The 57,671-nt window shown below is 35.5% G+C and carries 54 protein-coding genes and 1 other annotated feature (2 of these 55 cut by a window edge); of the genes, 8 read left to right on the top strand and 46 right to left on the bottom strand.

Annotated elements, in window-relative coordinates; genetic code table 11:
* From CS063_RS02460 to CS063_RS02325, 28 genes are all read right to left on the bottom strand, one after another.
* On the bottom strand, positions 1-884 hold the 5' portion of the coding sequence (locus tag CS063_RS02460) for a stage III sporulation protein AE (RefSeq protein ID WP_099448128.1). The gene continues 379 nt to the left of window position 1, outside the view; the window shows 884 of its 1,263 coding nt (coding positions 1-884); it begins with the start codon at positions 882-884; the stop codon falls past the left edge of the window.
* 18 nt (positions 885-902) lie between these two features.
* A complete protein-coding gene (gene spoIIIAD, locus CS063_RS02455; protein ID WP_308415407.1) occupies positions 903-1,301 on the bottom strand; it encodes a stage III sporulation protein AD in 399 nt (132 codons plus the stop codon).
* 6 nt (positions 1,302-1,307) lie between these two features.
* Entirely contained in the window at positions 1,308-1,520 is a 213-nt protein-coding gene (locus CS063_RS02450; protein WP_099448126.1) for a SpoIIIAC/SpoIIIAD family protein, read from the bottom strand.
* Between the two features lie 12 nt (positions 1,521-1,532).
* The gene (locus tag CS063_RS02445; protein ID WP_099448125.1) at positions 1,533-2,048 is read right to left on the bottom strand and encodes a stage III sporulation protein AB; all 516 of its coding nucleotides are present in this window, start codon (positions 2,046-2,048) and stop codon (positions 1,533-1,535) included.
* Positions 2,049-2,062: 14 nt separating this feature from the next.
* Positions 2,063-3,010, bottom strand: a complete 948-nt coding sequence (spoIIIAA, locus tag CS063_RS02440; protein WP_099448124.1) for a stage III sporulation protein AA — start codon at positions 3,008-3,010, stop codon at positions 2,063-2,065.
* A 127-nt stretch (positions 3,011-3,137) separates the two neighbouring features.
* A complete protein-coding gene (locus CS063_RS02435) occupies positions 3,138-4,862 on the bottom strand; it encodes an LTA synthase family protein (protein WP_099448123.1) in 1,725 nt (574 codons plus the stop codon).
* Positions 4,863-4,934: 72 nt separating this feature from the next.
* On the bottom strand, positions 4,935-5,492 hold the full coding sequence (gene efp / locus CS063_RS02430; RefSeq protein WP_099448122.1) for an elongation factor P: 558 nt from the start codon (positions 5,490-5,492) through the stop codon (positions 4,935-4,937).
* Between the two features lie 73 nt (positions 5,493-5,565).
* On the bottom strand, positions 5,566-6,648 hold the full coding sequence (locus CS063_RS02425) for a M24 family metallopeptidase (RefSeq protein WP_099448121.1): 1,083 nt from the start codon (positions 6,646-6,648) through the stop codon (positions 5,566-5,568).
* On the bottom strand, positions 6,638-7,105 hold the full coding sequence (aroQ, locus tag CS063_RS02420; RefSeq protein WP_099448120.1) for a type II 3-dehydroquinate dehydratase: 468 nt from the start codon (positions 7,103-7,105) through the stop codon (positions 6,638-6,640). The genes CS063_RS02425 and aroQ overlap by 11 nt, the downstream gene beginning before the upstream one ends.
* The gene (locus CS063_RS02415; RefSeq protein WP_099448119.1) at positions 7,086-7,601 is read right to left on the bottom strand and encodes a shikimate kinase; all 516 of its coding nucleotides are present in this window, start codon (positions 7,599-7,601) and stop codon (positions 7,086-7,088) included. Before CS063_RS02415 ends, aroQ begins: the two co-directional genes overlap by 20 nt.
* Positions 7,602-7,613: 12 nt before the next feature.
* Complete coding sequence (locus tag CS063_RS02410; protein ID WP_099448118.1) at positions 7,614-8,072, bottom strand: pilus assembly FimT family protein; 459 nt, start codon at positions 8,070-8,072, stop codon at positions 7,614-7,616.
* Positions 8,024-8,893: a shikimate dehydrogenase gene (gene aroE, locus CS063_RS02405; RefSeq protein ID WP_099448117.1), complete on the bottom strand. Its 870-nt coding sequence runs from the start codon at positions 8,891-8,893 to the stop codon at positions 8,024-8,026. Before aroE ends, CS063_RS02410 begins: the two co-directional genes overlap by 49 nt.
* Entirely contained in the window at positions 8,862-9,371 is a 510-nt protein-coding gene (locus tag CS063_RS02400; RefSeq protein ID WP_099448116.1) for a YqeG family HAD IIIA-type phosphatase, read from the bottom strand. The genes aroE and CS063_RS02400 overlap by 32 nt, the downstream gene beginning before the upstream one ends.
* 84 nt (positions 9,372-9,455) lie before the next feature.
* Entirely contained in the window at positions 9,456-10,754 is a 1,299-nt protein-coding gene (locus tag CS063_RS02395) for a hypothetical protein (RefSeq protein ID WP_099448115.1), read from the bottom strand.
* A 14-nt stretch (positions 10,755-10,768) separates the two neighbouring features.
* On the bottom strand, positions 10,769-13,693 hold the full coding sequence (locus tag CS063_RS02390) for a hypothetical protein (RefSeq protein WP_099448114.1): 2,925 nt from the start codon (positions 13,691-13,693) through the stop codon (positions 10,769-10,771).
* A gap of 10 nt (positions 13,694-13,703) precedes the next feature.
* Positions 13,704-14,840 carry a type IV pilus modification PilV family protein gene (locus CS063_RS02385; RefSeq protein ID WP_099448113.1) on the bottom strand — a complete coding sequence of 379 codons (1,137 nt, stop codon included), beginning with the start codon at positions 14,838-14,840 and terminating at the stop codon, positions 13,704-13,706.
* Between the two features lie 21 nt (positions 14,841-14,861).
* Entirely contained in the window at positions 14,862-16,019 is a 1,158-nt protein-coding gene (locus tag CS063_RS02380; protein WP_099448112.1) for a hypothetical protein, read from the bottom strand.
* A complete protein-coding gene (locus CS063_RS02375) occupies positions 16,019-16,666 on the bottom strand; it encodes a hypothetical protein (protein WP_099448111.1) in 648 nt (215 codons plus the stop codon). The genes CS063_RS02380 and CS063_RS02375 overlap by 1 nt, the downstream gene beginning before the upstream one ends.
* Before the next feature lie 14 nt (positions 16,667-16,680).
* Positions 16,681-17,703 carry a type IV pilus assembly protein PilM gene (pilM, locus tag CS063_RS02370; RefSeq protein ID WP_099448110.1) on the bottom strand — a complete coding sequence of 341 codons (1,023 nt, stop codon included), beginning with the start codon at positions 17,701-17,703 and terminating at the stop codon, positions 16,681-16,683.
* A gap of 35 nt (positions 17,704-17,738) precedes the next feature.
* Positions 17,739-18,284, bottom strand: coding sequence for a prepilin-type N-terminal cleavage/methylation domain-containing protein (locus CS063_RS02365; RefSeq protein WP_099448109.1), 546 nt, complete (start codon positions 18,282-18,284; stop codon positions 17,739-17,741).
* 16 nt (positions 18,285-18,300) lie between these two features.
* Positions 18,301-18,801 carry a pilus assembly FimT family protein gene (locus CS063_RS02360; RefSeq protein WP_099448108.1) on the bottom strand — a complete coding sequence of 167 codons (501 nt, stop codon included), beginning with the start codon at positions 18,799-18,801 and terminating at the stop codon, positions 18,301-18,303.
* A gap of 17 nt (positions 18,802-18,818) precedes the next feature.
* Positions 18,819-19,115: a prepilin peptidase gene (locus CS063_RS02355; RefSeq protein ID WP_099448107.1), complete on the bottom strand. Its 297-nt coding sequence runs from the start codon at positions 19,113-19,115 to the stop codon at positions 18,819-18,821.
* Positions 19,069-19,596 (bottom strand): prepilin peptidase, encoded by a 528-nt coding sequence (locus tag CS063_RS02350; RefSeq protein ID WP_099448106.1) that lies wholly within the window; start codon positions 19,594-19,596, stop codon positions 19,069-19,071. The genes CS063_RS02355 and CS063_RS02350 overlap by 47 nt, the downstream gene beginning before the upstream one ends.
* A gap of 65 nt (positions 19,597-19,661) precedes the next feature.
* On the bottom strand, positions 19,662-20,138 hold the full coding sequence (locus tag CS063_RS02345) for a type II secretion system protein (protein WP_308415406.1): 477 nt from the start codon (positions 20,136-20,138) through the stop codon (positions 19,662-19,664).
* A gap of 53 nt (positions 20,139-20,191) precedes the next feature.
* Entirely contained in the window at positions 20,192-21,406 is a 1,215-nt protein-coding gene (locus CS063_RS02340) for a type II secretion system F family protein (RefSeq protein ID WP_099448104.1), read from the bottom strand.
* 25 nt (positions 21,407-21,431) lie between these two features.
* Complete coding sequence (locus tag CS063_RS02335; RefSeq protein WP_099448103.1) at positions 21,432-22,499, bottom strand: type IV pilus twitching motility protein PilT; 1,068 nt, start codon at positions 22,497-22,499, stop codon at positions 21,432-21,434.
* Between the two features lie 15 nt (positions 22,500-22,514).
* Entirely contained in the window at positions 22,515-24,188 is a 1,674-nt protein-coding gene (locus tag CS063_RS02330) for a GspE/PulE family protein (protein WP_099448102.1), read from the bottom strand.
* A gap of 336 nt (positions 24,189-24,524) precedes the next feature.
* Positions 24,525-25,475 (bottom strand): glycosyltransferase family 2 protein, encoded by a 951-nt coding sequence (locus tag CS063_RS02325; RefSeq protein ID WP_099448101.1) that lies wholly within the window; start codon positions 25,473-25,475, stop codon positions 24,525-24,527.
* Positions 25,476-25,630: 155 nt separating this feature from the next.
* Here CS063_RS02325 and CS063_RS02320 point away from each other — a divergent pair, with 155 nt between their 5' ends.
* A complete protein-coding gene (locus CS063_RS02320; RefSeq protein WP_099448100.1) occupies positions 25,631-26,116 on the top strand; it encodes a hypothetical protein in 486 nt (161 codons plus the stop codon).
* A 178-nt stretch (positions 26,117-26,294) separates the two neighbouring features.
* On the opposite strand, the gene CS063_RS02315 is transcribed toward CS063_RS02320, so the two are convergent.
* Positions 26,295-26,870 carry a hypothetical protein gene (locus CS063_RS02315; protein ID WP_099448099.1) on the bottom strand — a complete coding sequence of 192 codons (576 nt, stop codon included), beginning with the start codon at positions 26,868-26,870 and terminating at the stop codon, positions 26,295-26,297.
* Positions 26,871-27,037: 167 nt separating this feature from the next.
* Here CS063_RS02315 and CS063_RS02310 point away from each other — a divergent pair, with 167 nt between their 5' ends.
* The 4 genes from CS063_RS02310 to CS063_RS02295 all read left to right on the top strand — a co-directional run bounded on the left by CS063_RS02310 (position 27,038) and on the right by CS063_RS02295 (position 29,526).
* Complete coding sequence (locus CS063_RS02310) at positions 27,038-27,337, top strand: hypothetical protein (RefSeq protein WP_099448098.1); 300 nt, start codon at positions 27,038-27,040, stop codon at positions 27,335-27,337.
* Between the two features lie 318 nt (positions 27,338-27,655).
* On the top strand, positions 27,656-27,856 hold the full coding sequence (locus tag CS063_RS02305) for a ferritin family protein (protein WP_099448097.1): 201 nt from the start codon (positions 27,656-27,658) through the stop codon (positions 27,854-27,856).
* 345 nt (positions 27,857-28,201) lie between these two features.
* Complete coding sequence (locus CS063_RS02300) at positions 28,202-28,660, top strand: ferritin-like domain-containing protein (RefSeq protein ID WP_099448096.1); 459 nt, start codon at positions 28,202-28,204, stop codon at positions 28,658-28,660.
* Between the two features lie 236 nt (positions 28,661-28,896).
* Entirely contained in the window at positions 28,897-29,526 is a 630-nt protein-coding gene (locus CS063_RS02295) for a DUF3267 domain-containing protein (protein WP_099448095.1), read from the top strand.
* Between the two features lie 323 nt (positions 29,527-29,849).
* Here the strand turns inward: CS063_RS02295 and CS063_RS02290 are convergent, their stop codons facing one another.
* The 3 genes from CS063_RS02290 to CS063_RS02280 all read right to left on the bottom strand — a co-directional run bounded on the left by CS063_RS02290 (position 29,850) and on the right by CS063_RS02280 (position 34,500).
* Entirely contained in the window at positions 29,850-30,851 is a 1,002-nt protein-coding gene (locus CS063_RS02290; protein WP_099448094.1) for a GGGtGRT protein, read from the bottom strand.
* Between the two features lie 14 nt (positions 30,852-30,865).
* The gene (locus tag CS063_RS02285) at positions 30,866-31,558 is read right to left on the bottom strand and encodes an iron-sulfur cluster assembly scaffold protein (protein ID WP_099448093.1); all 693 of its coding nucleotides are present in this window, start codon (positions 31,556-31,558) and stop codon (positions 30,866-30,868) included.
* Between the two features lie 119 nt (positions 31,559-31,677).
* The gene (locus CS063_RS02280) at positions 31,678-34,500 is read right to left on the bottom strand and encodes an insulinase family protein (RefSeq protein ID WP_099448092.1); all 2,823 of its coding nucleotides are present in this window, start codon (positions 34,498-34,500) and stop codon (positions 31,678-31,680) included.
* 111 nt (positions 34,501-34,611) lie between these two features.
* On the opposite strand from CS063_RS02280, the gene CS063_RS02275 reads away from it, so the two are divergent.
* Positions 34,612-35,898 carry a peptidoglycan-binding protein gene (locus tag CS063_RS02275; RefSeq protein WP_099448091.1) on the top strand — a complete coding sequence of 429 codons (1,287 nt, stop codon included), beginning with the start codon at positions 34,612-34,614 and terminating at the stop codon, positions 35,896-35,898.
* Between the two features lie 64 nt (positions 35,899-35,962).
* Here CS063_RS02275 and CS063_RS02270 read toward each other — a convergent pair whose 3' ends face one another.
* From CS063_RS02270 to CS063_RS02235, 8 genes are all read right to left on the bottom strand, one after another.
* Positions 35,963-37,330, bottom strand: coding sequence for an ABC transporter permease (locus CS063_RS02270; RefSeq protein ID WP_099448090.1), 1,368 nt, complete (start codon positions 37,328-37,330; stop codon positions 35,963-35,965).
* Positions 37,317-39,680 carry a COG1361 S-layer family protein gene (locus tag CS063_RS02265; protein WP_099448089.1) on the bottom strand — a complete coding sequence of 788 codons (2,364 nt, stop codon included), beginning with the start codon at positions 39,678-39,680 and terminating at the stop codon, positions 37,317-37,319. Before CS063_RS02265 ends, CS063_RS02270 begins: the two co-directional genes overlap by 14 nt.
* The gene (locus CS063_RS02260) at positions 39,652-40,344 is read right to left on the bottom strand and encodes an ABC transporter ATP-binding protein (protein WP_099448202.1); all 693 of its coding nucleotides are present in this window, start codon (positions 40,342-40,344) and stop codon (positions 39,652-39,654) included. The genes CS063_RS02265 and CS063_RS02260 overlap by 29 nt, the downstream gene beginning before the upstream one ends.
* A 187-nt stretch (positions 40,345-40,531) precedes the next feature.
* Positions 40,532-42,298, bottom strand: a complete 1,767-nt coding sequence (locus CS063_RS02255) for a S8 family peptidase (protein WP_099448088.1) — start codon at positions 42,296-42,298, stop codon at positions 40,532-40,534.
* Positions 42,299-42,310: 12 nt separating this feature from the next.
* Positions 42,311-44,083: a S8 family serine peptidase gene (locus CS063_RS02250; RefSeq protein WP_099448087.1), complete on the bottom strand. Its 1,773-nt coding sequence runs from the start codon at positions 44,081-44,083 to the stop codon at positions 42,311-42,313.
* Between the two features lie 34 nt (positions 44,084-44,117).
* Positions 44,118-46,460, bottom strand: a complete 2,343-nt coding sequence (locus CS063_RS02245) for a S8/S53 family peptidase (RefSeq protein WP_099448086.1) — start codon at positions 46,458-46,460, stop codon at positions 44,118-44,120.
* Between the two features lie 8 nt (positions 46,461-46,468).
* Positions 46,469-48,154, bottom strand: coding sequence for a S8 family peptidase (locus CS063_RS02240; RefSeq protein ID WP_099448085.1), 1,686 nt, complete (start codon positions 48,152-48,154; stop codon positions 46,469-46,471).
* Between the two features lie 107 nt (positions 48,155-48,261).
* On the bottom strand, positions 48,262-48,969 hold the full coding sequence (locus CS063_RS02235; RefSeq protein WP_099448084.1) for a 3'-5' exonuclease: 708 nt from the start codon (positions 48,967-48,969) through the stop codon (positions 48,262-48,264).
* Positions 48,970-49,231: 262 nt separating this feature from the next.
* Between CS063_RS02235 and nrdD the strand changes: the two genes are divergently transcribed.
* A complete protein-coding gene (nrdD, locus tag CS063_RS02230) occupies positions 49,232-51,349 on the top strand; it encodes an anaerobic ribonucleoside-triphosphate reductase (protein ID WP_099448083.1) in 2,118 nt (705 codons plus the stop codon).
* On the top strand, positions 51,346-51,834 hold the full coding sequence (gene nrdG, locus CS063_RS02225) for an anaerobic ribonucleoside-triphosphate reductase activating protein (protein WP_099448082.1): 489 nt from the start codon (positions 51,346-51,348) through the stop codon (positions 51,832-51,834). The genes nrdD and nrdG overlap by 4 nt, the downstream gene beginning before the upstream one ends.
* A gap of 104 nt (positions 51,835-51,938) precedes the next feature.
* Here nrdG and CS063_RS02220 read toward each other — a convergent pair whose 3' ends face one another.
* The 6 genes from CS063_RS02220 to ung form a co-directional block, all read right to left on the bottom strand.
* Positions 51,939-53,048 (bottom strand): stalk domain-containing protein, encoded by a 1,110-nt coding sequence (locus CS063_RS02220; protein WP_180270647.1) that lies wholly within the window; start codon positions 53,046-53,048, stop codon positions 51,939-51,941.
* A 172-nt stretch (positions 53,049-53,220) separates the two neighbouring features.
* Positions 53,221-54,492 carry an aminotransferase class I/II-fold pyridoxal phosphate-dependent enzyme gene (locus CS063_RS02215; RefSeq protein WP_099448080.1) on the bottom strand — a complete coding sequence of 424 codons (1,272 nt, stop codon included), beginning with the start codon at positions 54,490-54,492 and terminating at the stop codon, positions 53,221-53,223.
* A 186-nt stretch (positions 54,493-54,678) separates the two neighbouring features.
* The gene (locus CS063_RS02210) at positions 54,679-55,629 is read right to left on the bottom strand and encodes an L-lactate dehydrogenase (protein WP_099448201.1); all 951 of its coding nucleotides are present in this window, start codon (positions 55,627-55,629) and stop codon (positions 54,679-54,681) included.
* A gap of 17 nt (positions 55,630-55,646) precedes the next feature.
* The gene (locus CS063_RS02205) at positions 55,647-56,081 is read right to left on the bottom strand and encodes a DMT family transporter (protein ID WP_099448079.1); all 435 of its coding nucleotides are present in this window, start codon (positions 56,079-56,081) and stop codon (positions 55,647-55,649) included.
* An 84-nt stretch (positions 56,082-56,165) separates the two neighbouring features.
* Entirely contained in the window at positions 56,166-57,173 is a 1,008-nt protein-coding gene (asnA, locus tag CS063_RS02200) for an aspartate--ammonia ligase (protein WP_099448078.1), read from the bottom strand.
* Positions 57,174-57,225: 52 nt separating this feature from the next.
* Positions 57,226-57,477, bottom strand: a binding site (T-box leader).
* 103 nt (positions 57,478-57,580) lie between these two features.
* Positions 57,581-57,671: the end of a uracil-DNA glycosylase gene (ung, locus tag CS063_RS02195; RefSeq protein WP_099448077.1), read on the bottom strand. The gene runs 584 nt beyond the window's last position; only the last 91 of its 675 coding nucleotides appear in the window; its start codon lies off the right edge, out of view — the gene reads right to left on this strand; its stop codon occupies positions 57,581-57,583.

Here is a 57,671-nt window from a genome sequence, read left to right as displayed (position 1 = left end):
ACTGCATCTCCTACAATAGGAATAAAGGTTTTAGAGACACTAATAGCTGCCTTTTTAACTGTCATATCCACATAAGGAAGTGTAGCCTTGTAAACACTAAGTACACCAATTGCTACAATAAGTACACCTCTTAGTACCCATTTCATTAGACGATAAAATAAGTCTATCAATTTATCTATTTTAAAAGAGTCACTCATGGTACTGATAAGTTGTAATAAAATAACAGAAATGATACTCGGCAAAACAAGCTTTTGTAAAAAATAAGTACTTAACGTCAGAGCAGAGCTAATAACAGGTGCCATGGCATAGCCCGAAGAACCATAACCTGATGTGGTCATAAAAGCTATAAGTGTTGGAATACATGCAGTCATCACCTGGTTCATTCCGCTGATTGTACGACTCGCCAAATCCACCATCACCAAGAGAGATTGCATCACGCTATAAATAATAACGAGATAGCATACAAAAAAGCTAATTTGTGTTGTCCCCTTAGACTCAAAGGAACTACTTAAGGTTTGCAATAAGTTGCACAATAGCACAATAAGAATAAACCTAGCACCTAACCGAATAAACACTCCTAATTCTTGGAAGAGACTACTCCCTATCTTTTTTATCAGATAATCTAGCGAGAAGCTTTTCTCCCCTTTTATTAAGCTTTGCACCTCTTGTTTTAAATCAAAGCTTTCTAAAGTAGGCATGGTTTCCTTAAGGCTCTTCTCCATCTCTTCGATACCTTGCCAGTTAAAAAAATTGAGTTGATATTCTAAAATTTGTTCTTCTTGCTCCTTTGTTTGTATGTCTTCGACTTCCGCTCCATATAAGGGACTTATCCCAAATAAGCAAAAGAGCAATAACCCTAATCCTAGGATTTTCTTTCGTTTCATCCTCAACCTCCTATCCACCTACAATAAGCCCGCTACCATCTCAACAACTGCAAAAATAACAGGGGCTGAGATGACAAAAATCATAACTTTACCAGCTAGCTGTATTTTTGAACCAATGGCTTCTTCACCTGCATCCTTACAAAGTTGATAGCCAAACTCTGCAATATAGGCAATACCTATAATCTTTAAAATAATATTTAAATAGCCACTCTCCATATTGACCTTACTTGCCAGCTCTTGAATGACGCGGAAAACATCACCTAGTTGTTGCACAATAAAGAGCATAAAAAGGACTACAGTAGCCAGCCGAATAATTAAGCTAAATGCCTTTGTACTATTATTGTATTTGCCAACCAACATAATAAGCATCACAGAGGTCATGGCAAAACCGATTAATTGCAGGATTTCCACTTTCATCCCCCCTTAAAAGGTAAACATGGTCTGTACTGCTTCAAAAAATTGGAGCACATATTGAAGGACAATAAGAAGCCCAAAAATAATCCCCATGGTTGTTGTATAAAATACCCATTCCCCTGCATCTGTTTTCTTTAAGAGTTGATTAATAAGTGTCGTCCCTAGCCCAATACCTGCTAGCTTAAAGATAACCATCAAATCTAGTCCACTCATATTAAACATATCCTTTACCCCCTATATTAAAAATAAACTTAGACAAGCTCCTACTAAAATGCCTAAGGAACGATTTAACTTACCTTGCTTCTCATACTGTACCTTAGCCTTTTCCAGTTCTTCTTTTAACCTTACAATAAGCATATCAATATTACGACTTTGCATGTTTTTATCTAAGTAGCCACAAGCTTTACCAAAGCTCTCTAGTATTTCGTAATCCTTATCTTTTAAATGAAAGTATATTTTACTTCCCATAAGTGCCTCTTCCCACATTTGAGTCACATTAACTGACTGCTTTCCTTTTAAGAGATTAGCGAAATCTTCCCATACTTTACCAATTGCAAAAGAAGCAAATTGAGTCATTACATAGCAAGCTTCTTCTAATGGTGTCAGTCGATACTCAATCTCAGCACGTAAAAGTTCAAAAATATACACAAACTGCTCGAGTTCTGTAAGTCTCTTTCTTTCATAGCTATCTAAAACAAACCCTGCTAGGGTGCAGCTTATAAAGACTATGCCAATCCCCACTAATCGCATCTTTCTTCCTCCTTTTAGCCTCCTGATAAATGAGTATAAGTCCTTCCTTCTAGAATGCCTTCTATTGTACAAGGTCCTTGCCTATTGGATAAAAGGATAATTCTCTCAAATAAACCTTCTCCTAATAATTCCTTTAATAATGGTCTATGCTTACAATCCTCTATATTCTTACCATGAACGGTGCTTATAATAGAAACCCCTGCACTTAGTACTTCTTGCAAGGCCAATAAATCACCTTCTTTTCCAATTTCATCTACCGCAATCACCTCGGGTGACATTGCCCTTAAAAGCATTTTCATGCCTTCTATTTTAGGGCAACCATCTAATACATCTGTTCGCATCCCTACATCATTTTGAGGAATACCTTGGTAACACCCTGCAATCTCAGATCGTTCATCTACAACACCTACACGATAAGGACCATAGCCACTATAGCCTTCGCTTAAGTATCTTACTATATCTCGCAGTAAAGTTGTTTTCCCACATTTAGGTGGTGATACAATTAATGTGTGATAAACCTTCTCACGGCTGACTAAATAGGGCATTACTCTTTTACTACAGCCAATAATTTGATGTGCTATACGAATATTTATACTATTTATATACTTCATTGTTTTGATTTGCATATTTTCTACTACCATTTTGCCACTCAGTCCGATGCGGTGCCCACCTCGAATCGTCACATAGCCTTGCCTGATTTCATCTTCCAATGCATAAAGTGAAAAGCCACTTAAATATTTTAGTAAACCTTCAATATCCTGTCCTATGACTTGGTAGCTGTATTTGACTTCACATTTCCCTTGAAGATTAATTCCCAGTTCTTGATTATTGACTCTAAGTAAAACGGGTTGTCCGACTCGCAACCTTATTTCTTGTAACCATTTATAATCCTCTTCCTCTAGCCTTAAAAACATCTCGCGTAGAGGAGAGGGCATAATACTTATGATTTCTTCCTTTAACATATATTTCCTCCTCTGTAAACATGAACTGCTTGTATCATTAATTCAATATATGCCAAAAAAGAAAAGGCTAGAACAGAAAAAATGGACAAAAAAAAAGACCACTAGTTCTCCTAGTAGTCTCTCTTCCTTATGGTGCTCCTCTTTGTAAATCTTGTATCTCATAGGTCACTTTTCCTTTGTTTATCCTACATTCTCCAATCAGCATATCATATGCAATCAAATCCAATTCTTTAAAATAATCTCCATCTTTTGCTAAGCTATTATGAGCTGCTTGCAAGGTTCCTCCTTGTATCCCCAGTAGGTTTAGTACTTCTGTATATAAACGATAAGAGGTCGTATCTTTTGGCATGTTACCTTGAAGCACATAATTACTCATAACAAAGTAAGGTACTTTGTTTTTTACATAAGTAGAATCCATGGTGAGTGCCTCCAAAGCAGGAATATGATCTCCATACACAACTAAAACGGTTGGCTCCACCGATGCCCTTAGATCATGCATCAATTTACCTAGCATCGCATCAGTCTCATGTAAACGGTCAATGTAGTCTTGTACTTGGCAAATAGCTTCAGTTGAAGCTGTTCCTCCTACTTTGATTACAGAAGAAGGGCTGTTGTACTGAGTATCATAACTTGAATGCGTTCCTACTGTTACTGTATAAATAAAGTCCCTTTCCCTTGTTCCTTTAAGTGTTTTTTGAATATAAGTTCTTAAGACTTCATCCTTGGGCCAATTTTTACTATAAGTAACACCTGTCATATCTTCTAAAGCAATAAAACGTTTAAAACCAAGTAAACCATATATTTTATCTCGGCTATAAAAGCTTCCTTCATTATTATGTATAGCTGTTGTGCTATACTCTTTTCTCTTTAAAAGATGAGCAATAGACTCAATTACTCTTCCATCTAACACATCACTGGTATAAGGTACCTGATATTCAAAGAAATCTTTTATACGAATGCCTGTTAATATTTCAAACTCAGTACGTGCTGTATTCACATCTGGTACTTCCATTAGACCACTCCACTGTGTTTCTAAATAAGGGCGCATATAAGGGATAGGGTCTTCACTATAAGTTATTCCTTTTAAACTATACGGGTCAATGAAGGACTCTACCTGAACAAATAAAATATTAGGATTCTTATTTCCCAAATCCTTTATGGGTTGATTACTTAATTTCTCTCGAATAGCATCTATAACTTGAGGGGTATAAGTCTCTGCAATTTCATCCTTATTTCCTTTATAAGAGGTTATAAATGCATAAAGTGTTCCTTCTTCACTACTTGTTACCTCTTGTTTTTCATCTACTATCTCACTTACTTTATTTTGCCTATGTGCCTCTGAAATAATAAGGATGTTGATACTTGTCATAATAAATAAAAACAACATTCCTCTTTTAGTATAATACTCAACCAATCGTATTTTATAGGAATAATAAAGTAGCAAAACCCCCAATATAAGTAAACCTATCATCATACCAATAAGTGAGGGAGATACATATTTGTCTGCAATGGATAACCCTTCTTTTGCAATAAAAAAATCTCCCCAAGTTAAAGGAAGTCCCCTTACTATTAATAAGATACGACTGGCATGGGCCACACCCATAAGGAAAACAGCTATTAAATTAAATACAAAGGGCATCTTATTAAAAAAGAGAGCGGGAGAGGTTAAGATAAGCAAAACAATGTAATTCATCAGGAATACATCACTATGCACAATAAGATAAATAAGACGTTCTATCCCATTTAATGTCCCAATCATCTCAACAGTTAAACATAAGAGCAAGTTAAAAATAAGCCATAACCCCACATTTTTTAAAAGGGGCAACTGTAATTCTCTTTCTTTTTGTTTCATATTCTTCTCCCCTCAGCTCAAAATGGAATGAAAAAGACTGCTACTTAATGTAACAGCCTTTCCTATTTATCCTTATGCTCTACCTGTATATTCTCCAGTACGTGTATCAATACGGATGACTTCACCTTGTTCAATGAATAAAGGTACCATTACTTTAGCCCCTGTCTCTACAATCGCTGGTTTTGTAGCACCTTGAGCGGTATCACCTTTAAAACCTGGTTCTGTTTCAACGATTTGAAGCTCTACACTAAGTGGTGCTTCAATATCAAATACAGTTCCTTCATGAGAGATAACTTTTACCATTTCATTCTCTTTAACAAATTTCAAATTATCTCCTACTGCATCTGCATTAACTGCAATTTGATCATAGGTATTAACATCCATAAAGTGGAAAAGTTCACCATCTGAATAAAGATATTGCATATCTTTACGGTCTATATGTGCTTTTGGCACTTTTTCAGTAGGACGGAAGGTTCTTTCTACCACGCCACCTGTTTTTATATTTTTAATTTTACAACGCACGAACGCTGCACCTTTACCTGGCTTTACATGTTGGAATTCAATAATTTGGTATAAGCTACCTTCAAATTCGATAGTAACACCATTTCTAAAATCGCCTGCTGAAATCATTCTATTTCCTCCTAATTATCTTTTCTTCATATAGTGTAAACTACATTTTTCAATTTTTCAACGATTTTTTTTGTTACTTAATGACAATTAGCTCTTTAGGTGAGTGGGTAAGATTTAAAATACCTGTCTCAGTCACTACTACAACATCTTCAATGCGCACACCTCCAAAGTCAGGAATATAGATTCCCGGTTCTACAGTCATACACATTCCCACTTCAATAGTTGCCTCCTCAAGTGGTGAAAATCGAGGATTTTCATGGATATCAAGACCTAAAGAATGACCTAAACCATGTCCAAAATAAGTATCATATCCCGCTTTTGCAATAATATCACGTGCAATTTGATCCACTTCTTTACCTTTCATACCTGGCTGAATAACTTCTAGAGCCTTATGTTGTGCCTCTAATACCGTGTTATAAATTGCTACTTGCTTTTGATTTGCTTCTCCTATCACAACGGTACGTGTCATATCAGAACAATAGCCTTCATAAATACAGCCAAAATCCATTACAACAAAATCCCCCTTTTTAAATGTACAGTTACTTGGCTGAGCATGTGGAAGAGAAGATTTTACACCTGTTGCTACAATGGAATCAAAAGAGGTACCCGTAGCACCATTTTTACGCATAACACGTTCGATTTCAAGAGCTACATCATTTTCTGTAATGCCTTGATGGTATCCCTCTTTAAGAAATTCTATAATATGAGAAAAAGCTAAATCACCAATGCTTTCTGCTTTAGCAATTTTTTTGATTTCCTCATTATCTTTAATTTTTCTAAAATCTTCAATGACTTTTTGAGTAGGAATAAAAGTAAATGACTTCTGCTCAGCAAAAGTTAAATAGGTCGCATAACTGACATGTTCACTTTCAAAGCCTAATACCTTTATGCCTTCTTCACTTGCATATTTTAAAGCTGTTTTAAGTAAACCGAGATTACCTTGACTAATAATTTCATAGTCTGGGCACTCTTTAGCAGCTTGTTCTAAATAGCGAAAATCAGTAATGAGTATTTGTCTCTTAGAGGTAATATAGAGCATGGCACTGGAACCTGAAAACCCACTCATATACCGTCTATTGGTACGACTATCAATAAGCATAGCCTCTATCTTTAGTTCTTCCATCTTGCAAAGTAATTTTTGAATTCTAGTTTTCATTTTCTGTCTCCTCACTTTTTTGCTTCTCTAAATAATACAGCATGGCATCTAAGGCAATGCGATAGCTTTCCATTCCAAAGCCTTCAATAACTCCGATACAAGAAGACGCCGTTACCGAATGCTTTCTAAACTCCTCTCGATTATGTATATGAGAAATATGCACCTCTATTGTTGGAATAGAAATACTTTTAATAGCATCACTAAGGGCATAACTATAATGGGTATAGGCACCTGGATTGATAATAATGCCCTCTACCTTCTCATAATAGCAACTCTGCAGATAATCAATGAGTGCTCCTTCTGAATTAGATTGAAAAAACTGCACATCTATTTGTCTTTCACAACTATAGTTTTTTATTTTTTTCTCTAAATCATTCAGAGAACTGTTTCCATATATGTGAGGTTCCCTGATACCTAAAAAATTCAAATTGGGTCCATTAATGACAACTATTTTCATTTGTTTCCTCCATTGCTTTTATAATTTCTTCAACAACCCTTTGGGGTGTTTTACCTTCACACCATACTTTATGAGCTGCAATATCCTCATAAAGAGGAAGTCGCAGCTCATAAAGAGTCTCTAGCTTCTCCCTATTGCTTGCCAAAGGTCTTGACGGATCTGCTAATACACGTTCATATAAAGTTTTTCCTTCCCACGCGAGATAAAATGTCTCCTCTTCTTTTAGTAAAAACCTATTTTCCTCCTGCATGACTATACCGCCACCTGTTGAAATAACTACCTTATTCCATTTTTTACTTTCTCTTAAAAGTAAAGTTTCTAATTTTCTAAAATAAGCTTCTCCATAGGTATCGAAGATCTGAGCAATTTCGCATCCTTGCCTTTTCACTAAAAGTGTATCCAAATCTACCCATGCATATCCTAATTTTGTAGCCAAATGCTGTCCAATAACAGACTTTCCGCACCCCATAAAGCCAACTAAATAAATACGTCTCATCCTATCTCCCCTTTAATATTTGTACGGCTCTTTGTAAAGCGTCAACTTTCCAGAAGCTACACGAATTGTAAAGGTTGCCTTTTCTTTAAGTCCACGGTGAACTAGTACAATACTCCCTGCACAAGAACGGCTACTCCCATTAAACGTACCTCTTTGTAACGTTGTTTCATCTGGTAGCATTTCCACCTTCCTACTCATAGGGAAGCGATAGAAACTCACTCCACCCTTAAGTATAAAGATGTCTCTACTTCCACAGTATAACGTATAACTTGTCCCTGTCAAAGTCGCCATTTGCTGTGCACTTAAAATGCCTGTTTGCACCTCTTTTAAATACGCCTCAAATCGTGCACGTTCAAGTTGCTTAACCCCTCCTAATAGAGCTCCTATTAAAAAACTACTTAAAAAGAGTACAAGTACTGTTTCTATAAGTGTAAATCCTGTATCATTTGTTTTTTGATTTGCTGGTTCCATTCTTCTTTGCAGGTTATGCCATGCATCCATTCAAAAGCCTTGACTGCCTGATAAAAAAGCATTCCAAATCCATTTTCACAAAGACAACCTTTGGCTTTAGCTACTTTTAAAAAGGCTGTTTCTTTAGGCGCATAAATAAGGTCTACCGCCACACCTGCATGTTTTAAGACTTGTTCCGTACAAGTGGGCATTTGCCCTTCATAAATTCCCATCCCAATACCGGTTGTTTGAATCACCATGTCAAAATGTGTTTCACAAGGTGTATCCATTTCATAAAGAAAGGTAGGCACTTCGTAATAAGCTTCCATATGGCTTTTTAACTTTTCAAGATTCGCTCGTGTCCGATTAAATAAATGGATAGAACTGGCCTCTTCGGCAACGGCCACGTAAGTGGCATAAGCTGCTCCTCCACTACCTATAATCGCCACATTTTTACCTTTCCATTCAATCCCCCGTTCTTTTAAGGCCATAAAAAGACCTACTGCATCGGTATTATAACCTATATACCCTCCTTCTTCATAAACAAGGGTATTAATAGCCCCTACCCGCTCAGCAGAAACATCTACTTTATGTACATATTTAAAAAGCTCTTGCTTATGGGGCATGGTGGCATTTAAACCCTTTATCCCTAAAGCATGAGCCCCTTTAATGGCCTCACCTAGTTTTTCTTTTTTCACAGGATAAGGTACATAAATACTTGGTAAATGATAAGCAAAAGCTAGAGCATTATGTATCCTTGGTGACAAAGTGTGGGTAATAGGATCACCTATTACCCCACATACTGCATATTTACCTGTTATGCTTTGCACGTTGTTTTTCATAATGTTTAATCACCCTTTTTTCTAATCCACGTTTGATTTTGGTTATCCACTCATCTTTATCACTGACTGGCACAACCAAAATAGTCTCTATACCAGCACTATTGCCACCATAGACATCTGTAAATATTTGATCTCCTACAATGAGAGCCTCTTCTTTACTGCAGTCCATAAGCTCTAATGCCTTTTTAAAGCTTTTAGTAAAAGGTTTTTGAGATTTATGGAGTGCAAATACTTTTAGGTTTTGGTTAAAACGTGTTACTCTGTCTTCTGTATTATTAGAAACCAGTGTAATCTTAATACCTGCTTGTCTTATCTTTTCAAAAAAAGCAATAATAGACTGTGGAGGTTCTGCTACGTCATACGGAACAAGGGTATTATCAATATCAAAGATAATACCCTTTTTCCCTCTCTTTTTTAATTCATCAATGTCTATCTCATAAATAGATGGTAAATATTCTGTTGGAAAAAATTTATTCATCACCAAACGCCTCGTTATTTAGTTTATTTAAAGTATATGTTGTAGTATACACTATTTTTTATACATTGGCTATATGAGGCTTTTCTATTCAAGGGTTATTTCTTCACCTTGTATGACTTTTCCGTAATCTTCTTCTGAAAGTTCACTTCTTTTCACATAATAAATGTATTCGATTTTTCCTTGTTCCATCCCTACATAGTACTCAAAAAGGTAGTACAATTGGTTATCATCTATGTCTACTCCTTTAGCAGGGATAAACACACGAAAGCGCGGTTGCTTTTTCGTTCCATAAATACTTGGCTTCACTACAAGTTGCTCCCTATCAACCGCTATGCTTTTTAAATTATCCTTATAAGGGTTAATCACTCCATTGAAAGCATCTTTACTTTGTTTTTTTGGAATTAATACCTCTTTACTTAAATCCAATTGATTCCACCATACATCCTTTAAAGCTACATCATGGGTTGAAAGAAGTTCACTATAGTACGTATAAAATTCTTTAGGCTGACTAAAGAGTTTCGTAAATACCTTTTTAATCATTTCTAACTCCTTACTAGAAGCTTGCTCATTATAGGCAATCCGTTTTACATGTTTAGTATTGGTAGCTAGTTGCCTTTTTTTCTCATTTACATTAATGGGTGACCCTTCTTTAATACTTTCTACCTTTAAACTCTCACCTTGTTCAACCTTCACCCAATAATATTCTATAAGTTTAATTGCATCCTCTGTATCTTCTGGCGTTTCTTGCAAATAATAAAATGATTCTTCTAAACCACCTCTATCCTCTTTATCTGAATGAAAGGTATTTTCACCCTGAGTAGGCTCCTTGTTTTGTACATAATAACCCTTGCTTTCATCCCAGCGATAGTTACTATTTGCTGCAGCTAAGTTTTCAACACTATGCTCCGTTGTTACAGCTACTTTATAAAGAATAGAGTCTTCTACGAAGCGTGTTGCTAAAATTTCTACCTGCTCTACCTTTGCAGGCCCATAAGTAACATATCCATTAATTGATAATTTTTTAGGTAAGTGAAAATCATAAGTACGATACGCCTCTTTCAACTTCTCCTTAGCAGATGAAGCGAGTTGTTCCCCTAATAAATTTTTAAGCTTCTCACGATACAGCCTAAAGTATTCTTCATAGTCCTCATCCCCTAATTGTGGCTGCACATTCATGAGTAACATTCCCTCCTCTGATAAGGATAAATAGTTACTAAAAAAAGTTTGAAGCTGTTTTTCGTTTATCAATTCATCTTTTTCTTTCTTTTCAACTTCTATAGGTGCTAAATTGCTAAATGTTGGAAAGGGTGTACGCTGTACTGAGGTGCAGCCTACTAAAGATCCTAGACTCAGCATCATCACTATCCCTAATCTTCTTTTCATTTTTTCAACCTCCCTTACCCATTAATCTTTTTCATATTTTTAATTCGTACCCTAATTTTTTGCGTTTCTATTTCTAGGATTGAATGAGCTGAAAGCTTCACCCGTCCTGTCGTATAAATAATGGGATCCAATATAGGTATTTGACTCCTATCATAGGGTCCTAATATTTCACTCATTATAGCTTTAGAGGTGCTACTTTGAAAGTCTTTAAACTGTGTAATCTTTAGGGCGTCTAAGACTTGATGATACCTCTTTTTATCCTTCGCCTTTACCTGTAATAAAATATCTGGATTATGCCTGATGTGTACTTTTGTATCCTGTCCGATTACAGAAAGTCCTACCGCTTTTCCTTCCATACGCTCTTGTGCATGATGCTGCTCTCCACCATCAACAATCAAACTGCCTTCAATATTTATATTGGGAGCAGCAGAGGTTCCCCTTATCTCAACACTGCCCTTACTAATAATAATGCCTCTAAAAGTTGATTTCATTTGGTCACTGGTGTATAAAGTTAAAGGATTACTGCTAGTTGTACTTGTATTGATAAGAATAGTAGGGCAAGGGGTTGCTATGCCACTTACCTCTCCTTCCTTTATCTCCTCTATGTAATACTTGCTAATATCAACAGCTCCTCCTTCTATATATTCAATAGGTGTATCATAACTCCAACTTCTTAACGTATTAAACCATGTGTTTCCAAATGCAAAGCCCCTTATTACATCATCAAAGTTTAATACAGGTATTTCTTCTTTAACTCCTAGTGTATTTGCTCCATAAAAAATACTTTTTTTGGAATTCATATATCCCCTTAATCCTAGATTGTTCGCTGTGGTTATATCTTTAAAATATTTGAAGTACATGTCCTGTTGATTGGAACTATAAAGTGAAGGGTCTCCTGTATAATACAGTATATCTTGATTAAAATAGGCTGCATTACTATAACCCTCCTTTTTAGTTGTTAAATTACTTAGTGTAAGTGCTCCTAGAGCACCTGCCGGACCATAGTCTCCTAAATAAAATACCCCTCTCGCCTGATCTTTGTTTGCTATTCTAACGTTGGGGGGCGTAATTGTTTCGGGTGTTCCATCACTCCATGTTGCTCCTCCAAACAAACCAGATATCTTGCCTGTATTGGGGGCATAAATCCTATTTTTATCTCCTATCCATATTTTATTTTGCTTAATTTCTGCTCCTAATAGCGAATCATTTAAATATATATTTTTTCCTTCAATCTTAAGTCCTGCAAGATCATAGAAAAAACGAACATCCTTAAAAGGCTCTCCAATACTCTCCCACAAGTGATAGTAGTTACCATCACCAAAGTCAATAAAGGGTTGTCCATTTACGTACATACCTGTTGCTTGTATCATTGTTGAACCGGTAGTATTGTCCCCACCTTCATTAAACACACCACTGGAGGCATTAGGATCCTTCATTTCAAGAGGTATTAACGTTTCAGTTGGTGGTGTACCTGATACAGCCATTACAGCATAAGTTGTTGTATCTCCATCTGAAATACCAAAGATAGCTCCATCTACCTTAATATTACTTTGGCTAGTTATATACCTCGTAATACGTACATCATTTTCTACAAAGATATTTCCTCCTACTTTGATTTCATGCCCTTTCCCTTTTCTCTCTTCCTGGTGAGGCATAGAATTATAACCACCTTGTGCATCATCACAAATAGCTACAGTATTGGCAATTATATCACCTACTACATCAAGTTTCCCTCTATAGGCTGTATTGTATCGACTCACATCTGCATCATTTGCTGCCCACCCTTGCGTCACAATCACATTGCCTTCGCAATAGATACTCCCCGAATTAGAAGTGTAATGGGAGCTAGTCGTGGGCTGGCTTATAGCACTGCTACTAGCTAAAAGCCTCTGGCTATTGGACATAACCACCCTGTTCTTATTTGACAAGTAAGATGTTTCTGGACGCGAAAAGATAGCTGCCCCATCTTTTTTAACCGTTAAACTCCCACCATTACTTACAACCAATCCTCCTGTAGAAGTAATAGGAGGTACAACCAAATCAATTGCATAGTCTGACCCTACTAATATCCCCTGACGCGTTGTCGTTTTACCTCCTTGAGTTCCTTTGACTCGTATATCACCCTCCACAACAAGTTCGGCACCACTGGTAACCACCATATCTCCAAAGCAAGTTATGGCACTATCTAGTATTTCTGGTGGATTATACAGCCAGTTATACGCTTCACTAAGAATATTATTCAGCTTGGAAGGAATATCTAATTCCATTCTTCCCTCCACCTTTTTGATATCTTTGACTTTGCTACCCTCCATCACCTTTGCAGTAGCTGTAATAAGAAAACGTGGCTTATCTGTATATTCCTTTTCAGTAGGATTATCTATCTTAGTAATATCGTAGGTTGCATCTGGATTAAAAGCTATTTCAATTTTTGTGTCTAAATTGTGTTGCCCATCTCCTTTAAGCTCATAGTTCATGGTTTTGCCACTATAATGTGTGGCTATAAAATGATAAAGCTCTTTCTTAATGAAGCGACTTAAAGCTTCTTGCTCAATATAAAAACCATCGCTTCCATAACGTAGCCCATTGGTATAATAGAGATTACTCTCTGCATCTACTAAATCTGCAGCTTTGCTACGTACCTGACTTAAACTTGTTACCTCTGTTAAATAGGTGTCTCTTACCCTTTCTGCTATCTCTGGTAGCTTAGCTTGTAAAGCCTTGTTAATAATGTCTGCTCCTTTTTCTACTCCTGACTGAGCTAAATAATACGTATTACTGGTATTACGTTGTAAATAAGCTAGATTCCACTGCATACCTGAAATATTAGCAAGACCTGCCATGATTACAACAAGTACAAGGAGTAAAATAGTGGTAATCAGCATAGCTTCACCCTTTTGATTGATTTTTAAGTTATTTAGGCTATTATGTGACTGCTGCATACTTTCCTCCTTACTCCCTTTCATTAGGTTCATAGGTTAATAAATCCATCATTGTTTTAACAATTTTTCCACTTTCCCCCATAACCGGCTTTTTATCTCTCACTACAATACCAATCAAGTAACTCCTATTTGTATGAGTGACTATTACTTTTTCTAAAGTAGTCTTTCCTATTAACTCTTTATCCTCTATAAGAATATGTAACATCTCATCTAATTTATCCCATTCATCCTTTCGCCCTATTAACTTAATCCATAAAGGTGCTTTACTAGCATTTTCTATTTCGAGGCAAGTTGCTTTAATCTGCATATCTTCATAGCTACTAATAAGACGTGTATCAATCAGCATCAGATTGGGTTCTACTCTACCAGGTATGCTCGTATTTAGTTTAATTTTATAACCGATTTGACCACTACTGGTTTTTAAGTTCATAGGTGTAATGATTAGATTCTGATACGTTAGGCCCATCTTTAAAATTTTAGGACTAGCACTTGTCTCCTTTTCTAAGCGAAGTGTCACCATTCCATTAATCTTTGATAATGGGTTTCCATCAAAGTCTGTAGCACTTAAGTAAAGCTTTTCTCCGAAAAGTTGTTGCCCACTTAAAAGAGGATCCAACTTAGGTAGCTTTTTTTTATCTTCCGTACTGTAATGAAAAGCTAGAGCCGCATCTGTTGTAGAAGTATGTAGTTTAAAGGCGGGTTCACTCCCTACCGATGCCATCTCAATAACTGCTCCTCCCGGATAATTCTCTAAAGGCCAGATAGCAACCTCATATTCATAACGATTGATGTCATAGGTTGTCTCTACATAGGTGGAAGGTTTACTTCTAAAAAAGTCACTTAACCAGTGAATCTCATACTTATTTCCTATGCCTGGATCAAGATAATAGGCATAGGTTGCACCAGTATTCCCTGTTGTTTCTAACAGGTAAGCATCCTTTAAATCCACTCTTAACTGTTCCTTAACCTCTTCCATAAGCCGTTCGGTAGTAAAGGTGATTTGTGTTAAATCAACTCCCTCTTCTCTCATCCGAGTTGAAGAAACAAAGGAAGCAGATAAAGGTAAAACCATCATGGACACAATGACAAGGCAAACAATTATTTCTAAATAAGACATTCCCTCTATCTTTTTTGTGTACTTTAGCATGCTTCACTCCCCTACTTCCTCTTAAATCCGTTTTACCTTTCCTTTTACTTCACCAGGCTTTACCATTTCATCATACTCATTATAAATGGTTATTAAATCCAAGTTAGAACCTTTACACTGTACTTCTATCATTTGATTGGTATAATTACGAATAAATATTTGAACCGTTGGCATTACTTCCTTAATACGTGCAATATTGGAATCCACAATTAATTTTAAGTCCTCTAGGCTATATTGCACACTATTTTGTTGAACTTTCCCCTCCTCATCTTCCAAGCTCACATCATACCCATCTTCTCTTAAGGTTAAAGTAACATAAACATTTGCTCCTGAACGTAAGCCTGTAAAACTGCGTTGCAAGGGGGCTGGTCCTGAAAAGGTAAAATTTTCACCCGCTACCAAGGTATCCCATAGATTCAAATAAAAATCATTCATTTGAGGCTGTGGTTTTGTTAAGTGAGGCTGTGCTACCGTATCGCTGTTAACCTCTATCTCCTCTTGTTGACTCATTCCTTTACTATTTTCTATACCTTTACTCACATGACTCGTTCCTATTATATAAGGTATATACGTTTCTTCTTGACCTTCGCCTTTTAAACAAAAAGTAGAAAGAACAATTTTAGCTTGAATAACTTCACCTATTTGACTGCCATACTCCTCCCCATTCTCTGCCTCTTCTTGTGGTGCAGTGGTCATCTCAAAAGATGAAATATTAATAAGCTGATTAGAGTGGCGTAAGTTAAGCAGGAACTCCTTTGTTGCAGTATAAGTTGAAATATAGGTGAGTTGGTATTGATTTTCAATGATATGTGCTTTTTCATCTTCATGAAGTATTTGACCTAATTGTTCTACTTGCAAATCTTTAAAGCCATTGGCTGCCATTAATCCGCGAAATTCAATAAGCTCTTGAATATCTGAAGAGACGGTTGGCAACATACTGGTTATCCCATTTGTTTGAGAATGAACTTGTCTAAGTTCCTCTTCAAATTCGCTTATTTCACTTAAGTTCTTCTCCTGTACCATGATTTCTGTTTGTTTTAAAAGACTTTCTTGCTGAATATTAAGTATTTGATTAATCGTTTGACTGCGTACATTCATCATATAATACATTTGAAGGGATAACACTAAAATAACCAACGCTAAAAACCCTATATTTTGAGGTGATTTTAAAGTTTGCATTACTCCTCACCTCCTGCTTCTGTTTGCATCGCTTCATTCATGGTTAGCATTCCCTCTTCATTTGTTTCAGTTGCTTCTGCTGCATTTGCTTCATCTGATAATGGCACTGGAAACTGTAATTCAATATGATACCTATACCGCTCCTCTTCTTCTGACAAAGAATACACTATACTCGCTTCTCCATAGGTGCTTTCAAGTAAAACAAGATAACTACTAAACGGTTCTTCACTTTCACTTTCCCCTTCTATTTTGACACTCTGTGTATCTAGAAGACTAAGGCTACTTATCTTCATACCTAAAGGAAGCCTTGCGCTTATCCCATCTAAAAGCTCTGTACTTACAAAACTCTTTTCTTTCAGCTGATTATATTTTTGAGACCAAAATTCCAAATCCTGCTTAGCTTCATTTAACTCTGCTATTTTTTTATTAACTACTACATATTTGGGGTCTGTTTTCATATATTCTAATTCATTTAATACAGCTTGCTCATATTTTTTATCTAGATAAGGGGAAACAACAGCTGTGCCCATAAAAACTATTGTCTCTATAATTAATAGCCCTAAAACAAGTCGTTTAAGCCGTTTAATTTGCTGTGCTTGTATGTATTCTTTAGGTATGAGATTAATCTCTTTCCTTTTTGCCCCCATGTCTTCTCCCCTTTCTATAAACTATTAAGTGCTCCTAATAAATTCACAAAAAATACTCTTGAACTTGCAAAATCAATATCTGGACTTTCAATAACTGTACTGAATTCCTTAACCACTTGAGTAGGAATATTAAGAGTTTCTTTAATATAACGCCTTAATCCTTTAATACGTGTTCCTCCACCAATTAAGTAAACCTTTTTAATCGGTCTATTTTCAAAACGTGAATAGTAAAACTGTAAAATACGTTCAAGTTCAGCAATAATACTGTATTCAATTTGAGGCTTAATAAGTTCTTCGATATATAAGTCATATTCTTTTTTACTTTCTTGATCCATAGTGGATGCATCTAAGCGAATAAATGAACTATTGATCGTTTCATTGATAACCTCCATTCCAAATTCAATCATACGTGTTAGTACAGCTTGCCCACTTGCAATAATAGTAGCTGTTGTAGACTTACCTCCTATATCTAAAATAAGAACATCTTCTTCCGTATCATGTACCATACGGTTACTCATGCCAAATACCTTTGCAAGTGCTTCAGAAGGAATTGTCATGGAAATAGGCTCAAGCTTTAGATTTTCTATCATATCCATCATCGGTAATATAACACTATTGGGTGCCGCTACTAAAAGAACCTCCATCTTTGTTTGTCCTTCTTCCTCCCATTCACGTACCACTTTAAAGTCAATTTGATAGTGTCCTTGCTCGATTGGCAAATATTCCTCTGGTTTGATAGCTAGAAGCTCTCTCACTAACTTTTCAGGTTTTTTATCCATCACTACATGACGAATAATTGTCCCATTATTTTGTATTACCACTACCACTTTTTTTGCTTTAAACCTCTGCAACGCTTTCTCTTCTCGAATCATTTGACAAATGGCTTCTCTATCTGTAATTATTCCATTCTCCATGGCTTCTTTAGGGATCTCTAGGAGTGCAAATTTTTCAACCTTTAAAGTTGCTGCTTTTTTTGTTACCTCTAATAATTTAATAGTGTGATTTCCTAATTCAATCCCCATTATTCTCTTTGCCATATGGTCACCCCCTATTCTTTTTTACTTTATATTTGCTACTCCTTATAATAGAGATTTTCAGTAAATGTACTCTCCATTCGTTGACTTTTATAATTTTGGTTCTTTTTATATATCTTACACTGGAAACTTATCAGCTGACTATCTGTAGCTTTTCGAACAATAATATCTTCTATCTGATTGGATACTAAAGCTGTTCTTCCCCCTGAATTGTAACTTAACTTATAGCGAGCTCCCTCTGTCGTTGCATTAGCTTCTAGCTTTAAAGTCCTAAGCCCCATTCCTGCGGAAGTAGTCATTATTTGTTTTAATGTGCTTCCCGTTACCCCTTCCATATTACCTCTTGTAATAACCGTTGTATCCATTAAATGAATCGCAACTTCATCTGCCTCTCGTATTTCTCTACGAATAAAGTCACTCACTACCCTTGCTTCATTTATATTGGTTGCCTTATGATCAAAGTAAACATAACCTGCATAGGTTTTAGCGAAAAAATCAAATAATCCCTCAAGGAGTAAAGTAAATAAAAGTAATGCTAAAACAGCTTCTAACAGAGAAAAACCCTTTTGATTTCTTGTCTTCACCTTTCTCCCCCCTCTCTTACTTGATTTCAAATTGACCTGTTAGACCATTCATCTTTAGTTCTGTCTGGGCCTTGTTATAACTAATATTTATTGTAAGCTCTAATACTTCAGTATCTAATGTGTCCCTTATCTTACCTTCTGGGTCAAATTTTACCATAAGAGTGGGTGCCACTAAGGAAGCTGTTGAAGTCTGCATAATAATTTTCATCTGAGAAGATCCCCCCTCATTTTGAGACACTTCTCTTCCTGTTATATCTATATTAGCTGGTGATAGCTGATAGCAGTCATAATTTCCACCTATTACTGATTGCGTTAATAAGACTTCTCCTGTTGTGGCAGATAAAATACATTGGGCACGCTGGGTAGTTAAATCAAGTGCCATCTCTTTAGCTAATTTATTGGTCTGTTGTTTATAAATCATTTGCATATTGGGAAGTGCTGCTATACCTAGGAGACCAATAAGGGCCAATATTACTGCTATTTCTAAAAGAGAAAAACCGTTTTCTTTCCACTTCATACACTCACTCCCTATACCTAAAACCCCCTTAATTGACCGTACCAATCTAAAATAGGATATCCATATAAAATAGCAATAAGTGCGGCTCCATTAATAAAGGGGGCAAAAGGATACGCCTCACTTTTCTTATTTTTAAAGAATAAAATAATTCCATAAAAAGCCGCTAACACGGAGGCTAAAAATAAAGTCAAAAAAAGGAGGTCAATGGATACGTAAAGCCCAATAAGTGCCATAAGGCGTACATCTCCAAAACCTAGGCATTCCTTTTTATAAAACCATTTCCCAACAAAAAAGAGAACAAAAAAAAAGTCCAAACCCTACTAAAGCGCCTAATAGAGGAGCCCATAAATACGCTGTATTTTGATACCGTGCTGCTTGTAAACCTCTAAAAATGCTCCCTAAAACGCATCCAAAAACAAGGATAGGTGTAGGTAAAAGCATATATTCCCAATCAATGAGCGTCAAAACAATAAGGATGCTTATAAAGAGCATATAAAGAGGCAACTCTAAGCTCCAACCAAAAGTATGGAAAAGTAAAGCATACAGTAAACCTGTTCCCCCTTCTACTAAGGCATAGTAAGGTGAAATTTTCTCCTTACAATACCTGCACTTGCCATTTAAACAGCAATAACTCACTATAGGGATAAGATCATATGTACTTAAGGCATGACCACAATGCGTGCAGTGAGAACCAGGATAAATAAGACTTTCTCCTTTAGGAAGGCGATAAATACATACATTCAAAAAACTCCCTATCACTAAACCTAGAATAAAAAATAAAATGCTATTTAACATAAACTAACTCCTTTTAAAGAAAGCAGATATTCCACAGAATATCTGCCTTACCATATTTATACCTACTATTTAAGCCAACCTTGATCTTTATTCTTTGCTGAATCATTATATTTATCTAATAACTTATTAGGTATTTCTAAGAATAAATGATTACCATCATATCCAATACCTGCATTACTTACTTGTAAGTTTTGTTGTGTTGTATCCATATAACCAGCATCATGCAAAGCCTTGATAATACCAGTACTATCTGTTAACAAATTAGATGAAGTAGCAGTTTTACTAGGTGTTGCTCCTAGTCCTTCACCTTTAGTAATAAGATTGCTACCTGTTCCAATTTTATCTGTATCTAAATCTATAAAGTATACATCCATTGCACGTTGAACTGTTTTAATTGTGGTAATATCCCCTGTTATTTTTGCATTGTTACGCATATTTATAAAGCTTGGTACCAGTACTGCTCCTAAAATACCCATAATCGCTAATACAATGATTAATTCGATCATGGTAAAACCTCCTTGATTATGTTTCCTATTCTCCACTATAATCACTCCTTTAATTTTAATAGATTTATGTAAATCCAATTAGGAATTTACTACATCATTGCTGTTGCCATAGTAAAGGTGGGTAAAATAACAGCTAGCATAATCCCTCCTACTACAAAGGCAATAAGCACGGTTAAGGCAGGTTCAATAAGTACCATGAGGCTATCTATGGTCGTTTGTACCTCTTCATTAAAATAATTGCCTATCTTAACCATCATTTCATCTAAAGCCCCTGTTTCTTCCCCTACATGAATCATACTAAACATAATAGCAGGATAAATCCTACTTCCCTTTAAGGCTCTATGAAGGGTACTTCCATGTTTTAACTCCTCAATTGCTTGATCTATTTCTTCCCAGGCTACTGCATGATTCATAACCTTTTTTACAATTTCCATAGCTTGAAGCATGGGTAGTCCTGATGCAACTAACATCGCTAGTGTTTTAGCAAAAGTAGCCGATAATGCCTTTTTATTTAAGTCACCAAAAAGTGGCAATTTAAGCGAGAGTTCATCTACAAACTTTCGTCCCGTTTCAATTTTTTTGATATTTATAATCCCTATGACAAGACCAACGGTCATAATACCTAAAATCCAGCCATTAGCTACCATAAAATGGCTTACCTTCATCATGATTTGGGTAGGTAAGGGTAGCTCCACACCTGTTGACTCAAACATTTCCACAAAGGCTGGAATAACCTTTACCATCATGATAATAACAACTGCAATAACAATCATCAAAGTCAGTGCTGGATAGGTAAGTGCTTTCTTTAATTTACGCGCTGTCCCTAACTGTGTATCAAAATGTTCTACCACTTGATGAAGTACCACATCTAAATTACCGGAAACTTCTCCACACTCTATCATACTAACTAATATATCAGGAAAAATACCTTCTTTTTTACAAGCTTCTGATAAAGTTATTCCCTTATTCACTTCTTCATGGATATTTATGAGATTCTTTTTAAAAGACCTATTGGTTGCTTGTTGGATGCAAATTTCAAGAGCACGACCAATACTAATCCCCGCTTGAATCATAGCGGCAAATTGCTTACAAAAGAAGGTAATATCACTCATTTTAACTCTTGTCTTAAAAATACCTATCTCACTTAGATCACTATTTAGGACGTTCTTCTTACGTATAGAAATAGGATAAAAATATTTATCTGACAAAAACTTTTTAACCAATTGCTCGTTTTCTAACTCTAATTCTCCTCTTATAATTTTATTATTGATAATATCTTTTGCTTTATATAAGTAAACAGCCAAAAAACGCCCTCCTTTCCTTCCTTGTTTATCGGCGTTCTAATAAACGCTTGAGTTCATCTTTGATTTGCGCATACTGATTTGCTGTTTCTAGCGAAATCCTACCTTCTTTATAGAGTTTAGCAATGGAGCTATCCATGGTTACCATACCACTTAAACCACCTGTTTGAATCTGAGAATAAATCTGATGGGTTTTACCCTCACGAATAAGATTAGTGATAGCTGGGTTATTAATCATAATTTCTAAGGCAACACAACGTCCCTTTACATCATAACGTGGTAGAAGTTGCTGAGATAGAACGCCTTTTAAAATATTAGCCAATTGCACTTTAATTTGTTGTTGCTGGTGAGGTGGAAATACATCAATGATGCGATCAATGGTCTGTGGCGCTCCAATGGTATGTAAAGTGCTGAGTACTAAATGTCCTGTTTCAGCTGCTGTAATAGCTGTTGAAATTGTCTCTTGATCACGCATTTCCCCTACTAATATCACATCTGGATCCTCTCGTAGTGCAGCTCTTAAAGCTTCTCCATAGCTTCTACTATCAATACCAATTTCTCTTTGATTAACAATACTATTTTTATGCTTATGCAGATATTCTATAGGATCTTCTAAAGTTAGCACATGACACTTCTTACTATCATTAATATAATTAATCATAGTTGCTAAAGTAGTCGACTTACCACTTCCTGTTGGCCCTGTTACTAAAATCAAACCACGTGCATTATCAGCAAGTGATTTTAAAATAGGAGTAGGAAGCCCTAATGCCTCCATAGTAGGAATATGAATCCCTACTGTTCTTAAAGCCGCTGCATAAGTACCACGTTGTTTAAAAACATTGACACGGTATCTGCCAAGCTGAGGCACTGCAAATGAAAAATCTACCTCACCTTTTTCTAAAAACCTCTCATAAATCGATTTATCCTTTTTTAAAAGTTGCTCTACAATTTCCTTTGAATCCTCAGGTCCTAAAGATGGCAAGCTTAGGGGTTGTAAATCCCCATTAATACGTACCATGGGTGGTATCCCTGTGGTAATGTGAAGGTCTGACGCTTTTTTTTCATTCGTTAATTCTAATAATTTATTAATATCCATTACCGACCCCTTATCTTATTGTTCATAAGCTATACGCAGCATTTCTTGTAACGTTGTATGACCTTCTAAAACATTATAATATGCATTATCCCATAAGGTACGCATCCCTCGTTTTATACACTCTATTTTAAGTTCTTCATTACTTAAATGATTAGCTGCAATGAATCCTTCTAATATACTGTCTACGAGCATAATCTCATGAATGGCAATTCGCCCCTTATAGCCTGTATAATGACACATACTACATCCTCTTGGGGCATAGACTACTGTCCCCTTTGGTACCTTATAAATGAGTTCATCTGCTGAAGTAACTGTATATTTTTGTTTACAATTCGGACAGACTTTGCGCACTAATCGCTGAGAAATAACTCCCTTTAAAGCAGCTCCTACCATAAAAGGTTCTGTTCCCATATCAATAAGCCGTGCTATGCTACTTGGTGCATCATTCGTATGTAAGGTACTGAGTACCAAATGTCCTGTTATAGCAGCGCGTATAGCAATACTACTGGTTTCACTATCACGCATTTCTCCTACCATAATAATATCTGGGTCTTGTCGTAGTATAGCTCTTAAAGAATTAGCAAAAGTTAACCCAATTTTACTATTAATAGAAACTTGATTAATTCCCTCTATCATATTTTCTACAGGATCTTCAACTGTAATGATATTCACATTGTTTTTGTTGAGTTCCTTAAGGGCGGCTACCAAGGTTGTAGACTTTCCACTTCCTGTGGGGCCTGTTGCTAAGATAATACCATGTGGGTTTTTTAGCATATTTTTCACTTTTTCTAAATCCTGTGGATGAAGGCCCAACTCTGTTAAACTAAAGGTACGACCTGTTCGATACATCAAACGAATAACTGTTTTCTCACCATAAATAGTTGGTAAAATACTTACTCTACAATCTACTTGCTGGCCTTCTACCACCCGTGACATACGTCCATCTTGCGGAAGGCGCCTCTCAGCAATATCTAAACCTGAAAGAATTTTTATACGCGCTGTAATCCCATTTAAGGTTTCTTTTTTAGTACGTGTCAGTTCTTGAAGTTGCCCATCAATACGGTATCTGACACGCACATAGCTTTCAAAAGGCTCAATATGAATATCAGAGGCTTCTTTTAAAATAGAACGCTGCAAAATGTTATTTACAAGCTGTACCATAGGTGCATTTTCTTCTGTTTCTTCTTCTACTTGCTTATTGACATCTTCTTGAATTTGCTTTTCTAGTTCAAATACAATGTTTTTTGTTTTATTAGATGCATAGATTTGATTAAGCAAATCATTTATTTCCTTCTCAGCAGCCAAAATAGGCACAATCTCCATCTTAGTTGAAATCTTAAGGTCATCCAATGCAAACATATCTAGTGGATCTTTCATGGCTACCTTCAGCTTATCTCCTTCATACCCCACAGCTACAACAACATATCTTCTTGCAATACTTTCAGGTACCTTTGATGCAATGGTATAATCAATGGTGTACTTTTCAAGATCCATATGAGGTATGCCTAGTTGAAACTCTAAAGCCCCCATTAGATCCTTTTCGGTAAGAAGCCCTGACTCAGTAATCACTTCTCCTATACGCTTTCCTGTACGTTTCTGTTCCTTTATAACCCAATCTAATTGTTCCTTAGAAATCATACCTGTTTCATAAAGTAAATCACCTAACTTTTTTCGCTCTACTTTTTTCATAAGTTCTCCTAAGTAAATAGTTTTGTTGGTTATTTTGTTTATATTAATTATACTACTTGTTTCTGATTATTTTCAATAATATTAAATTTATTATAAAATATATTATTATTTAAATTTTTACATAATAATATATAAATTTATTATTTTATTTTTTTAAAAATAGAAAATTTAGTTTTAATGTAATTTTATATTTTTAAAATTAATATATTAAAAATTATTTATATAGGAGAGCCATTCAATATATAATAAGTCACTTTATAAAAAAGAGTAGTAGAGAGAATGTTATTTAAAAACATCCTATCTACTACTCCTTCTTTATATGTTTTTTATTTTTTATTACTCATCTTGCCTTTCAATATTATACGTTTTATCTACAATGTACAAAGGCCTGCCTTTACTTTCGTCATACATCCTCCCAATATATTCTCCTAGTATCCCTATAGATACTAACTGTACTCCCCCTAAAAAGGTAATGACTACCATCAAAGAAGTCCATCCTCTAACTGTAGAAATACCTGTAGAAAGATACGCTACCAAAGAGTAAATTAGCACTCCCAGTGAAACAAGAACAGCTAGCAAGCCAATATTAATAATAAGCTTAAGAGGTTTAGCGGAAAAAGAAAAAATCCCATCCAATGCAAAATGAATCATCTTTTTCAGTGGGTATTTAGTTTCTCCTGCAAAACGAGCTTCTCTTTCATATACAAGAGGTATTTGACGAAAGCCTGTCCAAGCTACTAACCCTCTTAAAAAACGATTATGTTCCGGTAAAGCTTTAATAACTTCTGCTACTTTACGGTCAATTAACCTGAAATCACCTGTATCAACAGGAATCTCTACTTCCGTTAACCAACCTAATAAGCGATAAAAAATTTTAGCTGTTGTTAGTTTAAACCAAGTCTCACCTTTACGTCTTTTTCGCTTACCATATACCACTTCATTTCCTTGTTTCCATAGATTGAGCATTTGTGGAATAAGTTCAGGAGGGTCCTGTAAATCTGCATCGATAATAACAAGTGCTTCACCTTTAGCATATGCAATCCCACAAGATACTGCTGCTTGATGACCAAAATTTCTAGAAAAACTAATAACCTTTACATGTCTATCTTGCTTTGCTTTTTCTAAAAGAAGTGTTAGGGTAGCATCCTTACTTCCATCATTTATGAATAAAAGCTCATAGTCATAAGTAGTTTCTTTACTCATTACCTGTGTTAAGCGTGTATAACATATCTCTACTATTTTTTCTTCAAAATACATCGGTACAATTACCGAGATAAGCGGCTTCATAGCGATCTGTCCCCTTTTATTTTATTTAGGTAAATCTTACCCATTATTTAAATATTTCATTTTTTTCCTTATATTATACCATCAGTTCCCTATATTTTCATTGTGTCTATATATTTTCTTTTAAATTGCCTCATAATAAGCAGGAGGTGAATACTATGTTTTCAAAACTTAAAACTTATTTCTTTATATTACTTTCCTTTAGCTTTATAGCCTGCACATCTACTAAGGCAAGTTCCATGCCTAACCAAAGTGTAATCGAGGGTTATTTAAACGATTTAATAACTATCCAAAATCAAATTTTTACACTTGGTGAAAAAGTTGCTTTTCCAGATGATACGTTATCTTCTCAGAATCTTCAGCCTGAATTCAATTATATTAGTAATTCACTACAAAGTATTAGTGGTAAATTAATCAGTGAGCTTGCTTCTAATAAAAACAGCCTGGCTCAGTCTGAGCAAATTAGACTTCTTTTAACTGCTAGTAACTATGCTCAAAATTCATTAGATGAACTAAAGTCCTTCTCTGTCAAACAAAGTGCTCTAGAGAAATTTTCTACTTTAGAACGTTATTTTGGTTTTAGAGTATATGCTAACAATACACTTAACTTTGTTTCTAATTTCCTTTCTACCTTAGGTAAATAATCCTATTCTTTATTTAAGTGCTTAATGGCTTAACTTAATAAACTCAACCGTACTATACGTAGGATTACTTTTTAAAAACAAAATTTCTTTCTAAAAAAGAGCCGGATTTCTCCAGCTCTAAAAACTATCTTTGATTTAAGAACACTTGAAATACTTTAAACAAGACCTACCAAATAAATCATTTTACTATAATAGTACAGGGAACTGAAGACAATGGCTTACATACACACTGGTCTTCATAAATTAACCGAAGCCTTGGTTGCATTCCTTGTATTTTATATCTATTTGATGCATAAATAATAAGAGGGGCATTTTCATTTCCATACAATAATACCCCTTTATTTTCTATTTTCTCTTCAATCCAAGTTTTAACAATATGTGTAATGTCTATTTCTGTATAACTACAGCAATATTCATCTTGAAAGGTTACTATTTGATTAGAGTCGATGAATGTTGGAGAACAATTACAGCTATAAATACTAAAGAAATTTAATAAGGCGCCTACACTATATCTTACACATTGTTTTTTCAAGTTAATATCATTTTGTTTAACCTGTGGTAGTTTAAAAAGGATAATCCTAGCTTCTTTTAGACTTCTAATATAGGCATACGGTGGTAAATCAAAAAATAAATAAACCAAATAACGTCTGTGATAATCTTTACCTAACAATAGCCTTTCAGCATCATTATCATTATAGCAGCACTCTTCTGTTATATAAATTGATTCTTGACATTTCAAATCCATTAAACTCATCTTATCTCCCCTTTCCCTTATATCATATACATTCTTTCTACTTCTTGATTACCCTTTATTTATTGTTTTAAGATTTTTTGAACATCCTATCGTATACCGCATATATTGTATTAGAAAGTATCCTTTTTAAACCTTCAAAAATAAATCATTTGAAAGGAGGCTTATTTATGGCAATTAACGTTACTGTTACTGACGCACAAGCATTAGATGCAAATACTCCTAATACATTCTTTGATATTACTTTTACTAACACTAATGAATTTGACTATGCCGAGAATTCAAATATTTATTTTTATGCACTCCTTACTGACTCAACATCAGCTACCACAACTGTTACCTTCACACTTCCTAAAACTACTGCTGGTACCATAGCTGCAAACACCTCAACTTCTTTTACCTTCGAAAATACTGCAAATTTAGTTCCTACCGTTACAGCTTCTCAGGGAAGAATATTATATGTCGCATAGTAACTATCCATCTTAAAAAACTATATATGCTCAAAATTTTCAGAGGAATTATTTACTTTATATGATTTTTATTCCTTTATTCATTTTACAACATTGATTTTATAGACAGTTGCTTAAGCAACTGTTTTTTTTATATCTAGAATAAAACAACTCTAATTATCATTCCTATCACTGGAACTAATAATTAGTTAAATTGAAGCTACACTAAAATTCCTTTTATTTCAATTAAAATAACCTATCTTAAATAATATATGAATATTTCTTATATCTAAGCGAAAATACTATCTATATTACTCTAATGAAAAGGAGATTTTATTAATGAACAAAACACAAACTACCACATATGATAAATTGATGAGGGCTTGGGAAAATTCAAAAGAACTTGTTAGAGATTTCCAAACTTATTCAAATGAAATGGATGACCATGAACTTAAACAAGTTTTCAAACAATTTGCAGAAGACGAGGGAATGCATGCAACAAAATTAAGAGAGATTATTTCATCCTATCAAGATAAGTAATTTATAGGTAAAATTCTTTAATAAATTATACCTACTGCTTGTGAAGATATTTTCTTTTTATAGCCTTTTATTAATTAACATCTTCATATATAGGATACATTAGAAAAGGACTTTAAAGAAATAAAAGAACGAAAGTTTGGAAAATATAATTCTAAAGATATTTTTATACAAGTATCTCCTATTATGAAATTATTAGGTATATGCTTTAAGCCAATTTACAATTAAATATCAATATGTAAAATGGCTCCTAATACTAAGAGCTATTCGATTGAAGGCAAAAGACATACATCTATTTTAAATTTATGAATAAAATAGAATAAACCATTCTTAATAAGGAGATAAAAAATGAATCAAAATTTTAGAAGATATCGCAAAGATATACTTACAACTTATAAAACATTAGAGCAAGCACTTAAACTGATTTATAATGCTGTCCAAGGCGAGAAAGAAGATGAGCTTTTTTATAGCTACCTTATTTCTGTAGCTCCTACACAAGCTGAAAAAGACATTATTACTTCTATTCGTGATGATGAAAAAAAGCATAATCAGATGTTTAGAGAAATTTATAAATTTTTTACAGGTCAAGATATATCTGTCTCCCAAGATGTTAATTTTGAGAAACCCTCTTCTTATAAACAAGGATTAAAAGATGCTTTATTTGGAGAGCTATCAGCTGTAGAACGTTATCGTGATATTCGTGCTGGACTTCCTATAGAGTACTATAGGGATATGGTTTTTGAAATTTTAACAGATGAACTTAAACATGCTGATAAATATAATTATTTGTTAAATCTTAATGGATAATCTACCTATAACATGTTTTATCTGATATAATTAAAGATAAAATTGATAGATATCCTTTTACTTCTTAATTATAATTTGAATTAATATTAAATATATATTATTTAGAGGGAGTAGGTCAGTATACTTACTCTCTTATTTTCTTGTCTTAATAAAAATTATTTTGCTAATCGAATCTATTCTTTTTATTATGCTAAACTCTAATATGCAATATTTGAATTTAAGGATGTGTATATACTATGAAATATGTGAGAAAGTTGCCTGCAACAGATAGACAATTAAGTAATCAGCTAATCGAAAATGGATGGAAAAAAATAAAAGAACCTCGAAATTTTAGCTTAGCTGTATTATTTTCTCTGCCATTCTCTTATTTGCTAGGTAGTATTATTTTATGGCTTGCTTATTTACTTAAACCAACGCTATTTGAATTTTTGATATCTGATGTGCTGTCTATATCATTTAGTATTGATTTTAAAATGCTACTCTATATCCTATTCGTTTTTGTTTATATGCTCATTCATGAGTTGATACATGCAGTATTTATACCAAATTTTACAAAATCTAAAAAAATCTTTTTTGGTTTAAATGGATTATTTGGTTTTGTATTTACAACAGAGCCTATTAAGAAAGAGCGATTCCTTGTTATTTCTATCATGCCATTTTTTTTGTTATCACTAGTACCTGTATTTTTATTGAATTTACTTGGCTTTCTCAACTGGTATACATTAGGGCTCTGCCTCATTAATGCTGTAGGCTCATGTGTGGATTTTTTAAATATGTTTCTAATTGCTTTTCAAGTTAAAAGTGGACATACTATTATTAATAACGGTTTTGAAACATACTATTATCCCATGCAAAACATAACCTAAAAGTATAGACTCATAAAACATTCAAAGTTTCGTTGCATAGATTATTGCTTTGTATATCTCCTTCAAAACTATTATACTCTTAATAAAATACCTACCAAGAGTATAATGGTTTTTATTCCTTAATATATTGGGATACTCCAGTATACACCTCTTCTTAAAGATTCCATTGGAATTTAAAAAAAGTTAGCCACGTCATGAGTATTTTACTCCAAATGACGTGGCTAACCTCTTTTTGTACTTATTTATGAAATGATTGTCCATCCATTACTCAAATTGCAAAAGAATTATTCTCTACAATCCTTGATACATATGGAATGCACTCATTATTTATTCATTGCTTCCTCAATAGCTACTGCTACTGCTACTGTAGCACCTACCATTGGGTTGTTACCCATACCGATAAGTCCCATCATCTCTACGTGAGCAGGAACTGATGAAGAACCTGCAAACTGTGCATCAGAGTGCATTCTTCCCATTGTATCTGTCATACCATAGGAAGCAGGACCTGCTGCCATATTATCTGGGTGAAGTGTACGTCCTGTACCACCACCAGATGCTACTGAGAAGTATTTTTTACCTTGCTCCATACATTCTTTTTTGTATGTTCCAGCAACTGGATGTTGGAAACGTGTTGGATTTGTTGAATTACCTGTAATGGATACATCAACGCCTTCAAGATGCATGATAGCTACACCCTCACGCACATCATCAGCACCATAGCAACGTACCTTAGAACGTTCACCGTTTGAATAAGCAACTTCTTTTACAACTGTTACTTTACCTGTAGCGTAATCAAATTGAGTTTGAACATATGTAAACCCATTGATACGAGAGATAATTTGAGCAGCATCTTTTCCAAGACCATTTAAGATAACTCTTAAATCTTCTTTACGTACTTTGTTTGCACTACGAGCAATACCAATAGCACCTTCAGCAGCTGCAAAACTTTCATGACCTGCTAAGAAAGCGAAACATTTTGTTTCTTCTCTAAGAAGCATAGCTCCTAAATTTCCGTGACCTAAACCTACTTTACGGTCATCTGCTACAGAACCTGGAATACAGAATGCTTGAAGACCTTCCCCTATAGCTTCTGCCGCCTCTGCTGCCTTATGACAACCTTTTTTGATTGCAATTGCTGCACCTACAACATAAGCCCAACAGGCATTTTCAAAAGCAATGGGTTGAATTCCTTTTGTAATTTCATATGGATCAAAACCTTTTTCTTGACAGATAGCTCTTGCTTCTTCAATATCCTTGATTCCATATTTATTTAAAGCTTCATTAATTTGGTTAATTCTTCTATCATATGATTCAAATAATGGCATTGTTTGGCACCTCCCTATTCGTGTCTTGGATCAACAGTACGTACAGCATCATCAAATCTGCCATATTGACCTGTTGCTTTTTCTATTGCTTCGTTTGCATCCATTCCTTTTTTAATCATGTCCATCATTTTACCAAAGTGGATGAAACGGTATCCGATAATTTGATCTTCGCTGTCTAAAGCGATTTTAGTTACATAGCCTTCTGCCATTTCAAGGTATCTTGGGCCTTTTGCAACTGTAGAGTACATTGTACCCACTTGGCTACGAAGTCCTTTACCAAGATCTTCAAGACCTGCACCAATAGGAAGTCCGCCTTCAGAGAATGCAGTTTGAGTTCTTCCGTATACAATTTGTAAAAATAACTCACGCATTGCTGTATTAATTGCATCACATACTAAGTCTGTATTAAGGGCTTCAAGAATCGTTTTTCCTGTTAAAATTTCTGCTGCCATTGCTGCAGAGTGAGTCATACCAGAACATCCAATTGTTTCTACTAAAGCTTCTTGAATAACACCATCTTTAACGTTAAGTGTTAATTTGCAAGCACCTTGTTGTGGTGCACACCAGCCTACACCGTGTGTAAGACCACTAATATCTTTAATCTCTTTTGCTTGTACCCATTTACCCTCTTGTGGGATTGGCGCTGGACCGTGATTTGGACCTTTTGCGATTGGGCACATCTGTTCTACTTCATGTGAATACATCATTTTCATGACTCCTTTCCACTCTATATATTTAAAGATTACTCTTTAAATCAAAAATTTAACATACAACCTTATTGTATAGGTGGATAAGTAATATGTCAATATTTATCAATTATTAAAACTTAAAAATCATAGACTTTACAATCTTCTGTTAAACTCTCTACTGGCTTTCCTGTAGCTATCCCCTGAGCTGCTTTTTTAATGAGTCTCTTTAACTCGTCTGCTTGCTGTAATAGCTCTTTTTGTTGCATCGTTATAACCTCTTGTTGTAGCTGATTTATTTTCTCTGCTGTATAACCTGCTAAATAAAGCCTTTCCAAACTATCAGCTTGCTCCATACACCCTTGTAATAGTTGAAACTGGACATGTATACTGTTTAAAGCTTCTTGCTTACTTTGTTCAAAATCCTCTTGTGAACATTCTGCTTTGAGGAAGGCTGGTATACCTTCTAATATCTTTAAAGAAGCTTTATAGTCTGGATCACGATAGGTATAAAACGAAAGCGTATCTGGAAATTGTGCCTTACCACCTGCTCCGTAAGCTCCTTGTCCCATACGAATTTGCGGGTTGAGGTAATGTGCTGTTAAATACGCCATAGTCACATAATCCTTACCTGTTAACTGACGATTCTTTAATGTACATTCTTCATAAAGATAATCTACCTTGCTTTGTATGGGAACAATACTTTGCTTAGGATAAATGGTCTCTATACAGTCTGTCTGATTATTTTTTTGAGCTAGAGCTTCTTGTTTTTTAAATTGCTTTTCCCAGCTTTTGGCATAAGGATTCCTGTAAGCACAAGGGCCTGTTGTGGCTACTGTAACGCCCTCACTTCTATAAATAAGTTGATCCAAGTCTTTAACCTGCTTGATCCAAAGCTTGCTTTCTTGCTTCTCTAAGGCTTTCATCCATTCATAGAAAGGTACCCCCATTTCATAGTTATAATGTTTAGCACCTCCTTCATATCCCTTACACAAGCTTCCTAAAAGTCCAAGAGGGTTCTCTCTTATTTTAGTCCTATAATTTTTTAACCACTCTTGACGTTTTACTTCATACCAGCTTTTATCTTTCTCTAATAGTTCTTGCCGGATAATCTGATAAAGCTCACCATGCCTTGTCTCTTTAGCAGGTGTTAGTACCTTTATCTTAAATAAAGGTAAGATTTCTCCTTTTTTTTCTAAAGCAAGACATTGTGTTTCAATATCACCCTTAAAAGGTATATGCTCTTTAGCTATCTCATTTAATAAGTGGCTATAAAAAAAGAGAATGGGCAACTGGTCCTTTGTTAATTGATTGGTAGGATAATATAACTGTGTACGTGCTAGTTCTGAAGAGCACGTTAAATCTAGGTAGGTATTCCCTTTTTTTTCCTTAACTACCAGTTGTGGTTTAAAATCTCTCACAAAGTCTTGAAGCTTTAAAGAAGGTAACGAAAAATCTGTATTTATTTTTTGCCAAGTTATCATATCTTCTACTATTTGAGCCCAGTCATTTTTTTTACTTCTATCTGCCTTTTTTAAAATTTCCTCTAAGTTAGAAGTCGTTTGCGCTTTATAAGGCAGAAGAACTAAGGTTGCCTCATCAGCTTCTTTTAAAAGTATAGGTGCTTTTTTAAGCTGTCCTAATAAATCCCCCTCTAATGCTTGTAACTTTAGATAAAAGGTATCAAGAGATTTATCATGCGTCCATGCCTCATTAAGGGCTTCCATCACCTCTAAACCTCTTTCACTGCTTTCTTGGACAAGTAACCCTGAAAATTGAGTACGTTTTATGATTTCCTTTTCTAATAAGGAATTACTTTGAGGTTTATCTAGACTTTCATCTAGCAGTTGATTTAGGATGCACTGGCTCTCTTGCACTTCTTGATCGGTCAATTGGCTAAAAACTATGCCATACACTGGATAAGGTAGCTCTTCATCTTTAAAAAAATACCCCTTTGAAAGACCCGTTTGCTCGAGTGCCTTTTTAAAGGTACTTTGAGGGTGAAACCAATTGGCCTCTATCCATGTCTCTAAAGCTACCTCTTCCTCGGCAGTTAAAGGGCGTTTTAAACGCCAAACTTTTGCCAAACTACTTCCATTTTGTGCAGGGAGTACTTCAAGTGTAGCAAACTGTGGTACTTCTGGTAAATTTACCTTTAAATCAATCGCTTCCTCATAGGCATAAGGTCTTAAATAGCCTTCCAAAGTCATTAAAAGTTCTTGAATAGGTACCTGTCCATAAAAAAGGATTTGCATATTCCCAGGGTAATAATATTTTTTATAGGTTGCTACGAAATCTTCATACCGCAAAGTGGGGATTTCTTCTGGATTGCCTCCACTATCATGGGTATAAGGGGTGTCTCTATAAAAAAAACTCCGAATCGCACGATAAATAGCACGGTTATCACTCCCATAAGCCCCTTTCATCTCATTATAAACTACCCCTCCTAAGCTTTTGGTATTGGGATTATAATGAAAGCCTTCCTCATAAAAACTACTGGGCTCTTTTAAAAAATTTGGACGAAAGAGACTATCTAAATAAATTTTTACTAATGCTTTATAACAAGGCATATAGGGTGTAGAAAAAGGATAAAATGTACGGTCACTGCTCGTTAAAGCATTCATATAAAGACTCGGATAAGCTGCACTCGCTTCAAAAAATAGCTGTGGCGATGGATAAGCTTCTGAACCTGTAAAAATGGCATGTTCTATTATATGATTAACACCTGTACTGTTTATTGTAGGCGTCTTAACTCCCACAGCAAACCCATACTCTTTTGAATCATTTTCTATCCATAGAATTTGAGCTCCAGTTCCCAGATGTTGATAGGTATGCACCGTATCTTGTCCATATTGAACCTTTTTGACTTCCTTATAAGCTTTTTCTTTTCCATAACAACATGGGCTTATTAAAAAAGTTAGTATAAAAAAAACCTCTATAAAAAAGAGAGTCCTTTTTTTCATCTCCTCACTCCTTTTTTTAAATAGGATGTGTCAGGAAGTTCTATCTCATACTTTTATTTCATATATTATAGATAACTTATTATCTGATGAAAGCAAAGAAAGGAAGACTTTATGACTTATGGCGCTTATCCTCCCCTACTTTCTCGACAAAACACAGGCTCTCTTGTTGTAGAATTAGCCACAAATCGTTTAATAGGACCACAAAGCCCTATTCCCAATGTACTGGTAACCATTAAAGAAATCTCTCCTAATGGAGATGAAAAAATCTTTGCTGAATTAATGACCAATGAGGTAGGGCAAACTGAACCTTTAGAACTTATTACGCCTCCTCTTGACTACAGCTTAGACCCTTTTAACACAAATCAACCCTATTCCACTTATCGCATTGAAACCAAATCACCCGAATATGTAGATGCGATTATTGAAGGGACCCAGGTTTTTCCTGATACACGCTCTATTCAGCCCATTACCCTAGAATCCACACGTCATCTTGCAAGACAGTTTTTCCAAGAAATTATAATTGGCCCAGCTACCCTCTTTGGGAATTTCCCACCTAAAATTCCAGAACTCGAGATCAAGCCTATTTTACCTGGTACAGGTTTTATTACACTAGATAGTGTTATTGTCCCTGAGTTTGTTATTGTTCATGCAGGTTTACCTACTGATAATACCGCACCAAACTATACCGTACCTTTTACAGAGTATATTGCTAACGTTGCTAGTTCTGAAATCTATCCTACTTGGCCAGAAGAAACGATCCGGGCCAATGTTATTGCCATTACCTCCTTTACACTTAATCGCGTTTTTACAGAATGGTATCGCAATCAAGGTAAGAATTTTACTATTACCAATTCTACAGCCTTTGACCATGCCTTTTTCTTTGGTCGTAATATCTTTGATACGATTATACCTATTGTGGCAGATGTCTTTACTACTTATGTTAAACGGCCTGGAGTTACACAACCTCTTCTTACACAATATTGTGATGGTGTTCAATCTCAATGCCCAAATTGGATGACACAATGGGGTAGCAAAGATTTAGGAGATGCTGGCTATACAGCTGAACAAATCCTTAGAAATTTCTATGGAGATATTGAGCTTCCTACAGCTCCTAAAGTAGAAGGCATCCCTGAATCTTATCCCGGTTCTCCTCTTCAACTAGGTAGTAGTGGTTCTAATGTACGCAAAATACAAGAACAGCTTAACCGTATCAGCCAAAACTATCCTCTTATCCCAAAGGTAGCTACTAATGGGGAGTTTGATCAAGCTACCTTAGAAGCCGTGAAAACTTTTCAAAAGATTTTTCACTTACCTCAAGATGGTATTGTAGGTAGAAATACCTGGTACAAAATTTCACAAATTTATGTAGCCGTTACTAAAATCGGAGAACTTCTCTAAAAAAAGGTGCTTACTGAACCACTTCTTAAAAAGAAAGGGTTTCAGTAAGCACCTCTTATTTGTTTTATTCTGTCTTTATAGCTGTTAAGGCAGACAATTTCATAGCTCTTCTTGCTGGTAAATAACCTGAAATAAGTCCAATTAATGTAGAAAATACAATAGCTCCTAAAGCAAGCCAAACAGGTATAACAGAAACTTGAGTGGCACCATACATACCCATCATGCCTGCAATCCCCCCACCTACTGTATTAATAAGGAGAGAAACTCCATAGGAAAAGAGTACACCAATACTTCCTCCAATAGCACCAATTAAAATAGCTTCAATTAAAAACATCTTTTTAATATCTATAATCTTGGCACCAATTACCTTCATAATTCCTATTTCTTTCGTGCGTTCATAAATACTCATCATCATGGTATTCGCAATTCCAATAGCCGCTACAAAAAGAGAGACCGCGCCAATACCACCTAGAGCCATTTGAATTCCACCGGATATTTTTTTCATCTGTGTTAACTGATCCATTGAGCTATAGGCATAGTAACCTAAATCTTTAATTTTCTCTTGCACTCCCAGTACTTCATTACGGTCATTGACCTTGACTTTTACTTCTTGATAAACTCCTTTTTGATTGTCTTGTCTTCCCCAACTATTTCCACCAACAGTAGTCTGTTTGCCATTTAGTTTTTCTTCGTATTTCTTTTTTTGCACAACTAAAGTATTAAAAATTTCTCTTGGAACATAAATGCTTCTAGAAACTTCCCAATTATTCTCTGATAGCATCCCTACTACCTTTAGTTCAGGCACTTTAGGTACTTTAATCTTATTCCCTTCTTGATCCTTTAGGAGGGGTTTCCCAGTTTGATAATCAAATTGTACAATTTCAAGAGTCATTTTATCTTCTTCTAACTGGATTGGAAGAGCCTGCTGCTCGACACGCCAATTAAAGCGTTTACCAATTTTAGTAAATTCATAGGTTAGTCCCCCACCAATGACTATCCCTGTTTTTTCTCCTTCACCTAATAATCTCCCCTCTACAGGTTGATAACCTAAAGCTGCCATATCTTCTGCATCCATGCCATAGACCTGCATAGGGTAATTACTACGATATTTTCCAAAGGTCACGTAAAATTGATCTTGTACAATAGGTACAACTCGTTCTACATAACCTAATTTTTTAAAACTTTCTAAAGCCTTATCGTCTAGCTTAGGTGCCTTAGGATCTCCATAGTTATTACTACTTACTGAAATAGTTGTTAAGCTTCCCATTTGCATAATTTGTTGTTCAAAATTACGATCCATAGCAATGCCTAAAGATAGCATCAAAATAATAGATGAAGCGCCTATAATAACACCTAATATTGTTAGTAAAGTTCGTACTTTACGTCGCCACAAATTCCTTATACTCATCTCAATTAAATCAATCGTCTTCATTGAGCATCATCTTTTCTTTTTTTGCTTTACGTTTTTTAAGTACCACAAGTGTAATAACAAATGCAACAAATACACCTGCTCCTACGCCTACAAGAAGTGGCCATTTGGCTTGAGGCTGTTGTGGCACCATATCCATGCCTGGCTCCATTCCCATATCTTCTGGCATCATCATCTCTGCTACATCAAAACTAAACTCTTTAATAATTTGCTTTTGTTCTCCTGTCGCTTCTTCATATTCAATGATGATATTCCCTGTAAGTGTACCCGCTATATCTGGAATAAGTGTAGGTGCATAATTTTCTGTCATTTGCTTTTCAAAACTTCCAATATACATCTTGTTTTCCTGAACAGTAAAACCTTCTCCTTCAATATGTACCATCACATTAGTAATATCTGTCTTACCTGTATTGTAAAGGGTGGCATTAAAATAAGAAGGCATACCGACTTGTCCTGGATCAACCTGGATATCTCCAATCTCTATTTCTGTCACCTGTTCAACAGGAATACCTATACTTTCTTTAGGTGTTAGTTCATTCCCCTTTTCATCTTCATATTCCATTTCTAGAGTCACCTCATAGGTTTTAGGTTTAGCCGTTGGAATGGTGTAGAGGGTAATATTTTTAGTAACTATTTCACCAGGTGCTAAATCAGCGATAAAAAATGTATTACTTGCACCTACTGGTGTAAATACATTCCCTGCATCATTTTCACCTTGCTCTATAACCTTTAAACTTGCTTTAAAGTTATGTACACCTTGTGTTTGATGTGTATTTAGGAACCCAATGGCAAGATTAAATTCTTGTCCAGCCTTTACAATAGTTGGTTCTACCTTATATTCCCCAATAATTACTTTAGGCCCACTCTTTTTAGTGTTTTCATCCTTATCATCTTCTTTATCTTTTTCTGGATTATGAATGGTGACACTGCCAAATTGATTAATTGTAAGGGGCTTATCACTTGTCCCATACTCTATAGCAACCTCGATAGCATGTGCACTACTTACTGCTGCTCTCGTAGCAGCTAATGTTACACTGTAGTGTTTCTTCTCTCCTGCCTTTAACTTAGGAACTGAAAAAACATTTTGAGATTTAGGGACGATCCCTTCATCTCCTTTTACAGTGATACGTAAATTTTGAGCCCCTTCTGGTGCAGAGATATCAAATTGAATATTAAAATTTTCATTTACACCAAACACACCAGAAGGTGAAATTATTTGACCAATTACCACATCTGAAGATAAGGAAGGTGCTGCATTGGTAGCTAAATAAATGGTTTGAGTATCTTTCGTTTCTTCGCCTAAAGAATTTAAAAAGGTCAAATTAACTTTAACAGGTACCGAAGAAGTCGTTACTTCACTATTTACATTAAACTTAAGTGTCCAGTTTTTACTTTCTTTGGCATTAAGCACTTGAAAATGCTTGACATTACTTCCTCCCACAATGGCTACCTTATCAGACTCCACTTCCACTCGAATGTTTTTGGCTGCACGTTCTCCTACATTTTTGAGCATAAGCGTCATATCTTGAGGTGTTCCTGGCTTAAATACCTTGTTTCCTTCTGTACTCACTTCAATTGTTGAAGGCATTACATTACTATCTACTTGTAGATTAACAGGAAAAGATACGCCATTTACAACTGCTGTTGCTTTATATACTTTAGCTTTTACTTCCTTATCTACTTCAATGGAAAAAGAGGCTGTTTTTATCTCTTTTGCTTGAATTTGTGAAATAGTAGCTTCCTCTGTTTTAATTTTAACACCCTCTACTTTTTCATCTAATTGTAATTTAACTTTTACATTTTTAAGTACTTGTTTTCCTTGATTCACTACTTTAACTTGTACATTTTGAGTTGCATCTGTTTTAACCAGTAAATTTACACTATCATCTACCTTTAAGTATTCACGCCCCTCATCAGAAGTTGTAGCATTTAGTGTCAGTTCTTTGAAGACTCCATCAATGCCCACCGTGACTTTTTTACCTTGCCCCGTATAAACTAAACCTCTAACAATGATTTCTTCTGGGCTATCTGGTTCATCTGGTATCTTGGTATCTGAATGTTCTTCTTTCCACCATTTAATATCATATGTCATATTACTGCTATCTACTGCACTACCAAATACCGAAATATTAGGTACATAGTCACTTTTTTTAACTTCATATGCACTTCCTTCACTTGCTAACTTTATTATAAGTGAAAAGTTATCATCCTTAAATAGCTCCCCACCTCCTTGTTTGACATCCGTAATAACTAGTGACCCCGCCATAGTAGGTATTGTTATTACTGGTAATAACAATGCTACACATATGAATAAAACCATACATTTATTTAGCCATTTCTTCTTTTTGTTCATAGATTATTTCCTTCCCCTTGTCTGTATTTTTTTCTATACGATAGATGTTCCCATCTTTTATGGTGATAATTTTGTGTGCATAGTTCGCTATTTCTGGATCATGGGACACAATAATGAGTGTTTGATCAAATTCCCTCGCAATAGAAGTAATAATTTCCATTACCTCTAGTGTAGTATGTGTGTCTAAATTTCCTGTTGGTTCATCTGCAAATAAAATTTTAGGGCGACTTACAAAGGCTCTTGCAATACTTACTCTTTGCTGTTGTCCCCCACTCATTTCCTTTGGTTTGTGTTTGATACGGCTTCCTAATCCCACTGCCTCTAACATTTCTGTAGCACGTTTATTACGTTCCTTTTTCGCTACACCTTGAAAAATAAGGGGTAATGCCACATTTTCTAGGGCGGTTAAGGAAGGGATAAGATTATAGGATTGAAAAACAAACCCTATGTTTTTTTGTCTAAACGTAGCTAATTGTTCTTCATTTAGCTTTTCTACAGGGATGTTTTTTATTTTAACCATTCCTTTTGTAGGTTTTTCAAGCCCAGCTAACATATTAAGTAGGGTAGATTTTCCTGACCCAGAGGTTCCAAAAAGACAGCAAATCTCTCCTTTTTCAATCTCTAAATCAATATGATCAAGTGCTATAATTTTTTCTTGTCCCATACGATAAACTTTTCTTAAACCTTTAATTTCTATAATATTATCCAAACTCCTTACCTCCTTTCATTTGTTATCATTTTTTTACCATAATTCAACATTTTGAGTATAGCATATTTTTCCTACCTTTTCCATAAACTCCCCCTTACAATTATGTTACTTTTGTATTGCTCATTATTGAGAAATTATTAATTTATAATAGCAACTGTCTTCTTAATAAATCTAAGGTTTCCCTTATACACAACTTACCATACCCCCAGTTTGGACTTGGAAAGGTTACATCAGCAATTTGACGATTTGCTCCTCTTAATAAATAGGTTTTTAAATTTTCTCCATAAAGGAATACATTATTTCTTTTTACAATTCCCCATTCCATAAGTAGTGCTACTCCTCCCGTTACATGAGGTGTAGCCATACTTGTGCCTGATAAAGTACGATAACCACTTCCTTGATTACTAGGAGCCATTATCTCTACACCTGGTGCTACCAAATCGGGTTTAATGACGCTGCCATTTCTCCCAAAACCCCTCCCCGAAAAAGGTGCTAGCTGATTAGTAACAGAATTATAAGCCCCTACACTAATAACGAGTCGTGAAGTAGATGGTGTCGTTAAAGTCGTCTCTACAATAGGCTCTAACATAAAACTATTTTGACCTCCTGTTTCTACCGTAGGTCCCCATGCATTATAGAGCCCATCTACTACCTCTATGCCATAAATAAGTACAGACCATGGCCCACTTACAATAGGCTTACCATCAGATGTCGTTAAAAACACTACAAATTCTTCATCACCATTTAAAGGCGAAGGACCTGCATAGGTTGCATAAACTTGTGTACTAGATAAGCTGTAGCGAACAGGACCTTGTGCATAGGGAATGCGTGGAGTACGTCTACCTGCTGGATCAATGATTTCAAACTCAAAAGTATCAATAAAGCTTTTCCATACAGATACATTGTATGACAAAGTATTAGGTCCTATTTGAAATTGAAAGGCCATGCTTTTTCCTTGTTGTACCCTCCCCATTGTATGACTCCTTGCATTGCCTTCATTTCCTGTTCCTACAACAATACTGGTCTTCCATAAAGTAGCTGCATCATCTAAATACTGTTCTATGAGTGACTGTCCATCATGAGGACCACTATTCATGCCAATACTAATATTAATAGCAACCGGTCTACCTAGTTCAATTGCCTTTTCAATTACATATTTAACTCCTAACATAATTTCTGAATTACGTACAAAATCTTCATTTCCTGGTTGACCTAATTTAACAATTATAAATTCTGAGGCTGGTGCAGCTCCTATTATCTGCCCATTAGAACCTCTCCCATTCCCTCCTGCAATACCTGCTACGTGTGTTCCATGCCCATTTGTATCTTCACTAGGTACAATTCTTAAACGGTCTTCACGTGTGGGTGCTCTTAATGCCTCATTAATTTGTTCCCGGGTATATTCTGTTCCTATCTTAAAACCCCTAGGTGGATTACCAGGTATATTTTGATCCCAAATAGAAGTGATACGTGTCGTACCATCTGCATTACGAAAATCAGGATGAGCATACTGGATTCCTGAATCAATAATACCCAAAAGAACTCCTTCTCCTTTTAAGTTATAAGGTGGGTTGTTTTGAACAGTGGTAATACAACTTTCTTGCATGTTTGTCGTCGTAGTAAACACCATACGCTTGGGCGTTTCCATATACTCTACCTGTGTATAACCTAATAAATTCTTTATATTTTCAGGTGGAAGTGTCATCAAAGCAAATTGACTATTGATAAGCTGAGCGGTTCCTCCTTGCTCCTGTGCGACCCTTTCAATATCCCCATTATATTTCACAATAATTTGCCAGTTATTAGGATTATCAAATCCTAATAATTGTATATATTGTCCACTGCTTATTAATTCCTCTCTAGGAACAATACTTAATATTTGTAGAGTAGCATCAGTTTTATTTTCCACCTTTCTTCCTCCTTAAAATGAACTTGTATTTATTTCATTAATTCGATTTAAAGCAGCCTCTACACATAATCTACCATACCCCCATTCTTTATTAGGATAAGGTCCGTAAGACTCAGGTCGTTGCGCTGTAGCTAACATATAGCTCTTAAGTGTCTCTCCATGTAAATAAGGTAATCCTAGCTGAATAATGCCGTATTCCATAAGAAGTGCATAGGCTCCTGCTACAAAAGCTGCACTGGCACTCGTTCCTGAAAAAGGCTCATATAAAATGTCTCTTTGAATAGATGCTGTAAGTACATTTACTCCTGGAGCACTTAAATCAGGTTTTACTCTTCCATTTGCTGTATAACCTCGCCCCGAAAAAGGAGCCAATTGAAAGCTATTGGCATTAAAGGCTGCTACACTTGTAATGCTTTCTGTCGTAGAAGGGATAGTCAGTGTAGTGGAAATATCTGCTATCAAAAAACGTGTACGGTCTGAGCTATCCTTGTTAATACTTCCCCACGCATTATAACTTCCATTTAAAACATTAAAGCCTCTCAGCCTAATATTCCATACTCCTATGTTAATTCCTTCTGGTGTTTGCGCTTCTAAAACGATATAAATAACTTGCTTTGTAATATTGTTACGTGGCTCTGAAATGTTTACTAACACCGTTGTATTTCCAAAAAAAAAGGCTCTATTCGGTGTAAGAATACTTAAAATTTCAGTTTGCTCACCTTGAGGAGACTCAATTATAATACCCATTTCATCAATAAATTCTTTCCATATCCCCATTTGATAAGAAGGCTTAGGCTTATCAATGAGAAGCTGAATAATCTTTTCCTCTCCCGTTTTAATGCTTCCACTAGCATGCCCACCCTTATCGCCTTGATTCCCTGTACCTACTACAAAGTTACAAGGCCACGTTAAAGACATTTCGGCAATATACTGCTCTATTAAAACTGCACCATCATGCCCACCTATATTTGTAGCAATCCCTAAAAGAATGACCAATGGTTGACTAAGCTCCTTAGCTTTTTCTATTACATATTTAATCCCTAACATTACCTCTCTTGTATTCGGCCTAGTTGATTCTCCCCCTTCTGGTCCTATTTTAACGATAAGAAGTTCACTCTCTATGGCCATCCCACGATTTCTGCCCCCTGACCCCCTTCCATTTCCTGCTGCGATACCCGCCATGGCTGTTCCATGACCAATAGTATCTTGTGAGGGGACGATGGCTAGCTGCTCTTCTTTTTCAGGTTGTGCTAAAGCCATATTTAATTCTTCATTAGTATATTCTGTTCCTTTCCTAAAGCCTAGAGGAGGACTCCCTACTATCGTTTGATCCCATAAGAAACGAATGCGACTTTTCCCATTAGGCATTATAAAATCAGGATGACTATAGTCAATTCCTGTGTCAATGATCCCTACTAAAACCCCTTTTCCAGTTACCTTATAACGTCCAATAGGCGCAATAACATTCGTCATGCATGTTTGATTAAAGGATTGATCAATATAAGCTAATTCTTGTGCAAAAGAAATGTAAATAATACTCCTTTCATCGGACAAAGCCGGTACATCTTGTTTTAATAAGGTTATAAGAGCAAAATTCTCATTTAAATAAAATACATCTAAATTTAAGCTCTGTTTTTCTTCTTCTAAATTCCCAATATATTCGGCTATGATACGCCATTTAGTAGGCTCCACAGGATCCTGAAATATAGCACGGCTTTCTGGAGTCAACAAATTTTCATAACGTAATGCTAATTGAACAGATGGGCTTAACTTATTGCTATACATCTTCTTTCCTCTCTTTCTTCTCTGTACTTATACACTAAAAAGGCGTGTTTAAAAGAGAAATGAATTGATTTTTCTCTAAAAAAGCTCCCTCATAGCCTAATTGTGGGTAAGTTTTTTCTTGCCACATACACTGCCACTCTAACAGCTGTTGTCGCATAGAAATACTATTCCATCTCTTATCCCTTCCACTATATAAACTTGCTACAACACCTGCTACCAATCCCATAGCGACCAAAGTCCCACTTACCTTTTCCCATCCTCCTAAGCAAGGTGCAATTTCATCTGTCCCTGGTGCAACTACATCTGGTTTTGCTTCTTTTTCTTTTGCTCTACCTGACTCTCCAAGTAAAGTCTTGCTTGATGTTACATAAGCCCCCACACTTAAAAGACTATCTGAAGCTGCCAAAGGATTTAAACTTTGGAAAGTAGTTGCTTTTTCAAATCGAACAAAGGGAGAAAAGGCTTGAGAACTTAGCCACATTTCAATGGGATAAGGAGTAGCTTCTATCCGTTTAACTTTTAATCGCCACCGTCCTACGGGAAGATTCTCAATACGAAAAAGTAATTGCCCCCCTCCTTTTTCATAATCTATTTGAAAGCCTTGACTAAAACAATTTATCCCTTCACCTAGTTTCTTTTCTCCAGCTTCTTCAAGTGCTGTAAACAGTATCTTCCTACCATCTTCTGAGCACAGTTGCACACTAAAAGGTTTTAGCCCTTGTTGTTTGATGAAACCTAAAAAACATTGTTCTACCTTTTTAACCTCTATTATTTCTTCATTTTCTACCTCACCTTCTCTTAGCAAACATTGGTGATGTCTTTTGTTCCCTTCTTCTCCTGCCGAAACGATAAGTGTACATCCCAGACGCCTCCCTAATCGTGACAAATACCTTTCAAGTTCACTTTCTCCCCCATGACCTGTTAAGGGACCTTCAAAAGGTAGACAAATTACTACCGGCTTTCCCTGTTTTTGAGCCCACTCTATGAGCTTAAGTGTCCCTATAAGAACATCTATAAGTTGAGTGGTCCCTGCTACAACCTGCCCTCCATAAAGTGTCTGTAGTGAGATAGGTGCTTCTTTAATTTGAGCTACTATAAACTTAGCTTTAGATGCTACCCCCTCATACTGACTCGAATCTCCTCCAGCTAAACCAAGTAAAAAGGTTGTATCTTCCTTACTTTTAGTCATCTGAAGGTTTGTAAGTTCATTTCCTTTCTCATCTTTTTCTTGCTGCCACCAATAAACAAGCCGGCTTTTTCCCGTTTCATCCTTCAAGGCTTCATGATACGCCTCCACCTGACCTGTTGTCACAAGACCAATATATACATTTTCTCCGCTATAGATTCCCTTTTTTTCTAATACCTTATATAGCTCTGATAGGGTAGCTGTTTGCCTTCTAGGTCTTAGTTCATTTACAAGAGAAATCTCAAAATGCATTGTAAGCATAGGCTGTAAGATACGTTTAAAATCCTCATAACGTGATTTTTCTCCCAATAAAGCTATAGGGTGTCCCTCAAAATGAACAACACCAAAACCCATCTCCTCATAATAAGAAGCTTCTTGTACCTTTTCACTACGTAGCTGTATGTATAAAGGTACTTCAAGGGGAAGCTGTTTATAAAAAAACTCTTCGTATAAAGCCTGACTCTTTCTTAGGTATTCTCTAGAATAGTTCTTTTTTACTTTCTGTGCACTTCTATATTGTAATAATAAATGCCCACTGCGTTCTATCGCTTGGTTAAAGCTATCTTCTACATAAAGTCTTTCTTCTTCATAAGGTTCAAAAAGCCTATTTGTAGGCGTATAGTAAGCATGCTGCTGTTTGTAAGGCGCATAGGCTATTCCCACTGCCCACGTCAGTTGAAGCAAATGATTGGTGATTTTGGCGGCTAAACTACGGTATTGATACGCTGGTAATATACTTTTAACAGCAGTATAGACTAGCAAAGGACGTCCAAGTTGTCTTGCAAGATGTACTAAGGTCTGAACACAACATAAGTAAGCAGTTGCATCGCTTATCCCTGTTTCACTATAACAACTAATAAAAAGAGGTTCTCTCAGGGAATGTAAAGTCCGAACAACTTGTAACTCACCTGTTTCCAAATCATAATATGCGTCTACTTTTGCCTTTTGCTTAGTACCTATATAGGCTATGATAAAGAGAGATTGTGCAAGTGTTATTGGTACTGCTTCTTGCCTGCCTATTAATTGTATAGAATAAGCAGGCTCTATATAAACAGCCTTTTCTTTTAACTGCATTAATTCTTCTTCACTTAATTGCGCTAACTTATAAGTGTGGCCTAAGGTATGAATATTCTTAACCTGACTTAACCATTCTTTTTCATAATAAGAAGCATGTTCAATGATTACTTTCATAAGTCCTCCTAATACACTTGAGCAATACTATTTTTTAAATCAAGCTTTCCATATCCTTCAATAGAATTGGGATAAATAACACCTTTTGTACGTGTAGCCCCACGAATCAAAATAGCACGCGCTATCCGTGTATTTATACCTACTAAATTTCCATTGATTACTGCCCATTGCATAAGAAGGGCACAAGCTGAGGCCGTAATAGCTGCTGCTGCACTTGTTCCTGTAAAAGTGGTATAGCCCCCTCCTGGTGTTGGTCCTAAAATATTAACGCAAGGTGCTACTAAATCAGGCTTAATAATATTATCTGTTGTAGGTCCTCTTCCTGAGCTAATATAAATACTTTGATCTACGTAATCATACCCTCCTGCTACAATAGGACTTCGACTCGTACAAGGAATCTGCACCGTAATTTGAGGATCGGGCTGTAAAAAACGTGTATCTGGTAAGATAAATCCATTCCGTTGTAGCCATATATTATAGACCCCATCTACCACATTTTCACCATATACCGTTAAGCTCCATAATCCTGGTGTAGGATCATCAAAAAACATACGAATTTGCTGTCCTCCTGTTTGAGGTTCAGGATAAATATAGGTTACTGATAAAACAGTTTTTTCTAAATTAAAGCGATATGTTTGTTGTAAATTAGGGATGGCTGGAATTTTTTCAACCACCTGCCCCAAAGGACTTTTAACGGAGATCGTTACTTTATTAGGAACAGCAGACCATAAAAAAAGTACAATTCCATTTTCACCTTCTGCCACATTAATCTCTAAAGTCTGACTTTCACCACTCTCCACTTTTCCTGAGTAATGATGTCCACTGTTAGCTTCATTACCTGCTGCTATAACAATGATACCCCCTTGAAAAAAAGAAAGCGTTTCCAAATATTGTTCCGTTATATTTCTCCCATTGTGAGCACCAAAATTCCCTCCTACTCCTATGCAAAAAACTATAGGGCGTCCCACCCGAATAGCCAAATTTTCTAGATAAGTAATGCCTGCTATTAAATCATCCTCCTGGTATGCAACTACTTCATCATCTATTAGATAATATCTCCTCAAATAGGCTCTTGCAGGTCTTAGTTTTACCATAACAATAATGGCATCAGGTGCACCTCCTGTATAATCCTCTTCCCCTGTAGAATCCTTCCCTGCTGCTACACCTGCCAAAAAGGTTCCATGCCCAATTTCATCCCGTGAAGGCACAACTGTATAAGGGTCAGGCGAAGCTAATGCCTCATTAATCTTTTCTCTTAAATATTCACTACCGTATTGAAAGCCTTCAGGTGGACTGCCTTCTATGGTTTGATCCCATATCGCTTCAATGCGTGTTGTGTTATTTGCTTCTTTAAAAAGTGGATTCGTATAGTCGATTCCCGTATCTACAAAACCAATAATTACTCCTCTTCCTCTTAATTCCCCATAAGGGTAATTATGAAGCACTGAAATATTAGATGCAGCTAATGCGCCATCTGCATTTAATCCTAATAAAAGGGGTATAGTCAAAAACCTAGCATTTACCTGTAATTCTTGAAATGATTCTTCTCCTCCTGGCAAAACTTCTATATTTACAATTTGAGGAGCGATTTCACTAATTAATAGATTCGGATAGCGTTCTTTTAAAATAGTAGGATCTACGAACGTTTGTAAAATATAATTTCTCGCTTGCGCTATCTCATAGGATTGTCTCATAATAGCCTCCTTCTGGTAAAATAAAATGCTCAAAACCTAGTATTAGATCTTGAGCATTTGTTTCTTCTTTATTATGTTTATGCACATTCTATAAAAATATTAATCTTTTATAACTTACCATACTGACAAATAATTTGGTCTATACGCCTGCTGCACTCCGATTTTGTTAATTGTTCAATATCTACATCTATTTCTAAGCCATGCTTGGCACATAAACTCATTAAATATTTTTTTTGCTTAGGTGTTAAAGGTATCTTTTTAGGTACTTCCCATTTCATAGGAACTTCTTTAAATAACTGTGGTTCTCTCTCATAAAAATCTTTTTTCAATTTTTCAAACAGTTCATAGGTTGCATAGGCATCATCATATGCCCGGTGTGCATTCTCTAATGCAATATCATAATAGGCACATAAGTCACCTAGTTTTCTGCTAGGAAGTTTAGAGAGCATCTTACGTGAGATGGTTAACGTATCAACTCCGTCTTTTTCAAAAGGAAGCTTTAACAAAGCAGCTTTTGCTTTTAACATTCGGTAATCAAACAAAATAATATTATGTCCCACGAGAAAAGCTCCTTCACAGAAATCTAAAAACTGTGGCATCACTTTTTCAATAGGTGGGGCCTCTTGAACCATTTCATTGGTAATCCCTGTAATGCCTGTAATATAAGCAGAAATCTCTTGATTGGGCTGAACTAACTGATTAAATTGCTTTATTACTTGTCCTTCTTCTACATAAACAGCTCCTATCTCAATAATATCACTATTAAGTGGATGGGTTCCTGTTGTCTCTATATCTACCACCACATATGGCTTCATGGTTGTTCTCCTTACTTTCTCTTTTTCTTCTTTTATCTTACACCACAATGAAGTGTTTGAAAATCTTTTTTTCCCTACATGTAGTGCCGTAAAACACCTTTTTAAAATTTATTTCGTCATTTTTAGCTATTGACAAATTTGCTTAAAAATACTTGCTTGCAATTTAAATATGCAACATATAGTATATTATTAGTTGAAAAAAGACTATATATAGTATGCTTATGCAATAGTTTTTATAAAATAACGGGGAGGTTTTTTAATCATGAAGTACTATGTTATCAAGCGTGACGGGCGTAAGGTAAGTTTTGATATTGCTAAAATTCAAAATGCCATTGAGCGTTCTGCCAAAAATTTAAATCTTTTAATGCCTTTAGAAAGCATTTGTAGCGAAGTAGAAAATCGTATTCGCCAGGAGTATACCTATGAAATTACAGTAGAGCAAATCCAAGATCTTATTGAAGATACTCTAGTAGACCTTCGACTCATTGATATCAAAAACTCTTATTCAAACTACCGTAAAGAAAGAACGCGTATCCGTGATTTAAAATCTGAGCTTATGGATACGGTTCATAATATAGGAGTAGAAACAGATAGAGATAATGCCAATGTAGGAAATAACTTTTCCTCCAAACTACTCCGCATTGCCAGTGAAACCAATAAATGGCACAACCTCTCTAAAATGCCTAAAAAATTAGCAAAGCTTCACGAGCTTGGAGATCTTTATTATCATGATTTAGATAGTTATAACTTGACTATTAACTGCTTACATATTGATACAGGTAAAGTTTTTGAAAATGGTTTTAACACAGGGTATGGAACAATCCGTCAACCTAAACGTATTGAATCTGCAGCAGAACTCAGCTGTATTTTACTCCAATCTTCTCAAAATGATATGTTTGGCGGCCAATCTCACGTTAATTTTGATAATGATATGGCACCTTATGTGGTCTTTACGCGTGAAGAAATTTTAGAAGAATATAGCGCATTAAAAGCTCTAAAAGGTGAAGAAGCCTTCAATACGTTTATAGAGAACAAGCTTATCCAACGTGTGCGTCAAGCCATGCAAGGTATTGTTTATAATTTAAATACCATGCATTCTCGGGCTGGTTCACAAGTTCCCTTTAGCAGCTTAAATATTGGAATCCCTCAAAGTAAAGAGGCTGCTTTAGTATGCCAAATTTTCCTTGAAGAATATGAAAAAGGTCTCGGGAAAAATGAACAACCTATTTTTCCTAACATTATTTTCCGTGTAAAAAGTGGGGTGAATCGTAATCCTAGCGACCCTTACTATGCTTTATTCCAGCTTGCCTGTAAAGTAGCTGCTATACGTATGAATCCTACTTTTATGAATTTAGATGCAGATTTCAACCTTGCTTACTACAATAAAGGCATTTTACCAGCTACTATGGGATGTCGAACTTATATTTGCTCGAATATCAATGGACCTGAAGGACCTAATCGCCGCGGAAACAATGCCCCTACCACCATTAATTTGCCACGTATTGGTATTGCTGCTAAAGGAAATATGGACCGTTTTTGGGAGCTTTTAGATCAAAAATTAAATGAAGCCAAAGAATCTTTACTTCATCGCTATGGAATTCTTAAAAATTTGAAAGTGAAGGATTTGCCTTTTGTTGTGGGTGAAGGGTTGATGCTAGGTTCAGAAGGTCTTGGACCTAATGACAGTATTGATCCCATCCTTAAAAATGGTTCATGGTCTATTGGTTTTATTGGTTTAGCTGAAACCTTAGTCGCTTTAACAGGTAAACATCATGGTGAATGTGAAAAAGCACGTGAGTTAGGCTATCAAATTGTACAATGTATGCGTGATTTTACAGATAAAACAACTGAGGATACCCATATGAATTGGAGTTGTTATGCCACACCCGCTGAAGGATTAAGTGGTAAGTTTGTTATTCAAGACCGCCAACATTTTGGCCTTATTCCTGGTGTTACAGATAAAGATTATTATACTAATAGTTATCATGTGCCTGTTGGCTTCCCTATCTCTATCCCTGATAAGATTCAAATTGAAGGACCCTTCCATAAAATGTGTAATGCGGGACATATCAGCTATATTGAGCTAGATGGCTATCCTACAGGTGAAACAATAGAAAAAATCGTTCGTTATGCCTATGAAAATTCTAATATTAGTTATATAGGTATCAACTTCCATTTAAGATATTGTAAGGATTGTGGCACTTATGTTACTGAACATGTAAAGAATTGTCCAACCTGCAGTAGTACACGTATTCAAGGTATTAGCCGTGTAACAGGTTATCTCAGTCTTGATGAGCGCTTTGGAAGTGGCAAATCCGCCGAAAGACAAGACCGATTAGCTCACGATGAAAACCATTCTAATACCTACATAAACGTATGAGCAGCTTGCAAATAGCAGGCTTTCTAGACCATTCCACAGTAAATGGTCTAGGTTTGCGTAGTGTTTTGTTTGTATCTGGTTGTCGCCACTATTGCCAGGGTTGCCAAAATAAAGTCATGCAATCTCCCTCTTATGGAGAAGTACATTCAATTACCGAACTTTATCAGCGGATTTTAAAAAACAAACCACTTATTGACGGTGTTACTTTTTCTGGTGGAGAGCCTTTTGACCAAGCTGAAGGACTTGTTGCCTTAGCCACCTTACTTCGCCAAGAAGGTCTATCTATCTGGGCCTATACAGGCTATATTTATGAAGAGTTATTAACGGATGATCTGAAATCCCATCTTCTTGAGCTTATTGATGTTTTGGTGGATGGCCCTTTTATAGAAAATCTCTATAATGCTTCTTTGCGTTATCGTGGTTCGTCTAATCAACGTTTTTTAAAGCTTAACCATGGGAAAATAATAGAGGAACTTTTTTTCTAACTTTGCTATCACTCCTTTTGATTTTATACCCATTCATAAAAGCCCTAAAAGTAGAGCATCTCACTCTTCCTTTTAGGGCTTTTACCTCATCCTATTTCATTTAACTACTTATCCGAGCGAATTTCTATCGTGCCATTTTTATAGTTTACTGTCCCACCTAACTCCTCCACTATAAACCTTAGCGGTACATAAATAACCTCATCAAAGATGATAATAGGAGCTTGCAAGTCCATCCATTTACCATTAATAGTAGCTGCCTTGCTTCCTATATTTACCATTATTACTGTTTGGTTTTTTGTAACCGTAATTGCTTGATTAATAAAATTCATTTCTATCTTTGCACCTAATTTTTCTGAAACAAGTTTAAGAGGAACATAGGTGGTTCCCTCTAAAATTTGGGGTGTAGCCTCTCCTAAATCTAGAGGAACACTATTAATGTATACTTTGCTAATATTATATTTTAATTCATTGAGTTTAACTTTTTTTGTGCCATCCTTTTTAGGAAGCTCTATTTCTTTTTTTGTAAATAGTAAGTTATCATTAGTAAGCTGAGTATTTATCTTTATGACAGGGCGAATAGAGGATTTCATTGTTCCAGATGTATAGCTTAATGAGACTTTATCTTTGTATTTTACATTGATGAGACGGCTCAGGGTATTATCTGAATTACGTAAGGCAAAATCTAACCCTTGCTCTTGGTCTTCTTTAAAAAGTGAAAAATCAACTTTTTGGAAAGCTGTTCCTTTATAGCTTACTTTATTCGTTTTTATAATATTTTTACCTGTGCTATCTATTTTTTTTACAAAGGTATCTTTATCAAGGCCTAATTCTGTTAAAGAAGGTATATAAACCAAGTCTTCATCATCAGCATTATATTTCACTAACAATGCGCGCTCATCTGCAGTAAAATTATTTTTATAAAAAGTTTCGTTAAGATATTTTTTCAGCTGAGACCCTTCCCATTTTGCAGCTTCTTTTCCGTCTTTATTACAAGCCATTTGAGTAATAGTTGAGAAACACATTAAAGTTGCTACATCTTTTTCCTTATGTACCACTACCCACCAAAGAGGCTCTTTATTTATTCTCCCAAGTGTAATGAATTCCCCTACTTCTACATTGATGCTACTAGCATAAACAGGGGCTCCTAAACTACATAGAAAACTCCAAATCAAAAAATATACTCCCAACCTATAACCCTTTTTTCTTTTTTTCACACTCATTTCCTCCCCTTATTTTAACACTATTAAAATAATTATAGTCTATTCTTTTCTTTCTTTCAACTTTACTCTCTTTTTACTCATAGAATAGGACAAAACAAAAGCACTAAATTCTGTACTTAGTGCTTTTATCCTTATCTCTTATTCAACTTTAATCTCCCCTACTTATTTAAGCTTCCTTTAAAAGCTTATTAACACCTGCTAATTTAACACAGACACAAAATAATTCCATAGCCAAGGTCAGTTCATCTACTGTTGGATAAGTGGGTGCTAAGCGGATATTAGTATCTTTTGGGTCTTTACCATAAGGATAGGTTGCACCTGCTCCTGTTAAAACGACTCCTGCCTTTTTAGCGAGTTCTACGGTTTCTTTTGCACACCCTTCTAATGTATCAAGTGCTACAAAATAACCACCCATAGGTTTTGTCCAAGTTGCTAAACCTGTATCCCCTAACTCTCTCTCTAACGTTTCTAATACAATATCAAATTTAGGACGTAACTCTGCTGCTAATTTCTCCATATGATGGTGTATACCAGCTGCATCTTTAAAATATCTTACTGTACGCAATTGATTTAACTTGTCATGACCAATTGTCTGTATGGTAAGGTGTTTTTTTATTTCTGCTATATTTTTAGTACTAGCAGCCATTAAAGAGACACCTGCACCTGGAAATGTAATTTTTGAGGTAGAAAAGAAATAATAAATACGATCTTCATTACCTGCTTTTTCAGCTGCTTCAAAGATATCAGCTAGTTTTTCTTCTTTATAGACAGGGTGTACACCATATGCATTATCCCAAAAAATACGGAAATCAGGTGCTGCTACTTCCATGTTTGCTAAGCGTTTCACTGTTTCTTCACTATAACAAATACCTTGTGGGTTGGAATAAAGCGGTACACACCAAATCCCTTTAATAGAAGCATCCTTTTTTACAAGCTCTTCTACGAAATCCATATCTGGTCCTTCTTCTGTCATTGGCACATTCAGCATTTCAATACCTAAGTCCTCACAAATTGCAAAATGTCTATCATAACCAGGACTTGGACAGAGGAACTTTACTGGCCCTTGTTTACACCAAGGCAGGTGACCTTGTGTCCCAAAAACATAAAGACGCATCATACTGTCATACATTAAGTTAAGACTTGAATTTCCACCAATAATGATTTGACTTGTAGGAATGCCTAATAAGTCTGAAAAAAGTTTCTTAGCTTCTGGCAACCCATCTAGTACACCATAATTCCGAGCATCTGTACCATCTTCTGTTATATAATTATCTAATGCGTCTAAAATCCCATTGGTTATATCTAGCTGGGTGCCAGCAGGCTTACCACGAGACATATCTAATTTAAGATTTTGTGAAATATAGCCTGCATAGGTCTTTTCTAATTGCTCTCTTAATTCTTCTAATTCATTTTTTGAAAGTGTTGTCCAATTGTGCAAAACGGCATCCTCCCTGCATTAACTTTATTTTTTTCATTCTTTATTTTGATTAGTCAGAAAATTTAGTTTATATTTAGACTCTTTTCTGTTTTCTCTTAAATCATAGTATAACACACAATTATCTGGAATGTTTCACAATTTATTTGTTATAAATTCTTTAATTTTTAGACATTTTGACTTTTTAGTTTAAATAATTTCAAAATCTGACATGAGTTTCATAACGCTTTCTGCACTCTTTTTTAAAGCTTCCTGTTCATTTAATGAAAGAGGAATTTCTAAAATGTCGTGGATTCCTTCTTTTCCAATAATACAAGGTACACTAATGGCTACATTTGTTATACCATATTCTCCCTCTAACGTAGTGGTGACAGGTAAAACACTTAATTCATTTAAACAAATGGCTGTTACAATACGTGCTACGCTTTCTGCTATACCATAATTGGTATAGCCTTTTGCAAGTAAAATTTCTAAGCCTGCATTTTTAACCTTTTTTAAAATTTCTTCTTTATCAATAGGAGGTAATTTGAATTTTGGGGCTACAGAATCAATAGGAATGCCACCAATATTACAGATGCTCCAAGTAATAAATGCTGTTTGCCCATGTTCACCCAGTACATAACCATGAACATTTTTAGTGTCCACTAAATAATGCTCGCCAATGATACGTCGCATACGTGCCGTATCTAGTAATGTACCTGTACCAAAAATTTTGTGACGCGGATAGCCAAACTCATTTTGCGCAATATATGTGACTACATCTACAGGATTTGAAACAAAAATAAGGATCGCTTCCTGAGTATAACGTGTAATTTCTTTCATAACCGCTCGTGTAACATTAGCATTGGTTTGTGTGAGAATCCTTCTATCCGGCTTCTCCCCTGGCTTAATGCTAGGTCCTGCTGACATAACAATAATCTGCGAGTCTTTACAATCCTCATAGCTTCCCTTACGGATCATGACATTGGGTACATAAGTAAAAGAGGTGGTATGGAAAACATCTAAGGCTTCTCCCTCTGCTTTTTTCTCATTTTGGTCAATAAGTACAATTTCAGCCACAAGATTTAAGTTTAAGATAGCCATCATGGTTGCTGAACCTACCATCCCTGCACCAATAATACACATCTTTCTTTTTACCATCTCTTTCACTCCCTTATTTATTTTTTCCATTGAAACAAAACAATCCCACCTATCATAATGCCTACTGCCATAAGCTTTGTCCACACAAACCCTACTTTAGGGGTTCCAAAAAGCCCAAAAAATTCAATACAGTAGCCTGTAATCATCTGGGCAATAAGAATAAGCATAATAGCATAAGAAGGACCCAGTTTACTCATTGCCATAATAACAGTATACGTGATACCTGCACCCATTACACCACCTAATAAATAAAATTTATTAACAGCTTTAAGGCCCTCCACATTTGCATCCTTTGCAAAAAGTAACACTAAAAGGCAGGTTACAAGTGCTACTCCTTGTACAATACTAGTTGTAAACCATACTCCCGCCTTTTCTGTTACACGTGTATTAAATACACCCTGTACACTCATAAGTAAGCCCGATATAATGGCCATTATACTGCTGATTAACATTTTTATTACCTCCAATAACATGTTTCTCAGCTATTTTTAGACATATCGGTTCTTTTTATACCCTGTTGATTATTTTAGCTTCTGTTAGAGTAGAATGATACCATTTTGTTCACATATTTTTAACATCTCATCTGGCCATAAAGAAGCTTGCACTTCACCAATATGAGCTTTTTGTAAGAAATACATACAAATACGAGATTGCCCAATTCCTCCACCAATGGTATATGGTAATTGTTTCTCTAAAACCTTCTTATGAAACTCTAGCTCTCTTCTTTCTAATGCATTTCTTTTCTCTAGTTGCTTTGCTAATGCTATTTCATCTACACGAATTCCCATAGAAGAAAGCTCAAAAGCACTTTCCAAAATAGGATTCCAGAATAAAATATCTCCATTAAGTTCCCAATCATCATAATCTGGTGCTCTTCCATCATGGGGTTCACCATTTGTAAGATCTTTGCCTATTTGCATAACAAAAACAGCTTTATGCTCTTTACAAAAGGCCGTTTCTCTTTCTTTCGAAGAAAGCCCAGGATATTTATCTAAAAGCTCTTGAGCAGTAATAAAGGTTATTTGCTCAGGTAATGTTTTCTCTAGCATAGGGTATTCTGCTGTAATATATTTTTCTGTCTTTAAAAAGGCATTATAAATTTGTCTAACTGTTTCCTTTAAAAATGTTTCATTACGCATTTCTTCTGTAATGACTTTTTCCCAGTCCCATTGATCCACATAAATAGAATGTAGATTATCTAATTCTTCATCCCGACGAATCGCATTCATATCCGTATAAAGTCCTTCATTCACCTCAAAACCATAGCGGCCTAATGCCATCCTTTTCCACTTTGCAAGAGAGTGTACGATTTCTACATAAGCATGATTATCATCTAAAACATCAAATCCAACAGGCCTTTCTGTCCCATTTAAGTTATCATTTAATCCTGTCTCAGGCTTTACAAAAAGTGGAGCTGATACTCTTGTTAAATCGAGCTCATAGGCTAGAGCATTTTCAAAATAATCCTTTAGTTTTTTTATAGCGACTTCTGTTTCACGTAAGTCAAGCTTTGACACATAATCCTTTGGTAATTGTAGTTTCATTGCTACTCCTCCTTAAATGTTGGTAAATAAAAAAACCCTCACCCCCTCTATGGAAAGGGACGAAGGTTAACTCGCGTTGCCACCCTAATTTGTCTAAGTATACTTAAACAATCTCAGAAACGTACAGACGTATCGATACGTTTTAGATATAACGGTCTAGCCCGTCTAAGCCTACTTAGCTCTCATGCCTTTTGGTTAGCAGCTCCAAGATGTTCTTCGATTCTTGCCCTGCTACCGACTTTCAGCTTCCTCGGCTCTCTGTAAGCATTCTACAAAAATGTACTCTTCTTTTCATCGCTTTTAATTTATCATTCAATTCTATTTTGAATTATAAATAATTAACTGTTATTTGTCAATTCTTTTGATTATAAAAGCTATAATCTTTCTTATTCTTTTTAGTTTTTAGTTTAAATATCTTCAATTTGAAAATCAATAGGCGTTTTTCCCATCTTTTGTAAATAATTATTGACCATTGCAAAATGGTTACAACCAAAAAAA

It is taken from the genome of Sporanaerobium hydrogeniformans (assembly GCF_002735925.1).
In the GTDB taxonomy this organism is placed as follows: domain Bacteria; phylum Bacillota; class Clostridia; order Lachnospirales; family Cellulosilyticaceae; genus Sporanaerobium; species Sporanaerobium hydrogeniformans.
The sequence above is the reverse complement of the archived record's forward strand: the minus strand, read 5'-3'. Positions and strand labels throughout refer to the sequence as shown.

What these genes read in the sequence shown, in the direction of transcription:
- CS063_RS02295 (WP_099448095.1), top strand. Translation starts at nt 28,897, where the DNA reads ATGAAATATGTGAGAAAGTTGCCTGCAACAGATAGACAATTAAGTAAT.
- CS063_RS02275 (WP_099448091.1), top strand. Translation starts at nt 34,612, where the DNA reads ATGACTTATGGCGCTTATCCTCCCCTACTTTCTCGACAAAACACAGGC.
- CS063_RS02240 (WP_099448085.1), bottom strand. Translation starts at nt 48,154, where the DNA reads ATGAGACAATCCTATGAGATAGCGCAAGCGAGAAATTATATTTTACAA.
- spoIIIAD (WP_308415407.1), bottom strand. Translation starts at nt 1,301, where the DNA reads ATGAAAGTGGAAATCCTGCAATTAATCGGTTTTGCCATGACCTCTGTG.
- CS063_RS02300 (WP_099448096.1), top strand. Translation starts at nt 28,202, where the DNA reads ATGAATCAAAATTTTAGAAGATATCGCAAAGATATACTTACAACTTAT.
- CS063_RS02250 (WP_099448087.1), bottom strand. Translation starts at nt 44,083, where the DNA reads ATGTATAGCAATAAGTTAAGCCCATCTGTTCAATTAGCATTACGTTAT.
- CS063_RS02415 (WP_099448119.1), bottom strand. Translation starts at nt 7,601, where the DNA reads ATGAGACGTATTTATTTAGTTGGCTTTATGGGGTGCGGAAAGTCTGTT.
- CS063_RS02305 (WP_099448097.1), top strand. Translation starts at nt 27,656, where the DNA reads ATGAACAAAACACAAACTACCACATATGATAAATTGATGAGGGCTTGG.
- CS063_RS02290 (WP_099448094.1), bottom strand. Translation starts at nt 30,851, where the DNA reads ATGCCATTATTTGAATCATATGATAGAAGAATTAACCAAATTAATGAA.
- CS063_RS02235 (WP_099448084.1), bottom strand. Translation starts at nt 48,969, where the DNA reads ATGAAGCCATATGTGGTGGTAGATATAGAGACAACAGGAACCCATCCA.
- CS063_RS02210 (WP_099448201.1), bottom strand. Translation starts at nt 55,629, where the DNA reads ATGGTAAAAAGAAAGATGTGTATTATTGGTGCAGGGATGGTAGGTTCA.
- CS063_RS02285 (WP_099448093.1), bottom strand. Translation starts at nt 31,558, where the DNA reads ATGATGTATTCACATGAAGTAGAACAGATGTGCCCAATCGCAAAAGGT.
- pilM (WP_099448110.1), bottom strand. Translation starts at nt 17,703, where the DNA reads ATGGCAAAGAGAATAATGGGGATTGAATTAGGAAATCACACTATTAAA.
- efp (WP_099448122.1), bottom strand. Translation starts at nt 5,492, where the DNA reads ATGATTTCAGCAGGCGATTTTAGAAATGGTGTTACTATCGAATTTGAA.
- CS063_RS02445 (WP_099448125.1), bottom strand. Translation starts at nt 2,048, where the DNA reads ATGCGATTAGTGGGGATTGGCATAGTCTTTATAAGCTGCACCCTAGCA.
- CS063_RS02260 (WP_099448202.1), bottom strand. Translation starts at nt 40,344, where the DNA reads ATGGGACAAGAAAAAATTATAGCACTTGATCATATTGATTTAGAGATT.
- CS063_RS02270 (WP_099448090.1), bottom strand. Translation starts at nt 37,330, where the DNA reads ATGAAGACGATTGATTTAATTGAGATGAGTATAAGGAATTTGTGGCGA.
- asnA (WP_099448078.1), bottom strand. Translation starts at nt 57,173, where the DNA reads ATGAAACTACAATTACCAAAGGATTATGTGTCAAAGCTTGACTTACGT.
- CS063_RS02315 (WP_099448099.1), bottom strand. Translation starts at nt 26,870, where the DNA reads ATGAGTTTAATGGATTTGAAATGTCAAGAATCAATTTATATAACAGAA.
- CS063_RS02375 (WP_099448111.1), bottom strand. Translation starts at nt 16,666, where the DNA reads ATGGGGGCAAAAAGGAAAGAGATTAATCTCATACCTAAAGAATACATA.
- CS063_RS02325 (WP_099448101.1), bottom strand. Translation starts at nt 25,475, where the DNA reads ATGAAGCCGCTTATCTCGGTAATTGTACCGATGTATTTTGAAGAAAAA.
- nrdG (WP_099448082.1), top strand. Translation starts at nt 51,346, where the DNA reads ATGAGCAGCTTGCAAATAGCAGGCTTTCTAGACCATTCCACAGTAAAT.
- CS063_RS02380 (WP_099448112.1), bottom strand. Translation starts at nt 16,019, where the DNA reads ATGCAAACTTTAAAATCACCTCAAAATATAGGGTTTTTAGCGTTGGTT.
- CS063_RS02265 (WP_099448089.1), bottom strand. Translation starts at nt 39,680, where the DNA reads ATGAACAAAAAGAAGAAATGGCTAAATAAATGTATGGTTTTATTCATA.
- CS063_RS02385 (WP_099448113.1), bottom strand. Translation starts at nt 14,840, where the DNA reads ATGCTAAAGTACACAAAAAAGATAGAGGGAATGTCTTATTTAGAAATA.
- CS063_RS02205 (WP_099448079.1), bottom strand. Translation starts at nt 56,081, where the DNA reads ATGTTAATCAGCAGTATAATGGCCATTATATCGGGCTTACTTATGAGT.
- CS063_RS02435 (WP_099448123.1), bottom strand. Translation starts at nt 4,862, where the DNA reads ATGAAACAAAAAGAAAGAGAATTACAGTTGCCCCTTTTAAAAAATGTG.
- CS063_RS02280 (WP_099448092.1), bottom strand. Translation starts at nt 34,500, where the DNA reads ATGAAAAAAAGGACTCTCTTTTTTATAGAGGTTTTTTTTATACTAACT.
- CS063_RS02360 (WP_099448108.1), bottom strand. Translation starts at nt 18,801, where the DNA reads ATGAAGTGGAAAGAAAACGGTTTTTCTCTTTTAGAAATAGCAGTAATA.
- CS063_RS02245 (WP_099448086.1), bottom strand. Translation starts at nt 46,460, where the DNA reads ATGAAAGTAATCATTGAACATGCTTCTTATTATGAAAAAGAATGGTTA.
- aroE (WP_099448117.1), bottom strand. Translation starts at nt 8,893, where the DNA reads ATGAAAAACAACGTGCAAAGCATAACAGGTAAATATGCAGTATGTGGG.
- spoIIIAA (WP_099448124.1), bottom strand. Translation starts at nt 3,010, where the DNA reads ATGTTAAAGGAAGAAATCATAAGTATTATGCCCTCTCCTCTACGCGAG.
- nrdD (WP_099448083.1), top strand. Translation starts at nt 49,232, where the DNA reads ATGAAGTACTATGTTATCAAGCGTGACGGGCGTAAGGTAAGTTTTGAT.
- CS063_RS02330 (WP_099448102.1), bottom strand. Translation starts at nt 24,188, where the DNA reads ATGAAAAAAGTAGAGCGAAAAAAGTTAGGTGATTTACTTTATGAAACA.
- CS063_RS02350 (WP_099448106.1), bottom strand. Translation starts at nt 19,596, where the DNA reads ATGTTAAATAGCATTTTATTTTTTATTCTAGGTTTAGTGATAGGGAGT.
- CS063_RS02390 (WP_099448114.1), bottom strand. Translation starts at nt 13,693, where the DNA reads ATGCAGCAGTCACATAATAGCCTAAATAACTTAAAAATCAATCAAAAG.
- CS063_RS02395 (WP_099448115.1), bottom strand. Translation starts at nt 10,754, where the DNA reads ATGAAAAGAAGATTAGGGATAGTGATGATGCTGAGTCTAGGATCTTTA.
- CS063_RS02410 (WP_099448118.1), bottom strand. Translation starts at nt 8,072, where the DNA reads ATGGAACCAGCAAATCAAAAAACAAATGATACAGGATTTACACTTATA.
- aroQ (WP_099448120.1), bottom strand. Translation starts at nt 7,105, where the DNA reads ATGAAAATAGTTGTCATTAATGGACCCAATTTGAATTTTTTAGGTATC.
- CS063_RS02425 (WP_099448121.1), bottom strand. Translation starts at nt 6,648, where the DNA reads ATGAAAACTAGAATTCAAAAATTACTTTGCAAGATGGAAGAACTAAAG.
- CS063_RS02310 (WP_099448098.1), top strand. Translation starts at nt 27,038, where the DNA reads ATGGCAATTAACGTTACTGTTACTGACGCACAAGCATTAGATGCAAAT.
- CS063_RS02320 (WP_099448100.1), top strand. Translation starts at nt 25,631, where the DNA reads ATGTTTTCAAAACTTAAAACTTATTTCTTTATATTACTTTCCTTTAGC.
- CS063_RS02450 (WP_099448126.1), bottom strand. Translation starts at nt 1,520, where the DNA reads ATGTTTAATATGAGTGGACTAGATTTGATGGTTATCTTTAAGCTAGCA.
- CS063_RS02400 (WP_099448116.1), bottom strand. Translation starts at nt 9,371, where the DNA reads ATGAATAAATTTTTTCCAACAGAATATTTACCATCTATTTATGAGATA.
- CS063_RS02335 (WP_099448103.1), bottom strand. Translation starts at nt 22,499, where the DNA reads ATGGATATTAATAAATTATTAGAATTAACGAATGAAAAAAAAGCGTCA.